This window comes from Arthrobacter sp. SDTb3-6 (genome assembly GCF_013376095.1).
In the GTDB taxonomy this organism is placed as follows: Bacteria; Actinomycetota; Actinomycetes; order Actinomycetales; family Micrococcaceae; genus Specibacter.
In genome coordinates, this window is sequence record NZ_JAAMFN010000031.1 from 1 (window position 1) to 56,042 (window position 56,042).

Here is a 56,042-nt window from a genome sequence, read left to right on the forward strand (position 1 = left end):
ACCGGGGATCTCATAAGTTTTTGCTTATGAAAACAGTGAAAACGGATCTTGGACGCGCGCCCGTCACGGAGTTCACGATGTTCCTATGACAAAGCCCGGGATGGCCCCGGTCACATAGGAACGGAAATAATGCACGAACTCCAGCAAGAACGCACCGACCAGGAACTTTTCGACGAGTACGGAAAATTAAGCACCGCCGCCGTGTCGGACGCCCTCGATGCCCTGCGTCTTCCCGGCAGCGCGGCGGGCCTCGGTGCTGTCGTCGACTGCCGCCGCCTGATCGGCCGGGCATTTACGGTCCGCTACGTACCCGCAGCACTCGAGCCGGGAAGTGTCGGTGACTACATTGACGAGGTGCCGGCAGGGGCCGTTGTCGTCATCGACAACGCCGCACGCACCGATTGCACGGTATGGGGAGGCATCCTGACCGAAGTCGCATCCCGCCGGGCCCTGGCCGGAACTGTCATCAACGGCGTGTGCCGTGACGTCGCTACCAGCCGAGAGCTTGACTACCCGCTCTTTACGCGAGGACGGTTTATGCGCACCGGCAAGGACCGGGTGGAAGTGCCGGAAACGGGTGGTCCCGTCTCGCTGGGGGACGTGCGCGTCCTGCCGGGAGACCTGCTGATCGGCGACGACGACGGCGTGGTGGTGGTCCCGCGTTCCCGAGAAGCCGAGGTTCTCGAGGTCGCCCAGCGTTTGCAGGCCGCCGAGGACCGGATCGTCGACGCCGTGCGTGGCGGCGCATCGCTGGAAGAAGCGCGCCGCGCCAACGGCTACCACCAGCTGCAGCGCGCGGGCTACCTGACCAACTGAGCCATTCGACTTCTGTCCCACCGATTCCTGGCAGAGCCGCTCGGGAACGGACGCTGAACTACCGATTCAAGGAGGAATCCGTGCAGCACACAATTCTTGAGAGAACTACGATCAAGCACCTGACCTTGCGCCTGGTCCCCTTTCTCTTTTTGCTCCTATTAGTCAATTACCTCGACCGGGTCAACATCGGTTTCGCCGCGTTGCACATGAACGCCGATCTCGGACTGAGCGCAACAGCCTTCGGCTTCGGCGCAAGCGTCTTCTTCATCGGCTACGCCCTGTTTGAAGTCCCCAGCAACATCATCTTGCAACGTGTCGGCGCACGCATCTGGCTGGCCCGGATCATGATCAGTTGGGGCATTATCTCCGGCGCGATGGCATTTGTGCAGAGTGAGCAGTGGTTCATCATCCTACGATTCCTGCTCGGCGTGGCCGAGGGCGGATTCATGCCCGGCATCATCTTCTACCTCTCCGCCTGGTTTCCCCTCGCGCACCGTTCACGGGCCAACTCCGGCGTCGTGGCCGCCACGGCCGTGGCCTCAGTCGTCGGTGCCCCGTTGTCAGGGTTCCTCCTCACCTCGCCGCCGCAGCTCTTCGGGCTCGTCGGTTGGCAATGGATGTTCCTGCTTGAGGCGGCACCCGCGGTCGTCCTCGGGATTGTGCTCCTTTTCGTTCTCCCGGAATCGCCTGCACGGGCCCGATGGCTTGCCTCTGACCAGCGCGAATGGCTGGTCTCGACGCTAAAGGCCGAAGATGACGCCAATCCTGCAGACGACCACCTTTCGCTCTGGAAGGTCGCCCGCCTGCCGCGGGTGTGGGTGCTCGCGGCACTTTTTACCTGCCTCCTCACGGCCCTCTACGGTGTTTTGCTCTGGCTGCCCCAGATCGTTCACTCGCTGGGCAAGCTCACTGACCTTCAAATCGGTTTCCTTTCCGCGATCCCGTTCCTGTGCGGCGCTGCGGCCATGTTGTTGATTGCCCGGCACTCCGACCGGACGGGGGAACGCCTCAGGCATCTTGCCGTTCCCCTGGCTGTGGGCGGAGCCAGCCTGCTGGCCAGCGCCTACAGCCCCAACCCGGTCGTGGCCTTCATTTTCCTGACCATTGCAGCCGGCGGCATTTGGGGCGGGCTCGGCGTCTTCTGGACCCTGGCGGGAGAATTCCTGGCCGGTGCTGCGCGGGCAAAGGCCATCGCCCTCATCAACACCTTGGCCCAAATGGGCGGGCTCATTGGCCCTTGGATGACCGGGGCTCTCAAGGATGCCACGGGGGGATTCGCCGTCCCCCTGACATTACTTGCCGTTGCCTCGTTCCTCGCCGCCGCGATCGCACTGCTGATGAACCGACTTCCGAAGACTTCATTGCGCCCCCCCATGGTGCCCGCGAAGGCATACTCCCCGACCACTAATTCCGCCTCTTCCCAGAAGGAGCCCACGGCATGAGCATCATCACCACCACCACCACCGGCATCAACATCTTTGACCGACTCGCCGAGTTTGGCGCCGCCACGGTCTACGAGGCAAACGGCCAGCGCGACGCCGTTGACCCGGCCATCAAGCCGTTGGACCCCCGCTCGCGCATTGCCGGTCGCGCCGTGACCGTGGAACTGGAGCCTGGCGACAACTGGTTCATTCATCTCGCACTCCTCGAAGCCGGCGAAGGCGACATTCTCGTCGTCGACGCAAAGGGCTACACGGAGGCCGGGCCTTGGGGCGACGTGCTGACCCTGGCCGCCCAGGAACGCGGACTCGCAGGGCTGGTCATAGACGGCGCCGTCCGTGACAGCCAGGACATCATCACTGCCGGATTTCCTGTTTTCACCCGGGGCGTCTGCATACGCAAGACCACCAAGGTCCAACAGGGGCGGATCAACATCCCGGTTACTGTCGGCGGCGTCCTGATCAACCCCGGCGACGTATTGGTCGGCGACGCCGATGGACTGGTCCGAATCCATGTAGAAGACCTGGCCACTGCCCTTGCCTCTTCGGAGGCACGGCTGGCCAAGGAGGACGCAATGCGCGATGCCATCCGTGCCGGTGGGACGACCCTGGATCTGTTGGGACTGCCCCGCCCCTGAGCCGATAAGGTTCATTGTCGGGACACGGGTAATCCCAGGATTCCGGCGGTGACATCATCTCGGGAGCCATATGGACAGCACTATGCCGATGCCGGCATGGTGCTGTCCAGTGGACTGACGTGGATCCCGGCAACATAATGATTGCGTGGTTGAGATGGCGGCTGGCCATTCTATCCGTCGTGATGCGGAGGTGTTGGTGCAAACGGGACGACTACTGAACAAGGTCCGGACGACGTCTGAGTGCTGGTGAGTCAACACCCGATCGAAGGAGCGCGGCGCCATGCGGTTGAAATCGCCGCACGAGAGGCCGGATGTGGTTTCCGGCTCTGGCGAATCAGGACCGCCCGCTCCAGCAACGGCGAGGACCAACACGGGCACCATGTCGGGTGATCGATGGCGACACATCGGCCGATTTCTCATCGAGTGGCAAGACCTGTCGAGTGGCCAAGATGTGTGCTGCGGCCGATACCTCGGTGGACATTGGCGAATCACGAGGAAGCGGCGGGCCAGCGTGTGGTTCCTTGGGCCCCAGCACGGTATTCCTGTGGCTTGTCCTGCGATGAGCAGAGGGCATCACCGGTGGTTTCGCGGTCCAAGCTCGTGCGGCTCAGTGGGGTCCCAAGCTATTTCCATTGTTCCGCGATTCGCTTCGGCACTATCGATTCCGGGTCGGCGAGCGATAACGGGAAACGCGCCCGTATGGCCCTCTCGTTTTAAGGCCGCGGCGTGGATGTTGTCTCGGGCTGCATACCATCCGCCGATCAGCAGGGGAATGAGGATCGTCAGGGAGCCGAGGACCCACCGTCCGGTTTCGGAGAACCCCATGGAGATGAGGACGAAGACCAGGAAGGCCAAGGTCAGATAGGCGGTAAAGGGGGCCCCGAAAAGCCTGAAAGCGGGACGGGCGAGCTGGCCTGCTCGCGCCATTCGGTGCAGTTTCATCTGGCACAAGACGATGGTCGCCCAGCACCCGATGATGCCAAGGGCAGAAACTTCAAGGACAATCTCAAATGCCTGTGAAGGTACGAGCGCGTTCAGCCCAACGCCGAGCAAGGCGATGATGGCGGTGAAAAGAATGCCGCCATAGGGCACGCCGCTGTGGCTCATTTTGGCGGCGAACGCGGGCGCCGAGCGGTTTATGGCTAGTGAGCGCAGAATTCTTCCGGTTGAATACAATCCGGCGTTGAGGCTGGAGAGGGCTGCTGTCAGGACGACGAAGTTCATTATTGAAGCTGCCATGATCCCGGCGTGGGGATTCTCCAGGTGCGAGAAGAACGTCACAAAAGGTGATTCGCCTTCTTTATAGGCAGTGAATGGCAGCAGCAGCGAGAGCAGTAAGACGGACCCAACGTAGAAAACGGCAATGCGCAATACGACTGTGTTGATGGCTTTAGGCATTATCTTTTCTGGGTTCTCGGTTTCACCCGCAGCCGTTCCGACCAGCTCAATGCCCGCGTACGCGAAGATGACGCCGCTAATGGCCAACAACGGGGCTATGCCGCCTGAGGGTAGGAAGCCGCCGTGGTCGGCGAGCACGTTGAACCCAGTCTGGCCCAAATCCGTGCTTGCACGCGTGAGCAGAAATGCGATGCCGATGATGAGGAACGCGACTAGGGCAAGGATTTTGATCAGCGCAAACCAAAATTCCATCTCACCAAAAAGCTTGACGGAAACTAGATTCAGGGAAAGCACCACGATGAGCGCTGCAAGGGCAACGGCCCATTGGGGCACTGCTTGAAGGGACGGCCAGTACGGGGCCCAAAACTTGACATAGAGCGCTGCCGCGGTGACGTCCACTATCGAGGTCATGGCCCAGTTGAGGAAATATAGCCAACCAGTCGCGTAGGCCATCTTCTCGCCATAAAATTCCCGTGCATAGGAGACGAAGGAGCCGGAGGATGGGCGGTGGAGTACGAGCTCGCCCAGGGCGCGAAGGATGAGGAATCCGAAGAACCCGCACACTGCGTAGACCAGAACCAGCGCTGGTCCGCTGCTATTCAGGCGGGCTCCGGCACCCATGAACAATCCGGTGCCTATGGCCCCGCCGATGGCGATCATCTGTATTTGGCGCGGCTTGAGCGTCTTGTGGTATCCCTTGTCCTCGCTGGCGAAGTCGCGTACTGCCGATGCTGCGTCACCGGTGAGTTCGCGTTCGTTTTCCAATTCGTCGGCGCGGTCACGCTGGGGTCTTTGCATAGAGGTTCTCCGAAAGGTTGGGCCTGCACTTCTTTGTGGGCTGGTGTGTGGCTTATGGTGTGGCTGGCAGCGGTGGCCAAGGTGCGGCTGCCGTGGTTGCTTGGCGGTGGAACGCTGCGATTCGGGTCCACATCTCCGGGGCGTTGGAATACATCGGGAAATGGCCGCTGCGTGGAATTTCCGCCAGCTGCACTCCGCGGGCAGCAAGGTGGGGAAGGTAGGTCAGCGAGCTGTTTTGCTCGCCATACATGAACATGCGGGGGAGTGGCAGCGCCAGAAACTTCGCCATCAGCGCGGCATTGTCAGAGAGTTCGACCATTGACTCGAAGATGCCCCTGACTGCTGCGGCGCGGACCTTGTACCGGACACTGGTGGCGTACAACGGACTTGAAAAGTGAGGGGAGGCCCAATTGCGCGTGATGAAGTCCTCGAGGAATACATCTGGATCTTCGTGGGGGTGGCGGAAGATTTGCCGGCTGAGGAAGCAGTCCTCAGGGGCAAGGTTTCCTTCGATGTCGGTGAAGCTGGCGACGCGGCCGGGTTCCTGATCGGCGAGAATGAGGGCGGTCAGACCGCCCATGGAGTGGCCTACCAGGTGAAGCCGTTCGATGCCTTGGTGTGACAGGACAGCCGTGGCGGTTTTGACTAGGAACGGGATAGAAATCTTTGTCAGCTCGCTACACCAGGACTCGCCGCAGCCGGGTGCGTCGTAGGCGAAGAAGGGCCGGCCAGTGAACTCCGGGTTCTGGGTGATGTCGGCATAGTCTTCCTTGGTCGAGCCGAATCCGTGGAGGAAGACGATGGGAACTCCCTCCCCATTGCGGCTGATGCAGGACAGGCGTACGTCGGTTCCGTTGACGCTGAGGGGGATCTCGTGCCTGGTCATGGTGTCTTCAGGTTGCAATGTGTGCCTTTCGCCGTACCGTCAGGCCGTGACGGTTGGTGTGGAGGATGACGCCCATCTTGTGGGCGTTCGTTCGGAGGGCCTGTTCTGTTTGGTGCCGGTGTCTGGCCGTTTAGGGAAAGCATCGGACTGTGGCGACGAAGCGGCGGAGTCCTTCTTCGAGGCCCGAGACATCAGTGGCGAAGGATATCCGGATGTGTCCCTCGCCGGAGGGCCCAAATTCGCTGCCGGACCTCACGAGGACCCCGGCCCGGACAAAACGGGCTGCCATTTCGTCCGAGGAGAGTTGAGAGGTGATGCGCGGGAAGGCGTAGAACGCGCCTTGCGGGGTAAACATGGAAATTTCGGGCAGGCCACCCAGGCGTTCCACAACGAGGTCGCGCCTTTTCCGGTATGACCGGGCTGCAGCCTGGAGCTGGGTTTGGGTTGTTTGCAGGGCGGTGAATCCCGCGTCCTGGACGAAGGTATTCAGTGGGCCGTTGATGGTTCGGTGGATGAGATTGATCTTCTCAGCCAAAGGCCCATCGGCGACCACGTAGCCTAGCCGCCACCCCGTCATCGCGTAGCTTTTGGATAACGTATTACAGTAGATGACCTGCGACGAAACACCGGCCAAATCCAATGCGGAGACGAACTCGAGCCCGTCGAAGATGATGTCCCCATAGGCTTCGTCGGAAAGCAGCAGCAGATCGGGGTTGGCTGCCAGGATGGTACCGACTCGGTGGATGTCGGCTGCCGGGTAGACGCGGCCGGTGGGGTTGCCGGGGTTGCAGAGCATGATCATGCGTGCTGATGGCGCTTCTTTGCGGACGGCGTCAAGGTCCAGAGAGCCGTCCGGATTGTTGGCCATCCACACCACTTCCGCTCCAACCAGGGCGGCCTGGTCCGCGTAGAGCGAATAGGTGGGTTCGGGGATCAGGACGCGGTCACCCGGCCTAATGAGGGCCAGCATCGAGGCTGCGAGTCCTGCGCTGCCGCCATGGGTCAGGACGACTTCGCATGGCGCGGTGGGCCGGGCGTGTTCGGTGGAAATCTTACGGGCGATGGCCTCCCGCAGTTCAGGCACGCCGGTCATGGGGGAGTATCGGGTTCGTCCAGCCGTTAGGGACTGGATGGCGGCGTCGACTATTGCGCTGGGGGTGCCGGCGTCGGGCTCTCCCATGGCGAGGGAGATGGCGCCCGGAGCCGTGGTGCCCAGGCTCGCGGGGCGGCGGCTGGACGCCGCGATGCGCTCGGCGGCCCCCGGTAGCCGGGTGGTTGTGTTTTTCAAGGTCTTCTTCCGGTCAGAGTGAGTAGATTTCCAAGGTGGATTTGCCGTTACTGATTTCGCCCAGGATGCGCTGCTCGTCGGCCACTCGTTGGTCCGCCCTGTCCAGGACTGCTTTGGCGGCGGCATGGGGCAGGACGACGACGCCGTCGGAGTCTCCGACCACGAGATCGCCTGTACGGACGGTTACCCCGCCTACGCGTACTGGGGAGGTGAAGTCGCCGGGGTAGTCCTTGGCGGTTCCGACGACGGAGACGCTGCGGGAGAAGACGGGAAAGTCCATCCGGCTCATTTCGTCGACGTCCCGGACGCCGCCGTCGATGACGAGGCCGGCGATGCCGTGGTGTTGTGCGGCGGCGGCAAGGATTTCACCCCAGTGGCCGTGTTCGGCACCCTGCATGTCGGCCACGAGCACGCTTCCCACCGGTGCCTGCAGGACCGCGTGGTGGAGGGCCAGGTTGTCGCCACCGACGCCGCGGACGGTGAAGGCCGGGCCGGCGACCTTGGCCCCGGGCCATGCGGGCCGCAGCCCGGGATCGCAGGCGCAGGGCAATTTGGATGCTTCATAGAGCGTGGCTGAGGAGTGTCCCCGGGCTGCGTTGTTCACTTGTTCCTCCACTGAAGGTCGTGGTAGCCGAGGTCCCGGCGGGCCTGGACGAGGCTGGTGCCAGCCTTGACGGAGGCTACGATCCTGGCTTCGGTGTCTTCGATCCCTTCGGCAATGTCGGCGATCTTCCCTGCGTAGGCCTGGGGCACGGCCAGGGCGCCGTCGGCGTCAGCGCAGATGATGTCCGAGGGGGCGATGCGCACACCGTTGATGGCCAATTCGGTCTGGACTGCGATGAGCTGGACGCGGTCCTTGCCGGTGCGCATGAACTGCCCGCGGCTGAAGAGCGGGTAGTTCTGCTCAAGCGAGGTGGAAATGTCGCGGCAGACGCCGTTGATGACGGTTCCGCCGATGCCGCGCCCGGCAGCAATCTCGGTCATGATGCCGCCCCAGACCGTCACGTCGGTTCGCCCTTCGTTGTCGATGACAATCACGGCACCGGCCGGGACGTCGTCGAGGAAATCGCCGACGCTGCCACGTGTTTCGCCGGCCGGTGCGTACTGCACGGTGAAGGCGGGTCCGGTAGTTCGGAAGCCGTAGGTCAAGGGTGAAAGCCCGTGCAGGGTGCCGTGGAGGCCGAGGGAGTCCATCGCGTCGGAGATGGAAGCCGTGGGCAGGGCTGAAAGGCGTTTGGCGGGGCTTGTATCGGTGGTGGTGTTCATCAGTGTTCCTCCGTGGTTCCAGCCAGGCGCGCGTCGCGCATGGCTTCGTGAAGTGCGACGCCGGCCTTCAGCTCGGCGGCGATGGCCCGTTCCCGACGGGCCACGCCTTGGGCCCGTTCCAAGACGGTGTCTACGTGGTTCCTTGGCACAACCACGACGCCGGTCTCGTCCGCCAGGACCAGGTCGCCCGGGGTGACGGTCACCGCGCCGAGCTGAACTGGTTCGCCGGTTGAACGCTGCTGCAGCCGGCCGCGGGCCGTGGCGGGGATCTGCCCCTTGGCGAAGACGGGAAAGTTGATTTCGCGTGCTTCGTGCACGTCCCGGCAGGCGCCGTCGGCCACAACGCCGCGAACGCCGTTCAGCGAGGCACCAAGACTGAGCAACCCGCCCCAACAGGAGACATCGGTGCGGCCGTCGTTGGCTACGACGATGACGTTTGTGCCATTGGCCGCGTCGACGGCGCTCGCTGCGATGTGTGCCCCGGACGGACCGGGGGAGTAAGGCTCGAGTTGGACGGTTACGGCGAATCCGACGATTTTGGGGGTTCCCCAGACCGGGACGAAGCCTGCCTGTCCCGGGGGGAGCCCGAGCGCGTCGAGGGCGTCTGACACTGCCGCCGAGTCCAGGGTTGCGTAATGCTCCAGGAGTGTTGTTTGCGAAGTCATACTTCCAGTACACAGCCCCTAACCGATATAGTGAAGGTCTAGTTCCCTATAGTTGGAAGAGGAAAGGCGACTCAATCGAATGGTCGAAGTGCGGCAAGCACGGTATTTCATTTCCGTAGCCGAGGAATTGCATTTTGGGCGGGCGGCGGAACGGCTTAACATGTCCCAGCCTCCGCTGAGCCAGGCAATCCTCCAGCTCGAGAGGCAACTGGGAACCAGCCTGCTGACGCGTTCGAGCCGGTCCGTGTTGTTGACGGACGCGGGGAAATTGTTCCTTAATGAATGCCGGCTGCTGGTGCAGGCTTCGGAACGTGCCTCGGAAGTTGCAGCACGCGCCACGTCTGGCATGGCGGGAACGCTGCGGATAGGCTCTGTCACCTCCGCGTTCGACAGGATGCTCCCGGAGGTTCTGGAACGCTTCCGGGGCGAGTGGCCGGACGTTGAACTCGAGGTCTCGGAAATCGACACACACCACGGCCGAGACCGGCTACTGCGGAGAGAGCTGGATGTCGCAATTATTCGCCAGTCCGGATCCGCTAGAGGATTGAAGTCGTTACCTTGGCGCCGGGACCGATTCGTCCTGGCGCTCCCCGCCTCACATGCGTTGGCGCGCGGGGGAGGGCCTGTTGACCTGGTCAGGTTTAAGGATGAAAGTTGGGTGTGGCTGCCTCGAGCGATTTCTCCCGATTACCACGACGAGATGGTCGCGGCTTGTCGGCAGGCGGGCTTCAGCCCCCTGGCCCAGCACTTTGCAAACTCAATCCATTCACAATTGGCCATGGTGAGCTGCGGGTTGGGAGTTACCCTGGCGCCCAACTCGTCCATCGAATCCGCCCATGGCGGCTTCGTTGGACGGGAACTCTCTGCCCGTGTGGACCTCGTGGAGCTGTCCCTCGTCAGCCGGGAGGGCGGGCCGGAACCCATCGCGGAGCATTTTATCGACTGCGCACAGCAAGCCGCCGGTGCCCGTAAGTGATCCTGGGTCGTCTGCGGCTAAATCGTACGGGCGCTACCGGTTAGAGAGTTCGAGGCCAAGGCGCCGAAGAATTCCAGCATGAAAGGCCATCGCCACTCCCAACTGCCGGGCCGAGTCCTGTTTGAAAGTCCTGGCGCCGGTCCGGCATGCCGGGGTGGCAGGCGGACCGGCACCCAATCAAGCTAGACGGGCACGACGATGCCAAGCTTTCGCGTGGCCAGGACTGGGACGATCTGTCGGGCCTGTTCGACGGTCTCGGTATCGACCGTTACAACGAAGGCGCCGACTTTGTCGTCAAGCTCTTCGATGATTTGCCCTAGGGGATTGATGGCCATGCTGTGCCCGATGCCGAAACGCGGACCCGCGGGTTCGTCGATTCCGACCGTTGACGCGTCGGCTTGGTCGCAGCTGACAATCCAGGTGGTTGAGTCCAGCGCGCGGGCGCGGGAAAGCAGAGTCCACGCGTCGAGCTTTCCTTCTCCGGCACCCCAATGGGTCGGTACAAGGACTGCCGTCGCCCCGAGGTCCGCGTAGGCGCGGAAGAGTTCCGGAAAACGGATGTCGTAACAGGTTGCGACTCCGAATTTCATGCCGTCCACCTCGAAGGTAAAAGGAACATTGCCGGCCTGGACAGCGGCGGATTCGGAGAAGCCGTAGGCCTCGTAGAGGTGGATCTTGTTGTAACCACTGTGCAGTCCGGGGCCGGTGACCAGAATGGTGTTCATGACACGGCCATTATCGGCAGGCTGGAACATGCCGACCAGGACATAAACATCGAGTTCGTTGGCAAGTTTCCTTATGGCCGTCGCCCAGGGGCCGTCGAGCGATTCTGCGTGGGGTGTCGAGTCGACGCCAAATCGCACGTGGGTGGCTTCGGGAAGCACGACAATCCTTGCCCCGGTCGCTGCACCGGACCTGATGGCTTCCAATGCAATGGTCAGGTTGACCTGTGGATCGCCCGTGCTGGCAATTTGCTGGACGGAGATGCTGACTTTCGTATTGATCGACATGTGATAGCCAAACTTTCTGTATGCGTTTCGTATACTTATGGAATGAGGAAGAACCCTAAATCTAATCGGGCGCGTGCCTATGAGTTCATCTGCGAAAATATCCTTCCGGTCCCTTCCTTCCACGGCCAGTTCCTGGCCGAGGAGGACGTCGCCGAGATGATCGAGGGAATCTCGCGGACTCCGGTTCGGGAAGCCTTCCTGTTGCTAGGTGCTGAGGGATTGATCCAACTGGTACCTCGCCATGGTGCTTTTGTCCCTCCCATTACGCGGCAGGAAGTCCATGAAGTCTTGGAGTTTCGCCGGCTAATGGAAATTCAGGCCATGCATTTCGTCATGTCCGAGGACAGGGCCCCGACAGTGGAGATGCGAAGCATCCTGGATCGCCAGATTGCAAGTGCGTCGGAAGGTCTTGAACGGGACTTCATCGAGTTGGACACCGAATTCCATCTGGCCTTGGTCAGCTCCCAAAACAACTCCTTGATTACAAAGGCATATTCCGATCTCAAAGCCCGCAATGTTCGTATCGGTATGAGTGCCCTCGGGGCAACCCATGTGCGACAGGATGGTGTCCTGTCCGAGCACGAGGCCATCGTTCATGCAATGCAATCGGGTGACGTTGCCCTCGCAACTCAGGCTCTTATGGATCACTTAACTTCCACGGAGGCGGTGCTTATGAAATAGCGGCGGTCGGTCCTGACGCCATTGCGTGTGATCCGAAGTCATCGGTGATTTGTTCATCGGGGTCAGGGTTGCGGGCCATCCAGACGCCAATGACAGTGATGACCGAGACAATGATGATGTAGATCGCCATGGGGACCCAGCTGCCGTATGTGCCCAGCAAGAACGTGAACAGCAATGGGGCGATGGCTCCACCGAAGACACCGCCCAGCGTGTAGGCCAGGGAACTGCCCGCATACCGCAAGCGCGGGCTGAACTGTTCCGTAACAAGGGCCGCCTGCGGCCCATACATCAGCGAGTTGCAAAGCAAGCCTGCGATCACTGCGGCGACCACGCCCGTGAATCCGATTCCCATCAAGGGGAAGAAAATGAAGGGCCATGCGATGGAAAGCGCGGCACCGATGCCGACCACGACGCGACGATTCATGCGGTCCGAAAGGTATCCGGCGAGCGGGACCATGAACGTCTGCAAGGCGGAACCAATAACGACGGCCAAAAGAGCCTGGCCGGAATTAAGCCCGTGTTCCCGAGTCGCATAGACAAGCACAAAGACGGTCGAGAGCGCGTACATGACGTCTGGGGCGATGCGAGACATCGTGGCAGCGCATAGGCCTCTGAGTTCTTTCGTAAAAACGTCCTTCAGTGGGGAGCGGGCGACAAGTCCCTGTGCCTTGATCTCTTCAAAGACCGGCGTTTCCTCAATCTTGACGCGGATGACAAGCCCAACTCCGACCAGAATGGCCGAGAGCAGAAACGCCAAGCGCCAGCCCCAGGCCAGGAAGCTGTCGTGGCTCATGCTCACGGTGAGAAGTGCTAACACGCCGTTGGCCATCAGGTTACCCAGTGGTGGACCGATCTGGGCCGCGGATCCGAAGAATCCTTTCCGCTTTGGGTCACCGTGTTCGGCTGAAATAAGAACCGCGCCCGCCCACTCGCCGCCAACACCGACGCCCTGGCACAGCCGGAGAAAGACTAAAAGCAGGGGTGCCATTAAGCCGATGGAGGCATAGGGCGGAATGAGCCCGACGCCGAAGGTGGCTACACCAATCAGGATCAGCGTCCAAACTAGGACCTTCTTGCGACCTACAAGGTCGCCGAGCCGGCCAAAAAAGAAGCCGCCGAGTGGCCGGGCAACGTACCCGACAGCGTATGTGCCGAACGCCGCCAACGTTCCCGCTAGCGGATCTGCAGAATGAAAAAAGACATGTCCAAACACCAGGGCGGAGGCGGCCGAATAGACCGCGAAGTCGTACCATTCAAGACTTGTTCCGGTCAAAGCGACGATGAATGCGCGTGCCCCCTGCTTCTTTCGCGGAGGCGCTGCGGTGCGGTCTGTATCCATGAAGTAACTCCTTTGTCGGCTTCCAATGATTTTACGAACAGCCCATGGATGCTTATGTATGGTCTGTGTATACTCAGGCTATGCCGTGATCGTAATCACGGCAAGACCAACCCAAAAAAATGTCGAAGGAGACAATCATGACGCTGCGTTTTTCACTTCCCGAGGCTGAAGTCGTCGAGGTTGAAGTCAAGAACCTCTTGAACGGCGGCTATGCCGGCCGCCATCAGGACCATGTCAGGGCCCACATTGAAGAGCTCGCCGCGCTTGGTGTCCCTGGGCCGACTGTCGTGCCCACCATGTATCCGGTGGCCAGCTATCTTGCCCAGCAGGCCACAACAGTCCCAGTGCAGCATGGACGAACCAGCGGCGAGGTTGAATGGGCCATCATTGTCGATGACCGGAACGACCTCCTTTTGACGTTGGCCTGCGACCACACTGACCGGGAGTTGGAGGTTCACGGAATTGCCTGGTCCAAGAACGCGTCGCCCGATGTCCTCGCATCCGAGGCGTGGCGACTCTCGGAAGTCGAAGACCACATCGACCAGCTCACCCTGACCGCGTGGGTGACAAACGACGGCCGCGAAGAAGAAATCCAGACGGCTAGCCTCGCCGACCTGCTCCCGCCATCGCATTGGGTCGTAGTCCTCAAGGAACGGAACCTGCTGCAGCCCGGCACGGTCTTGCTTTCGGGCACTGTCAACATGCGGGAGGGCGTCAATCAATTTGCTAACGCCTGGCGTGCCGAACTGCGTGATCCGGTGTTGGAGCGCTCAATTGCGCTGGCCTATGACGTTGTGCCCATGGCGGAACCAATCGGCTAACACGTGAGCGCGCAGCCACGTGGCGGAAGGAAGACGCTTATTGATCCGGTTGCAGTCCTTCTGCCATGCGGCGCGTATCTGGATTGTTGGCTTCAACCTTTACCTGTTCACCAGCCAGTTTGGAGGAGATAGTGAGCGCATTTCCGTTCACCGGCTTTGCTGGTTACAGTAATCGGCGGCAGTTACTCGCCGGGCAGTTGGAATACTGAGACGAAAGCGCCGGTCCTGTTTGCTTGGTGCTGGGGCTCATGCGCCACCCCACGTTTACCCCACGGAAACGATCGAAAATGACCACATATGAGCATCTGCGGCTGGTGTGAAAGTGCCCCAAAATCCGCGGAATCTCAAGGATTTAACAACCAACCGCGACTGCTCAAAACTGTCCTCCTCTGAGAGGAGGTCAGGAGTTCGAATCTCCTTAGCTCCACCCCGAAAGCCCTCTGACCTGCGGAAACGTTGGGTCGGAGGGCTTTGTGTTTGCCCCGAAACTGCGCATTTGAAATCGGTCCCGTTTGCCTGTTCGGCATCTGATCGCGGAGAGCTTCGCGGGGCCGCCGGCCGTGGATTCGCGGCGAGGCGCCGAGCAATTAGTGGTGTGTCTCCTGAATAGCTTATGAGTGGTGGTTTGAACTGGTCTTAAGTCGAGACCGGCTGCTGCGTTGTCCGAGACTGAGCGTGCTGTGTTGGAGGCCTTGTCCAAGTCCCGGCTTGCCGCCCGTCGGGAGGTGCAGCGGGCGCAGGTGTTGCTGATGGCAGCCGATGGTTTTGCCAACGAGTGGATCTCCAGGGTGGTCGGGTGAACCCGGGCACGGTGCGTGTTTGGCGGAATCGGTTTGCCAGTTACCGGTTGAAGAAGCTCGGCGCTGTGGCGGCGGGGCGGGGCAGGAAGCCGGTGATTTCGGAGTTGAAGATCAACGGGACCGTTGAGTTGACAAGGTTTTCCAAACCGGAGGGTGCCACGCAATGGTCGGTGGGGTCGAGGGCGGCACGGTCCGGGGTGTCTCCGGCTCAGGTGCAACGGATCTGGGCGGCACGGGGGTTGAAGCCCCACCTGGTGGAGACGTTCAAGCTCTCCGAGGACCCGCATTTCGATGAGAAACTCATCAATGTGTGCGGGCTGTATCTGGACCCGCCGGAGAATGCGATCGTGTTGTGCCTGGAAGGGAATACCTCGATCCAGGCCATGGATCACAACCAGCCGTCGCTGCTGATGCAGAAGGGCCGCGGGGAAACCATGACCCACGACTACAAACGCAACGGCACCACCACTTTGTTCGCTGCCTTGGAAGTCGCGACGGGGAAAGTGATCGGCTCTTGCATTGCCAAGCACCGCCACGAGGAATTTCCTGGGTTCTTGAAGACCATCGAGAAAGAAGTCCCCAACCGCCTGGAAATCCACCTGATTCTGGACAATTACGCCACCCACAAACATCCCGAGGTGAAGCCCTGGCTCGACAAACATCCCCGGTTCCACCTGCATTTCACCCCAACGTCCTCGTCCTGGCTGAACCTGGTCGAGCGCACGTTCAGGGACCTGACCGACTGGCCCTTGCGCCGGGCGTTTTCCACTCAGTCCCGGACTTTATCGAGACAATCGAGGACTACATCCGGCCCAACAACGAACACCCCAAGTGTCAGCGGCCATGAGAATGTGCCCATTGATGGCCAACAGGAGGACCACTATTCGGTGGCCGCCAGTGGACACGGGTCTCGTCGTTCCGGCGCTAAGAGTTTCTCTTTTCATTGCCCGCGAGGCAGTACGAAAGACCATCTTCCCCATGCAGCCGCGGCATCTCCCCGCAACAGCGTACAGATTCCCGCCGGCAGTCTTCCGTTCCCTGCATTCCCACGCCAATAGCCCTGGCCCGGCGTTCAGCAAGTGCAGGCAGCCATCACAGTGACGGCTGCCAAGCGACGATGCCACGCTGGCGGCACGGGCGAAATGAACACCCTTCCACCTGTCATTTGACCGTGGATACAAGAGCAATGCGTCTGGCCGCCAGCGGGCACAGCTCGTGGCCATACAGTCCGTGTTTGCCGAAATCCTATTGGCCGCCGGTGGGCATCTTCTCGTGGCCGCTAACACCCAAGCCCCTGGTCTGGACCGCGACCGCGGAATTTGTCCTAGAAAAGTCGCCCGCGGCCGCGTCGCACTCCAAAACATCAAACAATCATCAGCTAAATCCGAGAAACTGCACTCGTTGGGCCTGTTCTTGGAATTATTCGCCACGCGTTTACCTCGCCGAAACGATCAACGACAACCGCTAGTAGATTGCTGTGGATGACTTGCAATATGCTCAAAATCCGCGGAATCCCAATGATTTACCAACCACCCACGACTGCCTGAAAGTACCCTCCCATGAGAGGAAGGGCGGAAACCGGCTACTGTCGCTGCCTGACGGCTGGCGGTGGATGCTCGTGTCGTCGGCAGTGCCAGCCGTAATGATTCTCATGGTCCGTGCCACCATCCCTGAAGCCACGCATTGTCTCGTCGGCAAGGGTCGCCATGATGAGGCCTTGACCGTCCTGAGGAAAACCCTTGGAGAGGGCATAAACGTGGAAGGCATCACCGCCCACGATCCCAGCGTCGCTAAACTCTGCACGGTCAAGGCCTTCAAGAATGTACTTACCGGCGGCTACCTGAACCGTGCCATTTTTATCTCCATCGTCTGGACCTGCACAATAACGGCGCTTTTTCGATCTAAGCCTTTGGGTCGCAGATGCTGGGCCTGTTCCGTCTCGATTCCGGGGACGTAGCAAATATCGGTTGACAGGCTGATCAACCTCTTCTTTCTGGTTGGCAACGTCGTGTCCCTCTTCGTCGTCGACAGGACAGCGCGCCGCCCCGTCCTGGTCTGGGGTTTCGACCTCCCTGGAGTCGGGCTGCTGTTCCAGGCCTTCCGGTCCGGGCCACCGCAGTCGGGCTGTGCACAGGTACCAGCCGCATCGGTGCAGCCATCGGCACCTTCGCCACAGGTCTCGCACTGGCGCACCTCGGGCTTTCCGGCACCATGTGGATCGCCGCCGGTATCGCCTTGCTCAGCGGGTGTGTCAGCTTCTTCATGGCTCCGGAGACAAACTGCAAAAACCTCGAAGATGCCGCTTCGCTCCTTGCCTGGGGCAGCCAGGCGTCCCAACCCATTGGGGAAAGGATCCGTCGTGGTGGTGCCGGACTCCCTGTACGACTGCCCGACTGGATGGGGACAGGTTCACCGTGGACCAGGTGACTCCACGGCGTCAGTTAGCTCGTTCGCGGCTGCTCGCAGTGCAAGCGTGGCCCGGTGCTTCCATGCATTGGAGCTGCAGCGGGTTTCCGGTCCGGCGACGGTCAGGGAGCAAATAACCTCGCCACCGGCAAACACCGGCTGCGCCATGGCGATGGCACCAGGATTCAGTTCCCCGTGCGAAGTGGCCTGCCCGTCCTGACGTATCCGGGCAAGTTGCTGGGCCAGGTCGTGGCGTGAGAGTGTCTTCTCGGTGTAGCGGGCCATCCGGTCGCCCATCACTTTGGCAATGACCTGTTCTGGTGCGTACGCCAGCAGGACGCGCTGCCCTGCACCCGCGTGGAGCGGGAGCAACTGGTTGATCTGGAATGAATATCGCAGCTGGTGTGGCGAAACAACTTGGCGCAGGCAGATGGCGTTCAGACCGGAGCGCACGGTCATGACAGCGGTCTCCGACGTGCCTTCCACGATTGATTCCAGGACGGTGACGCCCAGCTCGGCGAGCTTGGTATGGGTCAGGTGCTGGCCGGAGAGTTCCAGCAGCCTCCAGCCAGCCGTGTAAGAACCGTGATGTTCCTCGATCAGCGATAATTTGCGCAGCGATTTTGCATAGCGATAAACGGTGCTGGCGGGGACACCGACCTCGTCTGCGATTTCGGCAATGCTTACTTCACCACGGGAGGCGATGCACATCATGATGGCCAGGCCCCGTTCAAAGGACGTCTGTGCCCCGGGCTGGTTACTCGTCATTCCCACAGGTTAGCCGATGTACGCGATGTCGTGGCGAGGAAAGCATTCTCACCCAGTGTCATAGGGATGATTCTCACGGAATGAAAAAACGTCATTGCCGTGGGGCATGGCTGTTCATAGGCTCTTGAGGCATTGGAGGTCTGTGATGCGGGGCACATTGTGGTGCTGTCAGCGTCCCAGGGAAGGAACCAAGGCAACGCCCGCCCGCGTCACACGTGAATTATGAAATGGAGATCTCATGTCACAGATTGCAGCCAAGAAGAAGTTTTTTCGACCCACATTCCTCATGCTGGTGCCCTTGGCCGTAATGCTTGCCGGTTGTGGGGGAACGTCCAGCGCGGAGAATGCACCTACGTCAAATGGCGCCGCGCCCCTTCACAGCATGCTCCCGAAGAACATCCAGGACAGCGGCACCATCAACATCGCCAGCAACGTCGAGTACCCGCCGTTCGAAACTTTCGACACAGACGGCAAGACCGTTATCGGTATCGACCGTGAGATTGCAGATGCGTTGGAGAAAAAGCTCGGCGTCACCATTAAGTTCAATAACATCTCCTTTGATGCCATCATTCCCGGCCTCAGCTCAGGCCGGTATGACATGGCCATGTCCGCCATGTCGGACACCCTTGAACGGGAAAAGCAGGTGGATTTCGTGGACTATTTCATGGCTGGCGCAGGGATCCTGCGAACCATGGACAACCCTCACAAGGTCTCCACGCTGGATGACCTGTGTGGCATGAAGGTCGGCATCGTGAAGGGGACGACGGAGACGGAGGACGCCGACGCCCAGTCCAAGAAATGCCAGGCCACCGGCAAGCCGGCGCTGGATGTGACAATCTTCCCCGGCCAGAACCAGACCATCCTGGCCATCCAAACCGGTCGGGTCGACGTCGTCCTCCTCGACTCCACCTCAGGGTCCTCCGTGGCCAAGGATTCCGGTGGCAAGCTCGAAATGCTCAAGCCCTACCAGGCGGGGCCGTTTGGCATCGTGTTCCCCAAGGGGGACACTCAGTTGGAGAAGGCAATCCAGCAGGGCATGACCGACATTCACAAAGACGGCACCTATAAGGACATTCTTAAGAAATACGGGCAGGAGCAGGGTGCCGTCGAAGAGTTCACCATCAACAAGGCCACTTCATGAGCGCCGGCGTTACGGACGCCCCCGCCCGCCCGGCAACCGTGGTCCCCACCCGGCACACCGGACGGACGGTTGCCGCGGTGGCGGTGCTCCTCGTTGTGGCCTGGCTGCTTTACTCAATGGCCACGAACCAACGTTTTGAATGGGGTGTGGTGGCCGAATACCTATTCGCCGCCCCGATCCTCATGGGCGTGTTAAACACCATGATCCTGACGGTGCTGGCCATGGCCATCGGCATTCTTTTGGGCATCGTCATTGCCGTGGGAAGGCTCTCGGACAATGTCATTGTCTCCAAGGCGGCCTGGTTCTACGCCTGGTTTTTCCGGGGCACGCCGCTGCTGGTGCAACTGCTTTTCTGGTTCTTCCTGTCGGCCCTGGTGCCTCGGATCGCAATGGGAGTGCCGTTTGGCCCGGAGCTGTTCTCACTCAACACCAACGACCTCATCACCCCTTTCATGGCGGCAATGCTGGGCCTGGGGCTTAACGAGGCGGCCTACATGAGTGAGATTGTCCGGTCCGGCATCTCCTCGGTGACGCCCGGGCAAACCGAGGCGGCGAAGTCGATCGGCATGACACGGCTGCAGACCATGCGCCGGGTTGTGCTGCCGCAGGCCATGCGCATCATCATCCCGCCGACCGGAAATGAGGTCATCGGCATGCTCAAGCAGACGTCCCTGGTGCTGGTGATCGGCTACTCGGAACTGCTGACCTCGGCATCCCTGATTTACGCGCGCACCTACCAGACCATTCCTCTCCTGATCGTGGCAGCCATCTGGTACTTGTTCATCACGGCCATTCTCTCGGTGGCCCAGTACTACCTGGAAAAGCGGTACGGCCGCGGCTTCAGCCCTCTGAGCACCATCCGTACGGACAACGTGGAGCCCCTTCCGGCTCCGGAAGGCAAGGAGGTGCGGCAATGACCGAACCCATGCTCAGGGCAACTTCGGTGGGCAAGTCCTTTGGGGCTGTCCAGGTGTTGCGGGACGTGAACCTGACCGTGGAAAGCGGCGAGGTGGCCTGCCTGATCGGCCCCTCCGGCTCGGGCAAGAGCACATTCCTGCGTTGTATCAACCACTTGGAAAAAATTGACGGCGGCGAAATGTGGGTCGGCGGTGAACGAGTCGGCTACCGGCGCGTGGGCAACAAGCTCCACGAGCTCCGGGAACGGGAAGTAGCGCGGCGGCGTGCCTCGATAGGCATGGTGTTCCAGCAATTCAATCTGTTCCCGCACCGGACGGCCCTGGAAAACGTGACGGAAGGGCCCATCATTGTTCAGGGCGTCAACCGGGCAGAGGCCGCCGACCGGGGCCGACGTCTGCTGGAGCGGGTAGGGCTGGGGACGAAGGTCCACAACTACCCCAGCCAGCTCAGCGGCGGGCAGCAACAGCGTGTTGCAATTGCACGGGCACTGGCCATGAACCCATCGCTCATGCTCTTTGACGAGCCAACCTCCGCGCTCGATCCGGAACTGGTCGGAGAGGTCCTTGATGTCATGAGGGACCTCGCCAAAAGTGGCATGACCATGGTGGTGGTGACGCACGAGATGGGGTTTGCCCGGGAGGTCGCGGACACCGTGCATTTCATGTCCGACGGCGTCCTGGTCGAGAGCGGACCGCCCGCCCGAGTGCTGTCCAGGCCCGAGCACGCCAGGACCCAGAGCTTCTTGGCGAAGGTCCTGTGAACGGGGTCGTGGCAGTTGATGCTGCCAAAGCCGTTCGGGAACTTCAGGAGACCCTCGGGGATTCGGTCCTACTTGATGCTGCCACGCGTTCCTCACGCGGGCACGACCGCTCCCACCACCCTTGGGAGATGCCGGATGCCGTGGTCGCCTGCAACTCCACCCATGACGTCTCCAGGGCGATGGCCATTTGTCACCGCAACCGCATTCCGGTGGTGCCTGTTGGTGCAGGGACCGGGCTGGAAGGCGGCGCCAACAGCCGGGCCGGTTCCGTGTGCCTGGACCTTTCGCCCATGACGGAGATTCTGCACTTGGGCGTTCAAGACCTTAATGCCACGGTCCAGGCCGGAGTCTTGAAAAGTGCCCTGAACAACGCGGCCCTCCCGCACGGACTGTGCTTCCCGGCAGGACCGGGTGTGGATGCCAGCATGGGCGGCATGGCCTCGACCCGCGCCAGTGGCACCAACGCCGTCGCCTACGGAACAATGCGGGAGAATGTGCTGGGCTTGCGCGTTGTGTTGGCCGACGGCACGGTGGCCAACACCGGCGGGCTGGCCCGCAAGTCCGCCGCCGGCTACGACCTCACGGGCCTGTTCGTTGGTGCCGAGGGCACGCTGGGGATTATCACCGAGGTCTGCGTCCGTCTGTATGGCATCCCCGAAAGTACGGAAATGGCCCTGGTACCCTATCCCACGCTGGGCTCCGCCGTACAGTCCGTCTCGGCGGCCATTGCGGCCGGGATCGCGTTCGCCCGAGTCGAGCTGCTGGACGACGTCATGGTTGGCGCCATGAACAGCTACTCCGGTGTGGCCTTGACGGTGGCGCCAACGCTGATGGTCGAGTTTGAGGGCGGTCCGGCAGCAGTACAGGAAAGCGTTCGCCGGTTTGGCAGGATCGCGGCCGTCCACGGTGCCCTTGGCTACGAATTCTCCCCAGACCCAGAGCGCCGGGATACCTTGTGGCGGGCCCGGACCGACGTCCTGCCTGCCTGTGCTGCCCTGCGCCAAGGTGCCGTGACGTGGTCAACGGATGTGTGCGTGCCCATCTCCCGCCTGGCCGAGTGCATCGAGCAGACCCAGGCGGACATTGCGGCCAGCAACATTCTGGCACCGATTGCCGGGCACGTGGGCGACGGCAACTTCCACCTCGCATTTGTGCTGGACCCGGACTCCGCTGCCGAACATGCCGAGGCCGCGGCCGTCAACGAGCGGTTGGTGAATCGTGCCCTACGCATGGGCGGCACTTGCACGGGCGAGCACGGCATCGGTGCGGGTAAGCGCGAGGCCCTTCGGATCGAGCACGCCGACAGCCTGCCCATCATGAAAAGCATCAAGGCCGCCCTGGATCCCCGGATGCTACTCAACCCCGGGAAGGTGCTGTGAAATTACCTGCCGGGCCCGCCCCGCGACCCGAAATCGCATCCCTTCCGGCTTACTCCCGCGCTGCCGGTGCCGCCACCGTGAAGTGGCGGGCGTCGTCGAACGAGTCTGTGCTCCCGCCCCCGCCGCCGGTGCTGGCTGCGATTGCCGCCGCAGGCGCCGACGCGCAGCTGTACCCTACAGTCTTCGGCGACGGCCTCGCGGACGACATTGCCGCACGTCTTGGCGTTGACGTCACGCAGGTGGTGGTGGGCGGAGGGTCGCTTGCCTTGCTGCAACAGGCATTGCTGGCTTATACAGGACCGGGCAGGGAGGTGGTTTTTGCCTGGCGCAGCTACGAAGCCTACCCGATCCTCGTGGGCATGGCGGGCGCCGACGCCGTGCCCGTGCCACTGGGAGCCGGCAGCATACACGACCTCGAGGCCATGCTGGGCGCCATCACGGAGAATACGGCTGCCGTGATAGTGTGCAACCCCAATAATCCGACCGGCACGGAAGTGGACGCCCGGAAGCTGGAACGGTTCCTCTCGCGGGTGCCGCCCACCGTGCTGGTGCTCCTGGACGAGGCCTACAAGGAATTCGCGGTGGGCCACCTCGACTCGCTGCGGCTGTTGGGCGTTTACCCCAACCTGGCCCTTCTCGGAACCTTTTCCAAGGCATACGGACTGGCGGGGCTGCGGGCGGGATACCTCGTGGCGTCCACGAACATAGCCGACACGCTGAGAAAGTCCGCCCTGCCGTTTGGTCTCAATGCCGTGGCAGAGGCCGCTGCGCGCGCTGCGTGGGCGGATGCAGGGCATGTGCACCGGCTGGTGGAACTCGTCACCGAAGGCCGCAAGCGCCTGAGCGCGGGCCTGCACGAACGAGGCTTGGGGACCCTGCCCAGTGGCGCCAATTTCGTCTGGATTCCACTCCCGACCGGTGCCCGGGAACTGGCGGAATGCTGTCTTGCCCGCGGTGTCTCCGTCCGGGCCTTCGACGGCGAGGGCGTCCGCGTCACCGTCGGGGAGCGCGCCGCCGAGGATGCCGTGCTGGCTGCCGTGGATGACTTTCTCAGGCAAGACAACGCGACCAGGCCCGTTGGGCAATGACCCCTCAGTTGTAGGTTCGGTCAGGCGCCGGTCAGGTGTGCCAGCACATCGGCCAGTGCCGCCGCGCCGGCGTCGGCGTCCGCGCCCTCCAGGACTTCCTCCGGCGCGTGCGAGACACCAGTCGGGTTCCTGACGAACAGCATGGCGGTGGGGATCCGGGCGGCCAGAACGCCGGCGTCGTGCCCGGCGCCGGTTTCCATGACCGGAATGTCCCCCAGCACTGATTTCAGCTCGGCGGCCAGGCCGGCGTCGAACTGTACCGTGGGGCTCAAGGACTCCTCCGCCAGTGTGGCGGTGCACCCCTCGGCGGCCGCAATCGCGGTTGCGGCGTCGTGCAGTTCCTCTACTATGGCGGCCGTGACGGAGTCCTGCCGGTGGCGCACGTCAAGCCAGACGTCGACCTGGGAGGCGATGACATTGGTGCCGCCGGGGACGGGCACCAGCCGGCCCACCGTCCCGCGGGCGCCGGGGTGGGCGGCAGCGATTTTGCGCAGGGTGACGACAGCGGAGGCGGCGGCCACCATGGGGTCGGCACGGTCGGCCATGAGCGTGGTGCCGGCGTGATTGCCTTGGCCGTGGAAGGAGAGCCGCCAGCGGCCGTGGCCCAGGACGGAGCCGCCAACGGCCACGGGTGCGTCCAGGTCCACCTGGCCACGCCCCTGCTCGATGTGGAGCTCCACAAACTGGCGGATCGCTGCCAGCCGGCCAGGGTCCTCGCCGAGGTGTTCGGGGTCCGTGCCGTTGGCCCGGTAGACGTCGGCCAGCGTGTTGCCGTCCGCGTCAGTGAGGGTTCGGGCCTTGTCGGGGCTGATGGCGCCGGCCAGCAGCCTCGACCCCAGGCACGCCACGCCAAAGCGGGATCCTTCCTCCTCGGGGAAAACCGCGACGGCGAGGGGCCGGGCGGGCGCTTGGCCGCGATCACCCATGATGTCGATGGCGGCCAGCGCGCTGGCCACGCCGAGCGGGCCGTCAAAGGCGCCGCCGCCGGGCACGGAGTCCAGATGGCTGCCGGTGACGACGGCGTCGGGACCGGGCTGGCCCCACCACGCCCACAAGATGCCGTTGCGGTCCTTTTCCACCAGTAGTCCGCGTTGCTCAGCCGCGGCGACGAACCATTCACGCAGCTCGTTCTCGGCCGCTGAATGCACGGGCCGGCTGTAGCCGCCGCGCTTGGCATCCCGGCCGACATCGGCAATTGTTCCCAGCAGAGTCATCGGCGCTTCCACGGTTCCTCGATTCCTTTTCGGCGGCCCCCGGCGTGCGGCGGGCCAGGTGTTTTCTACAATGCATGTTTTCTACAGTGCTGCCATGATCGTGTTTATGGCTGATTCCAGCGCTCGGCCGGTGTCGGGCACGTGCAGGTTGCGGCCGTCCTCGACCACCACGTCGCCGCCGCGGATCACGGTGCGCACATCGGCGGACGTTGCAGCGAACATGGTGTGTGGCAGCAGTTCGCCACTCGTGGCACCGGCCGTACGGGGTGAGAGCAGGTCGAGGACAGTGAAATCCGCCAGTTTGCCGGGGGCGATCACGCCGGCGTCCCAACCTAGCGACCGTGCGCCGCCCCAGGTGAGCGCCCCCGCAATGGCGGCGGCACCGAGGTGGCCGCGCCGTCCAGTGACGAGCCGCAGGTCGGTCTCAATGGCCCGTGCGTCCTCCAGAAGGTCTATCACCATGTGGGCATCACTGCCCACGCACAAGCTGGCACCGGCGTCAAGCAGTCGCCCGGCCGGGCCCACGCCGTCTGCCAGGTCGCGCTCGGTGGTGGTGCACATGCAGATGTTGGCGGTGCTTGCTCCATAGGCGGCGATGTCGTCGTCGGTCAGGTGGGTGGCGTGGACGGATGTCATGTCGGGGCCCAGCACCCCGGCCCGGGCGAGCAGCTCGGTGGGGGTGATGCCATACACGTCCAGGCTTTCCTTGTTTTCCGCCGGCTGTTCCGAAACGTGGGCGTGCAACGGCATGCCATGGGAGCGGGCAAATTCCGCCACCGGCCCGAGGGCATCCCTTGGCACGGCCCGGACGCTGTGGATCGCTGCGCCGGGCCGGAAGATGTCAGTTCCGCTGAGGAGGGAAACTCGCCCGGCCCACTGCTCCCAACTTATGTCGCTGAAGCGTTTTTGCACCCCGGTCAGTTCGCGGCCGTCCACGCCGCCCTGAAGGTAGACGGTGTCCAGCAAGGTGATGCGCAGGCCGGCGTCTGCGGCGGCGCGGACCACGGCATGGCCCATCTCGTTGGGGTTGGCGTAGGGGCGCCCATCCTTGCCGTGGTGGACGTAAAAGAACTCGCCCACGTTGGTCACCCCGGCCAGGGTCATCTCCGAATAGGTGGCCAGGGCCAGCTCGTACAGGGACTCGGGTGTCAGTGCACCGGCCACCGAATACATGAGATCCCGCCACGACCAGAAGCTGTCCACGCCTTCCTGGCCCCGGCCCCGGATGGCGCGGTGGAACACGTGGGAGTGGGCATTGCTGAAACCGGGCATGACCAACCCGGTCAGGCGCCGTGCCCCGGCGGGGGATTCGGCGCCGGGCATGACAGCGGTGATCCTGCCGCCAGCGACCGTGATGAGGACGTTGGAGGTGACGGCGTCCCCGCCCAGCCATGCATGCTCGCAGAAGAATGAATTACTCAACACCGGCTCCTATGGCTGATTTCATGGCGGGGGCTTTGATGACGGCGCCGCCGATCACAACTGTTTGCGTTGAATTGCGTCCGAGCCGGTAGGCAAGGTGTTTGTGTGACGGAACGTCGAGAACCTGCAGGTCCGCGGCCAGGCCGGGGACCAGCGAACCGGTCTCGGCTTGCAGGTCCAGGGCGCAGGCCCCTCCATATGTGGCGGCGCGCACGGCCTGGGCGATGCTCATGCCTCCGGTGCGGCAGCCCATGGCGATGGCCAGCTGCATGCTCGTGGTCCAGGCGCCGGGGCAGACGTCGGTGGCCAGTGCGACGTCCATGCCTGCCTTGTAGAGTCTGTGCGGGTCCAGCGGTGCGGGGTGGTTGACGGCGAATTCCAGGCACGGCATGTACACGCCCGTGACTCCTGCTGCTGCCAGTTCCCGCAGCTCCGCATCGGTGGTGAAGTTCAGGTGGTCGGCGCTGACGGCGCCCAAGTCGGCGGCGAGCGAGGCTGCGCCGGTGTGGCTGTAGGCGTCGAGGTGGATCTTGGCCCGCACCCCCTGCCTTGCACCCTCCTCAAGAATGCTCCGTGATTGAGCCAGGCTGAAGTATCCGTCGTCGCAATAGACGTCGTTGAACACGGCACCTTGGCGTGCGACGCCGGGAAGCTGGTTGAGGATGTCCGCTGTCCAGTCCTTCGGGTCCCGGCCCGGGGCAGTTGCGTGCGCGCCCAGGTAGGTGGAGATGATGCGGGCCGGCAGCAGCTCTGCCAGCCGGGCGTTGACCTCCAGCAGCCTGGCCTCCGCTGCGGAGTCAAGGCCGTAGCCGGTCTTGCTTTCCAAAGTGGTGGTTCCCGCATCGATCATTTCGTGAATGCGTGCGGCGGCGTCGTCCACCAGCTGGTCCACGGTCTTTGAGCGGGTGTCAGCCATGGTGCCGACGATGCCCACCGAGGCGTCCGCCGGGGGCTGCTGCCCGGCGGCATTGGCTACGTATTCGCTGGCGCGGTCCCCGCCGAAGACAACATGCGTATGGCAGTCGACGAAGCCGGGCATGACCACCATGCCGGTGGCGTCCAGGGTTTGGCGGCCGATGTAACCGGTGACGTCCCCGACGGCGACGATCCGTCCGGCGTCGACTGCCACCCCACCGCCGGGGATGCGGCCGATCAGATCGGCCGCATCCCCGGCGCAGGTGAGCAGCTCAGCGGCGCCGGTGACGAGAAGGTCAACGGTTGGCGTTCCACTAAGGGGCGTCATCTCAGGCCGACTCCGGACCGAATGTTGCAGTGGGCGTCCACCACAGCGGGACGGTGACGCCCTCGCCCGGTCCTACCGTATTGGCCACCTGCTTGGCCCGGGCGTAGCCGGACTGTGCATGGCGGACGACGCCGATGCCGCTGTCCACCGTGAGGCACGCCTTGAGCCGGTACGCGGCCGTATCCGTGCCGTCGGCGATCATGGTGACGCCCGTGTGCACTGAATCGCCCATGGCGTAATTGGCCTGGATGGCGATCAGGTCGCACATTCCGGAGGCGTTGAGCAGCCCGTTCAGGTACGGCCAGTCGGAGATCAGGTCTGAGCCGTCGGGCATGTTCTCCGACTCAAAGGTGGGGTTGATGATGGAGCCGGAATCCAGGTTGTCGCGGGAGAACGCCACTGTGCCCTTGACTTCGCCACGCTTGATCAGCTCGTTCACGGCCAGGCCGAACTTTTTGCGCTGGCCGAAACCGAGGTAGCAGATGCGGGCTGGCAGGCCCTCGACGGGGATGTGTTGGCGGGCCAGGGTGATCCAGCGGGTGACGATCTCGTCGTCGGCAAAAAGTTCCAGGGCCAGGTCGTCGAGGCGGGCCAGGTCCTTTGGGTCGCCGGACGTGCAGGTCCAGCGGAATGGGCCGCGGCCCTCCAGGAACAGCGGTCGGAGGTATGCGGAAACGAAGCCAGGGATCTTCATGGCGTCCTCGAAACCGGCCTTTTGGCATTCGCGGCGAATCTGGTTGCCATATTCAAAAGTGGGGACGCCGTTGTCGAAGAACCGATTCATGGCAGATAACTGGCGGACCATGGCCTGTTGGGATTCGGCGAAGTACGCGTCCCGGTCCTTCCTGCGGAATTCCTCGGCTTCGTAGACTGTGTGGCCCACGGGCACATAGGCGAGAGGGTCGTGGGCCGGAGTCATCTCGGTGACCACATCCGGCCGGAAGTTGTTCTCCAGGGCGTACTCGAACAATTCGGTGGCATTGGCCACGACTGCAATGCCCAACGGCTTCTTGGCCGCGGCCGCCTCCTGCGCCAGCGCAATGGCGTGCGGGATCGAATCCGCCAGCACGTCCGCGTAACCCACACGCAGCCGGTTTTTGATGATGCGTTCGTCCACGTCGGCGCAGATGGCCACGCCGCCCAGCATGGTCATGGCACGGGGCTGGTTTCCGCCCATGCCGCCCATTCCGGCGCAGAGCAGGATCTTGCCCTCCCAACTGCCGTCGAGGTGGATGTCGGCGACAGAGCGCAGGGTCTCGAAGGTGCCCTGGATGACGCCCTGTGTGCCGATGTACTCCCACGGTGATGCGGTGTACTGGGCGAAGATGGTCAGGTTCTTGTCCTGAAGATCGTAGAAGGTCTTCCAGTCCGGGCGGACAAAGTTGGTGGTGGCCATGACCACCCGGGGGGCCAGCTCGTGGGTGTCAAACACGGCAACGGGCATGCCGGATTGCACCACCAGTGTCTGGTCGTCCTCCAGGTTCTTCAAGGACTCCACGATGGCGTAGTAGGACTCCCAATTGCGGGCGGCCTTGCCGATCCCGCCGTAAACCACCAGGTTTTCCACGTGCTCGGAGAGTTCCATGTTGTTCTCGAGTTGGCGCAGGATGGTTTCCTGCTTCCAGCCTTTGCACCGCAGGGTGTCCCCGCGCTGGGCCTTGACCTGGTACAGGATTTCTGGTTTTTCCGCGGGCAGTTCGCCGAACTCAACCCCTGTGGCGTTGCCGCCCGAGTGCACAGTGGTGATGGTTGCCGCAGCTTCTGTGGTTTCGGTGCTTTGGGACATGGATGGCTCCTTGAAGGTATCGAGGGAGGGCTAGTTCGAAATGACGTTGACAGCCGCGACGACCGCGCCACTGTGGACAAGGTCGACGGCGGCGCGCACACGGGGGTAGAGGACGGTGTCCTGGGTAATGTGGTTGATGGTGCGGCCGTCAGCCGACTTGTGGCTGCGCACCAGCTCGAGGACCGCCCGGCTGGCGGGGGAGAGGGCAGACTGGTCCTTGCCCGAAGCCTGGAGCCGCAGCTCCAGGGCCTGGGCGGCCATGAGGAGCTCGATGCCGATGACGTTCTCAATGTTCGCCACTATGGTCCTGGCGTGCCGGCCGGCATTGTTGGCCATTGAGACGTGGTCTTCCTGGTTTGCACAGGTCGGGATCGAATCCACACTGTCCGGGTGGGCCAGCGTCTTGCAGTCGGAAACCAGTGCGGCGGCAAGATATTGCGGGAGCATGTAGCCGCAGTCCAGGCCGACCTTCTCGCTCGCGATAAGCATGTCCGGCAGGCCGCGGTTGAGCGTGCCGTCGTCGAGCCTGAAAAGCCGGCGCTCGGCGATGCTGCCGATCTCGGTGACGGCAATTGAGAGGAAGTCGGAGGCGAAGCCCACGTACTCGGCATGGAAGTTGCCGCCTGAGACGGCCTTCAGGGCACGCGAGTCCGGCAGGTCCGGGAAGATGAGCGGGTTGTCTGTGGCCGCATTGATTTCGGTCTCGACGATTCCGCGGACAAACTTCAGCGTGTCCTTGACGGGGCCGAGCACCTGCGGGGTGCACCGCAGCGAATAGGCGTCCTGCGGGGGTTGGCGGACGGGGTCGGTGTCCTCGCTGCCGTCAATGAATTCGCTGCCGGCCAGCAGCCCGCGGATGCGCGCCGCCACCTCGATCTGGCCGGCATGGCCGCGGGCCTCATGGATTTGCGGGATGAACGCGTCGCCAAAACCCATTAGCGCCTCAATGGACATGGCCGCCGTAATCTGGGCCGTTTCAAGCAGGTTTTCCGCATCGGCCAATGCCAGCGCGGCCTGGGCTGCGGAGAAGGAAGTGCCGTTGGCCAGGGCCAGGCCTTCCTTTGGGCCAAGGACGATGCGCTCGATTCCGGCAGCCTCCATGGCGGTGATGCCGTCCACGAGCTTGCCGTCAACATAGGCCTCGCCGCTGTCAAGGGGCTCGTCGTGGCCGGCCGGGCGGGTCATGACGATCGCCAAGTGGGCCAGCGGGATCAAGTCTCCGCTGGCGCCGAGGGAGCCGAACTCGGGGACCGCAGGGAAGACACGCTTGTCAAGCATTTGCAGCAGGGTTTCCGGGACCACGCTGCGCACGGCCGAGTGGCCGCGCGTCAGACTGGCGGCACGCACCAGCATGGAGCCGCGGACCACTTCCTCGTCCAAGTGCTTGCCCACGCCGCTGGCGTTGGAGATGATGAGCCGGCGGGAGAGTTCAGAGGCATCCTCCACCGAATCGAACGCCTGGCGCCCGGCCAGTGAGCCGAACCCGGTGTTGATACTGTAAATCGCGGCGACGTCCTTGCCGTCCCGCATGTCGTCCATGATGGCAGCGACCCATTGTTCGCTGGCTTCCATTGCCTCGATTGCCTCCGCGGCGATGCCCACGGATTCCCCGTGGCGCACCACCGCGAGAAAGTCCTCAATCGTCAAGCGTGCTTTTCCAATTTCAATCACCGTTGCGGCCTCCTAGTTGGTGCATGTAACGCTAGTCACGTTATTGGGCACTGCAACATCCAGTTATTACTGACTGATAATTAATGGGAGGCCATGTTCAACCGACGCAAAAGAGTGTGACAAAAATCCACGTCTGATGGCTCAATACAGCTGGCTGCATTCGCATTGGCTGATAATGCCAATTGCGGCGCTGCCGTCGGACCCCAGGAACGCCAGACTGCCGATCTGGACACCCTGCAGGACACCTTGGGAGCGCAGGCCAAGTCCCTGTCGCCCGGGGTATTGCGGCCGAACACCATCATGGGAGGGGACTCTTCCCAGATCACATACCTGGACGCGGTGTCCTTCAGAGCACAGGAATCCCTATATTCATTCATGTATACCCCTGCCTACGCCGCGCAAGGTTGCGGTCTCCCGGGGTGGAACGGGGCCAAGATTGCTTCCCCGGACCGGCGAGCGCTTTGTATCCTGGGCGACGGCGCGTTCATGTTCGCCGTAGAGGTGTCGAAGTTTGGGAAACCGACGACGGACGCTTCGCGTTCTGAGGCCTGACGCTGACTCGGTACCGGATTCCACGTGGCGGTTGCGTGGGCGAAGTGCCCACCGTCGTGCACTGCCCACCCGGCGGTGCCTCCGTCCTGCATTTCATGGTCAAAGTCCAGCAACACCGCATGCCGGCCATCAACAACTACGTCGCAGGGGACTCGCAGCTAGAGATCGATGAAACGGACTTTGGCATGACGGATTCCCTGGTAAAGAGTTCCCAACTTCAGGACGTCTGGGGCACCCATCTGCAAGACGGGACCCATGACTGCCGGACGCACGCAAGGACGGGCTCGATTTCGTCTTGGCCCTGCGCGAAGGCTGACTACTGACGACGGAAGGCTGCATCCGCCAGTAACCACCCCGTGAGTTGTTTGACGTGGATTCCGCGCCTAAGGTCTGTCTTGTGACTTCAGTTTCCATTCCAGCCCTGCGCAAGGGCGGATCCGTGGCCGATTTGCGTGAAAGCAATTTGTCCCTGGTCCTCCAGGCCCTGTCGTCCGGTGGCGCATTGTCGCGGGCGGAAATAGCCAAGCAATGTGGACTTGGCGTAACGGCATTGACATCACTCGTCAATGAGTTGCTGTTGCGAAGGCTGGTCGTTGAATCAACCGAGCTGGTACGGCCGACGATCGGCCGCCCAACAAGCTTGCTGGAAATGGACACGGGCCACTGGGCTGTGCTGGGCATCCTATGTGACCGCCGGACGCTGGCCGTGGCGACCGGCGGGCTCGACGGTGCCGTCACCGACATTGCCCGATTCCCTGTGGCGCGAGACGGTGAGGGGGGCTTTGAAACCTACCGCCCATTTCTGGCCCAAGCCCTCACCGCAGCACTGCTCCGATGCCGCGCAAACGGCAGGGTTCTTGCCGCCGTGGAAGTGGCCGTTCCCGGCGCCGTCAACCGTGAGTCCGGTGACGTTGTCCGCTCCGTCCTAAACGGCTGGTCCCGCGTCGCGTTGCGCGATGAAATCCAGGGAATTCTTGCGACCGTCCCTCGTGACGTGGCAGCGCATGGCCCGGGCACCGGCCACGTATTGGTCGGGGTGGATCGGGAAACGAACTATTCGATGCTGACGCACGTTTATCGTGGCGCAACTGCGCGCAATTTGGCTTATATCGGTGGCCGCAACGCGTTGAGCGGGGGACTTTACAGCCGTTCCTCCATCGAGCATGGCGCATCCGGACTTGCCGGGGAATTCGGCCACCTAGTCGTTGATCCGGAAGGTGCGCGATGCTGGTGTGGCCGGCAGGGCTGCGTCGAAACCCGTCTCGGCTTGGCCCACCTCTACAGCGTGTGCACGGGACTGCCGGAAGCGGAATCTTTCCATCTGCTGGCAGACAGCCACAAAACTATGCTCAACGACATCCTGGCGGGGGTGGCGGGAGGCAACCCGCGGCATCTTCAAACGTTGGCCGACGCGGGCCGATGGCTTGGCATCGCCATTGACACGATCGCCGCTGTTGTCAATCCCGATGAAATAGTTGTTGACGGCTACTTGGCCCGGTTGCGGCCCTATTTGGAACCCGGCACGCGCAGCCAACTTGAGACGTTGGGGCCGCTCCCGTCGTTGTCGAAACTGCGAATTACCTACGGGGTTGGAGCGGAGGACGGCTCCCTGCAGGGCGCCGTGCTCGCAGCGCGGGACACGGTGATCCGGCGCCCCGCAGTCGCTTCGGCAATTGAGCGGCGGCCCGGCCAGGATCGGTGAATCGTGAATTCAAACATTTGTCGGCAAAATCGCGTGACATAATCCACGGCGTGGAATAAAGTATGTGAGGTGGCCCACGCGGCTTATCCAGGGTCAGCTCTCATCTTTGTCAGCCGTTTCAAGACGAGACGGACAGCCGGAAGGATCAATGTATGGAAACCAAATCAAAGGGGACGCGGACGGGCGTGCCGGGACGCGGCGCCCTTCGCCTTATCGACACGCCGGTGGCGCAGCAGTGGAGCAGCCGCCAGCTCCGGTCGCGACGGGCGGTGCTTTTGGCCATGATTTGTATCGCGCTCGTGGGGGGCATGCAGGGCGTGGACCCGGCACTGCAGGCTGTCGCCATGCCCGCCGTGGCCAAAACGATGCACCTCAGTACGTCGGCGACAGGGTTCCTCAAGAGCCTGGGCACGATCGTCCTGGCGGCCAGCCTGCTCGGTGCCGGCATCATTGGTGACAGGCATGGCCGGAAGAGGCTGTTGGTGCTCGGCATCTTTTTGATGGCCGTGGCAGCGTTGATGAGCGCCTTGGCAACCAATCCGATCATTTTTGGTTGCGGACGTGTGCTGATGGGAGCGGGGACGGCCATGACGTTTTCCATGTGCCTGGCAATCACCCCCACGCTTTACGAGAAATCTAAGCTACCCAAGGCCTTTGGCCTCTTTTTTGGCGTGGGTGCGGCACTGATTGTCGCGACCACTGCGGTGTCCGGTTCCGTTCAGGGCCATTTCGGCTGGCGCGCCACCTACATGATCACTGCGGGACTATGCGTTTTGCTCTGCTTTGCCGCAGCCCTCGTGCTGCCGGAAAACCGTTCTGCAACAGTGCGTAAGTTTGATGCGTTCGGCGTGTTGCTCGCCGGCGCCGGGCTGGTCTCCCTGGTCTACTCCATTGGCCAGGCCGCAGTTCGGGGCTGGGGTGACCCGGTGGTTCTGGGCGGCATGGTGCTGGCCGCCGTCGTCCTCGCCGCGTTCGTCAGGTGGGAACGGCACTGTTCCGATCCCGGCTTTCCGGTGCAGTTATTCAAGATTCCGGCCTTCACCGCGGCATGCCTTGCCGGTGTGTTGTTCAATTGGGCCGACGCCTCCATGCTCGGCCAGTATCCGGCAATGGCCCTTCCGGCTGGCGTCCCTGCTTCCGTTGTCTCCGTCATCGTGGCCCTCATGTACGTCGGGATGGTTTGCGGTGCCGCCCTCGTCGGAGTTGCCCAGATACGGCTGAGACTCAGCAATCGATGCATGTTCGTCTCGGGGCTGCTGCTGTGCTCTGCTGGACTGGTCACCCAGCTGTTCCTCCGCGACGCCCACGACATCATGTTGCCGGCCGCGGGACTGTTCGTCATCGGCTTTGCCGTCATGTGGATGCAAAATCCCGAAACGGCCGTCATCATGGGGTCCGCGCCCGGCGGCAACTACGGCGCTGTCGGGGCAGTCAAGCCCGCTGTGGGCCAGCTCGGCTTCGGACTGGGATTTGCCCTCGCGGCCCCAATCTCAAGCATCTTCACCGGTGGCGGACCACTTACACCGCAAGCCTATGGCCAAGGCCTGGGTGTTCAAGCGCTGTTCTTCGTCGCAGCCGCCATCGCCATTGCCGCCATGCTCAAGTCCCGCCGAACTGTATAGGGAACCACCATGTATCCAGACATAATCTTCATCGATGCCACGGTTCTCGCAGTGGACACAGACTTCACCATCGCCGAGGCCTTGTCTGTCACGGGCGGGTGCGTGTCCGCCGTCGGCAGCGAAGCCGCAGTTCTGGCCACAGCGGGCCCCGAGACACAAATTTGCGGATTGGGGGGCAAAACCATTTTGCCGGGCTTCATTGAGGCCCACGGACACCCGACGGCAGAGATGAATTTCATCGGCCCCGACATGGTGGATATCCGTGCAAGCGTATGCGGTAGCGCTGCGGCCGTGCTCAAGCGCCTTCACGATGCCATCGATGCAGCCGAACGCGCCGGTGGCGATGCGTGGGTGGCTGCCTTTGGCTGGGATCCGCTCCTGCTGCCGGAACTGCCCCAGATTAGCGGAGACTTCCTCACGCAGATTTCCCCGGTGGTTCCCGTCTCTGTCATGCACTATTCCGCGCATTCTTCCTGGGCCAATGCTGAAGCCATGGATCGTTTGGGTATCGACAGGTCCACTCCGGATCCCGGAGCCTCGCAGTACCTGCGCGATGCCCAGGGCCGGCCCACCGGAGAGGGGAAGGAGATACCCGCATGCATGACGCTCATGGGGCCCAATGCTTCTGCCGGTCCTGCAGACTTTGACGCGTTTCTGGCCCATGAGTTGCAGCGGACCTCAGCCGCGGGCATAACCACCACCGGTGATCTGGCTTTTCACCCGGATGACTACGCCCGTGTAGCCGCCTTCATGGCCAGCTGCGCCGCACCCGTGCGGATTCGCAGCTACGAAATGTCCGGGGTCCGGGAGGAGGTTCCCCCGCCTGGGCAGGATCCCGTCGTGGGCGCCGGAACGGACATGCTACGACCCGTCGGGGTGAAGGTCTGGACCGACGGCTCACCATGGATTGGGAACATTGAAACCAGCTTCGGGTACAAGGACAGCAATGCCACGCGCCGAATCGGACTCGAAGGCGGCCACCGCGGATGCTCGAATTACAGCCGCGAACAATTGCTGGCAATTTGTCGACGTGACTATGCCAAGGGGTGGCAGATGGCCTGCCACGTCCACGGTGACGTCGCCGTCGACATGGTCCTGGATGTTTTTGCCCAAGTCCAGGCGGAATTCCCCCGGCCCGACGGACGGCTGCGGATGGAACATTGCGGAACCATCACTCCGGAGCAGGTCCAGCGGGCTGCCAACCTGGGCGTGTGCATTTCATTCTTCGTCGCCCACATCCACTACTACGGCAACGTCCTGGTGGAGTTGTTCGGGGAGCGCGCCGAAGACTGGACGCCCGCAGGGGCCGCCGTGGCTGCCGGCATGAAGTTTTCCCTGCACAATGATCCGCCCGTCACCCCCGAGTCGCCCTTGCTAAACATGCAAACGGCCATGACCCGGGCCACCGCCAGCGGACAAATCCTTGGCGCCCGCCACGCGATCGGCATCGAGGACGCCATTCGGGCCCAGACAATTCATGCAGCCTGGCAGCTCTTCTCCGAGCATGAAGTCGGCTCGCTGGAGCCGGGCAAGTTCGCGGACCTGGTGATCTTGGACGAGAACCCGCTTGAAGTTGAACCAAGTCGCGTTGGCGATATCCGCATTGCTCAAACCTGGCTGTCCGGCGTCAAGATGTTCGACGGTGACGCCGGTCCAGCATTGCCACATTTACCTTTGAGCAGTGCCAGACAAAGCCAAATGGCCTTCAGCAACGGTTGATACTGGCGGCCGGTGCCATCCGTACACCTCGATGATCCAAATGGGGCGTTCGGGGTGCACACGGCTGGAGCCGGTTCTTCACTCATGCCTGAATTGAAATCCAGGCAAGCTGCGAACTTGGGCCTTTTCTTGTAATACCGGCGGCCAGTTGCTGCCGCAACCGAGTGCATCAGCGACCGGATCCAGCCGCAGGAACGGCGAGGAAACTCCTAACAACCTGTCGCACAACACCATACGGTTCAAAGTGCAACCCTGGCTGGTGGCATGCGCACCGCATTTTGCGACGCCTCTTTGCCCGGTCACTAATTTGCCGTGAATTCGGGCTCGTGCGTAGCGTTGACGCGGAGCGCCTGGCCTTTCAGCCCGATAGCAGCGAACTGCCACAATATGGCGCCTGTAGGGGCATGGACCACCATGTCGTGGCGCAGCGGCATTTGCAGCAACGGGCCGGACGCGGATTGTTTCCATCGGGGTGCGCCGGGGGCCATCAGCCTTGCCACGGGGATCGGGTGAAGGGATGCCACTTCGGCAGGGGTTCGACGCGGACTTTGCGGTCCGCCCAGGACGACTACGACAGGGGTGATGACTATGCCGCGGGAGGCGGCGAAATCGTCCAAAAGCCCCAGCACATTGCCGGGTGGGGCTTGCAGTCCTGTCTCCTCCCGAAGTTCGCGAAGCGCCGTTTCCACCAAGGTTTCTCCGGGATCTGCCTTCCCTCCGGGTAATGCCCACTGTCCGGGGTTTGATCCGCGGGAGGCGCGCTTGATCATCAGGAAGTGCGCCTGCCCTGCCTTTTCGTAGAGGGTGATCGCCACGGCAGCGCGTCGGATGCCTTGAAAATTCGGTGCGGGCTTCCTGGGCCAGGCTGCCAGCCGTGCGGCGATGCTGCCGCGTAGTTGTTCCAACGATGCCGGGCGAGAGGGCGGAGATTCGGTCATGCTGCTCCTGAGGCTGCCAGACTCTTGGCGCCAGGCTGCAGGCCGAGGTGGGCGTCAATAATGTTGATGAGCATCTGTCGCATTGAGTCGACGGTCATGTTCGGGGCTCCGGTCAGGATTTTAATGGCAGCGCCGTCCGTGGCGGATGTGAGGAGCCGCGCAAACAATGTGGGATCAGTGTCCCGGAAGATGCCCTGCCGTTGGCCGCGCCGCACCGTGCGCTCCACCGCGTCCAGCCATCGGTCGTAGAAGTCATTGTGTATCGATCTGAGCTCAGGGTTCAGGCATGTCTCGGTCCAAAACTGCAGCCAGATCGACCACTCGTTGCGAACCTGGACACCTGCCGGCAACTGCATCTCAATCAAGGCCAGCAGCCGCTTGCGTGCGTTGTCAATCTGCCGGATCGCTTCGCCCTGGCGGATGAATGCCTGATCGACGCAGAACCTTAGGGCTTCGCGCAGGACGTCGTCCTTGCCCGGGAAGTAGTAGTGGATGGTCCCGGTGCTGGTGCCGCAGATCGCGGCAATGTCCTGCACCCTGACGTGGTGATAGCCGCGTTCGGCAATCAGGGGCCAGGCCGCTTCGAGGATCGCATTGCGGCGGTCCGGTTTTCCCCGTGCCTCAGTCGCTTCATTCATGGCTGATCCTTCCCCGCATCGGATGCTCGTTGTGATGACTTTAGCTTAATCTCAAGACTGACGCATCAGTTAATAATTTTTTCGACTTGGGTCCTTCATTTTTAAGAGAAGTTGACTCGTAGTTCGCCATATTTCAGCGAACCCTTGACATCTGTGATGGCAGCCACAATGCTATCTAAATGATCGACGCGTCAGTCAGGCGTGACGATATCCAGTTTTCCTTCACTGTTGCAGGAGTCAAATGCTATGAACGCTCCCCGGCGCCCCAAGACTTTACGCACCCTTACAGCCACGCTATTGGCGGCCGCGATGATAGGCCTTGCCGGCTGTTCGTCCGCCCCCGGAACTTCCACCGCCGCCGTCAATTCCACGCCGAAGGACGGCGGGACCCTGCGGGTGGGCATCGTGGGGGGATCAGCCAAGGACAGTCTCGACGCCCACTCGCCCGTGACCCACCCGGACGAGGCCCGCGTCATTCAACTTTACGAAACGCTTGCCACCTATGACGTCAACCACAAAGTGGAGATGGCGCTGGCGGACAAGATCACGCCCTCTGCCGACGCCAAGATCTGGACGGTCCACCTGCGCGACGGATTGAAATTTAGCAACGGCAAGCCGATCACGGCCAACGACGTCATCTTTACGTTCAAGCGCATCACAGACCCGAAGGCTCCCATGGCCGGGGCCAATGCCTTTTCCGCACTGAACCGGGACGGCTTGAAGGCGGTGGATGCCCAGACGATCATTTTCCCTTTTAAAACTCCCTTCGCCACGTTCCCGGACACGGTGGCCCAGTACAGCACCGGCATCGTGCCGGTGGGCTATGACCCCAAGAACCCCGTCGGTTCCGGCCCCTTTATGATGAAGGACTTCACCGCGGGCCAGCAGAGCACGTTTGTGAAGAATCCGTACTACTGGCGCAAGGGCGAACCCCATTTGGCTGCCGTGACCATCATCGATTTCCCCGACGACACTGCGCGCGTCAATGCCCTGCTGGGCGGCCAGGTGGACGCCATCGACCAGCTGCCGCTGGGCCAGATCAATATCGTCAAGGCCAACCCGGCGCTTAAGGTGCTTGAATCAGCCACCGGCTCATGGGTGCCGTTCACCATGCGTGTTGACCAGCCACCGTTCAACGACCCCAAGGTCCGCCAGGCGTTCCGGCTGATAGTGGACCGCAAGCAGATGGTGGAACAGGTCCTCGGAGGCCATGGCACCATCGGCAACGACCTGTATGCACCCTTTGATGCGTGCTATGCCAAGGGCATCCCACAGCGCAGCCAAAACATCGCCAAGGCAAGGCAATTGCTCGCGGAGGCAGGCAAGACCAACCTGAGCGTGGACTTGGTGACCTCCTCCGCAGCCGCCGGAATGGTGGAAGCGGCCCAGGTCTTTGCCCAGCAGGCCAAGGCCGCCGGCGTCACCGTCAACGTCAAGAAGGTGGACCCTGGCGAATTTTACGGCGACAAGTACCTGCAGTGGAACTTCTCCCAAGACTTCTGGTTCACTCGGGACTTCCTGCCCCAGACGGCCGCCTCAGGCTTCAGCAACTCCCCGTACAACGAGACACACTGGGACAACAAGGCCTGGTCCGATCTGGTCAACAAGGCCAATGCCACCGTGGACATGACGGCGCGCTGCGCGCTCATCCAGCAGGCCCAACAGATCGAGTTCAACGACGGCGGCTACATCATCTGGGGTTTCCCCAACAGCGTTGACGCATATTCCGCCGCAGTGCAGGGTTTCAGCCCGGATAAGAGCGGCATTCCGCTCACGTCATTCGGTTTCCGGAGCGTTTGGATGAACAAATGACCCGCAGAGGCGGTGGCATGAGCCGGATGCTTTTCAGGCGCTCACTGTTTGGCCTCTTTACCCTGTGGATTGTCTCGATCGTGGTCTTCCTGGCCACGCAGGCCCTTCCCGGCGATGCGGCCCAGGCCATCCTGGGCCGCGAGGCCACCCCGGAGCGGCTGGCCGCACTCCGTGCGCAACTCCACCTGGGCGGTTCACTGCCGGAACAATACTTCAGCTGGCTTGGCCATGTGGTCACCTTCAACATGGGATCCTCGCTCGCCAGCGGTAACCCGGTTGTGGACACCATTGGACCGATGGTCCTCAACTCCACGGTCCTGATGTTCGCCTCCGCCGTGATCGCCATCCCGCTGGCCGTCGTCATCGGCACCTGGAGCGCGTTGAAGAAGGACACCGGGGTGGACCATGTGACGGGCGTCGTCACCTTGGTGCTGGCCTCCCTGCCCGAGTTTGTCGTCGGCGTGCTGCTGGTCCTGCTGCTCTCCACCGGCCTGCTGCACCTGTTTCCGGCCGTCTTTGTGCAGATTCCAGGCGAGCATGTCTGGACCCACCCGGACCAGCTGGTCCTGCCCGTCCTGACCCTGGTCCTGGCAGTGTCCCCCTACATCATCCGCATAATGCGCGCCACCATGCTGGAGGTGCTGGACAGCCAATATGTCCAGCAGGCCCGGCTGAAGGGCCTGCCCGAGCGGGAGGTGATCTGGCGGCATGCCATTCCCAACGCCATCGGTCCGGTGGCCCAAGTCATAGCCTTGCAGCTGGCGTGGCTGATTGGTGGCGTTGTGATTGTGGAGTACCTGTTCCGCTTCCCCGGAATCGGCTTTGAACTTATCGACTCCGTGACGAACCGCGACCTGCCAGTCATCCAGGCTCTGGTCATCATCATCGCCCTGTTCTACGTCATCGTGAACCTGTTGGCGGACGTTGTCACCCTGGCGGTAAACCCGAAAGTAAGGACCGCACAATGACAGTCATTGCACGCAAGCCCGCCGGACCCGGCGCGGGCATCACCGTCAAGGCACCGCGCAAGAAGGGCCTGCTGCGCCGGGCCCTCAGGTCCAAGCGGACCATCGTTGGGCTGGTCCTGAGCCTGCTCATCTTCGCGATAGCCTTCCTGGGTCCGTACATCGCTCCACATTCACCAACCGAGTTCGTCGGGGCGCCCTTTTCACCGGCAGGCGTCGGCGGCGCCTTTGGCACCGACAACCTGGGCCGCGATGTCCTTTCCCGGTTCCTGGCCGGCGGCCAAACCCTCATGATCCTTTCGGTGCTGGCCACCGGGATCGGGGTGGGGTTGGGCGCCCTGGTGGGTGTGTTTGCCGCGTACAGCCGCGGCTGGGTGGACGAGGCCCTCATGCGCACCGGCGACGTCGCACTCGCGTTCCCCCAGATTGTGCTTGCCCTGCTGTTCCTGTCCATCATCGGTCCCAAGCTGTGGCTGCTGGTGCTCATGGTGGCATTGGGGCACCTGCCCCGCGTGGCCCGCGTAGTCCGCGGCGCGGCAATGTCCGTCGTCGAACGCGACTTCGTCAAGGCCGCCGAGTCCGTCGGTATCCCGCGCTGGAAAATCATGGTCGGGGAAATCGTCCCCAACTTGAGCAGTACCCTGGCCGTCGAATTTGGCCTGCGCCTGACGTACTCGATTGGCTTGGTAGCCGGACTGAGCTTCCTGGGCCTGGGCATGCAGCCGCCGAGCCCTGACTGGGGCCTGATGATCAACGAAAACCGTGTTGCCCTGACCGTCTCGCCATGGTCGGTGGTACTGCCAGTAGCCGCCATAGCGCTGCTGACGGTCGGCACCAACCTGGTCACCGACGGACTGTCCAAGGCAGCCATTGGCAGCAACGAAGGAGTCGAAGCATGAGCAACTCCGCACCCACCCTGGTGGTGGATGACCTGCGCATCGTCGGGGTCCCGTCAATGGCGAGCATCATTGACGAGCTGACCCTGGAGGTGAACCCCGGAGAGATCCTCGGCGTTGTGGGCGAATCCGGCTCCGGCAAAACCACACTTGGGCTGTCCCTGCTGAACTACTGCAAGGAAGGCACCAAGGTCGAAGGGGGCACCGTCAGCATCCGGGATAATAACCTTGCCGCCCTGAACTGGCGCCAGGTCAGATCGCTTCGCGGCCGCACGGTCGCCTACATCCCCCAGTCGCCGGCTTCGGCACTGAATCCGGCGCTGCGTATAAGCACCCAGCTACGCGAGTGCATCTCCGGCGATTCCTCCACGGTCCTCTCCCGTGTGCGGGAGGTCCTGCGCGAAGTGGCATTGCCGGACGACGACGACTTCCTGGCCCGCTACCCTCACCAGCTTTCCGGGGGGCAGCAGCAGCGCGTGGCCATCGCCATGGCGTTTATGGCCCGGCCCGCGCTGATTGTCATGGACGAGCCCACCACAGGCCTGGATGTCAGCACGCAGGAGCATGTCCTGCTCACAGTGCGCGAGATGTGCAAGACCTATGACTGTGCCGCCGTGTACATCAGCCATGACATGGCCGTCGTCGCTGAACTGGCCGACCGGATCGCCGTCATGTACTCCGGCCGGATCGTGGAGATCGGCAGGACAGCCGATGTCCTGGACCACCCCGCCCACCCCTACACCAGCAGGCTGCTGCTGGCCGTCCCCGACCTTGAAGCCATCCGCCCGATGGTCGGCATCCCCGGGAACGCGCCGTCGCCCATGGGCCGCCCGCAGGGCTGTGCCTTCGCACCCAGATGCCCCTTGGCGGACAGTGGCTGCAGCGTGGAAGCGCCGAAAGCCGTGACCATGGGGGAGCGGCACAGCGTGCGCTGCTTCAAGGCCGGCCGGGCGCTGCCCCCGACACCGGCGCGGCCGCAGCGGGAGCGCTCCGTGCGCGCCCCGGAGGACCGGCCCGTGATCGACATCAGCGGGCTCAAGGCCGGCTATGGCAAGTTCACCGTCCTGGAGGACATCAGCCTCTCCGTCTACCCCGGCGACTGCGTGGCGCTGCTCGGGGAGTCCGGCTCCGGCAAAACGACGCTGAGCAGGTGCATCGCGGGCCTGCACCACAACTTCACCGGCGGGCTCACCCTTGACGGCGAGCCGCTGGCCACCAGCAGTTTCAAGCGGAGCCCCGAACAGCGCCGCCGCGTCCAATACATTTTCCAGAACCCGTACGAGTCGTTGAATCCGCGCCGCACAGTGGAGGAACTCATCCTCCAGCCCGTCCAAGCCGTGCGCGGGCGCGTGCGGAACGCACGGGACCTCGTGGCGACCGCCCTGGAACGCGCCTCGCTGCGCCCCGACCACGCCCGTAGATACCCGGACCAGCTCAGCGGTGGCGAGCGTCAGCGCGTGGCCATCGCCCGGGCGCTTGCCACTGAACCTGAAGTACTGATCTGCGACGAGATCACCTCGGCGCTGGACGTGTCGGTCCAATCATCCCTCGTGGACCTGCTGCGCGGACTGCAGGCCGAAATGGGCCTGACACTGCTGTTCATCACCCACAACATCGCCCTGGTGCGCAACATGGCCCAGCAGGTGGCGGTGCTGGAACGCGGCAGGATCGTAGAGTTCGGTGACGTTGCGGATATCTTCAAGGACCCGCAGCACGCTTACACGCGCTCGCTGATGTCGGCAACGCCGAACTTCCAGCTGCCACGGCAGGCCTACAGCGACCCCGCCGCCGGCGCTTCGCTGCTCGGTGCACCAGACCCGGTGCAACTGTGAGCGCGGACCTGCAACAGTCCATGCCGAGCCTGCACCCGGAGGCCCTTGCCGGAAAGACCGCACTCATCACCGGCGGCGGCACCGGGATCGGGCGGGCAACGGCCGTGGCAATGGCGCGGTCCGGGACCAAGGTGGTGCTCGCCGGCCGGCGGGTGGAACTCCTGGAAGGGACGGCCGAGCTGGTCAGGGCGGCAGGTTCCGAGGCAGCCGTCGTGCCAGGCGACATTCGCGAACCTGGGCAGGTGACGGAACTGGTGGACAAGGCCCTGGAGGCCTACGGGGGCATTGACGTGCTGGTCAACAATGCAGGCGGCCAGTTCCAGGCGCGCGCGGAGGACATCAGCCTCAACGGCTGGCGCGCCGTGCACCGGCTCTCCGTCGAAGCCGTCTGGAACCTCACACACGAGGTGGCCGTGCGCAGCATGATCCCCAACCGCTCCGGCCTTCTGGTCTTCATGGTCTTTTCCCCACACCGTGGCATCCCCGGCATGGTCCACGCCACGGCGGCGCGCGCCGCCATCGAAAACCTGGCCTCGGGGCTGGCCCTGGAATGGAGCCGCTACGGCATCCGATCCGTCGCCGTGGCCCCAGGGAGCATCGTCAGCGAAGGTCTGGAGCAGTACACGGACCAGGCCCGGCGCGAATGGGAACAAGGCGTCCCGCTGGGCCGCCTGGGCCGCCCGGAGGACGTCTCCGAGGTCATCGCGTTCCTGGCCACCGACGCGGCCCGCTACATCACCGGAACCACCATTGACATTGACGGCGGAGCCAACGCTTGGGGTTCCGGCCGTCCCGTCCCCACGAAGGAGCCATGATGACAAGCATCATCGAGCACGACCACCCGGCCCACCGCGGCGCAGCCGGCCCGGACTTCGGCAGCCGCGGTCCAGACAGCCTTGAGGCACTGTTCGCACCCAATGCGGTGGCGATCGTGGGCGCCAGCGACGACACGCGCAAATACGGCAACTGGATCGCCGTGCAGGCGCTCAAGGGCGACCGCCCGGTCCACCTGGTCAACCGGACCCGGGACACCGTGTTGGGACTGCCCACCGTGCCCAGCGTGGTAGCCGTCGGCAGCCCTGTGGATCTGGCCGTCATCGCCGTCCCGGCCGCCGGGTTTGAGGAAGCCGTCGACGACGCCTTGGCCGCCGGTGCCAAGGCCATTGTGGGCATCAGTGCCGGTCTCGGCGAAGCCGGCGAAGAAGGACTTGCGCTGGAGCGGCGCATCACGGCAAAAGTCCACGCCGCCGGCGGGCGCATGCTGGGCCCGAACTGCCTGGGCGTGCTTGACCACACCAGCGGACTGACGCTGGCCTCCAACGAGTTCCCGGTGGGCAACATCGGCGTCATCTCCCAGAGCGGGAACCTGGCGCTGGAACTGTGCACCCTCCTCGTGGACCACGGACTCGGCGTCTCGCGCTTCGCCAGCCTCGGCAACCAGGCGGACCTGGACGCGGCCGACCTGATCGAGGCCTATGCCAGGCACGAGGGCACCGCCGCCATAGCCGTCTATTGCGAGGACTTCAGGGACGGGCGCCGGTTCGCCCGCGCTGCAGCCAAGGCTGCCGCCGCCGGCAAGCCCGTGGTGCTGCTCACGGTGGGCGCCACCGAGGCCTCCGTGCGCAACGCCAAGTCCCATACGGGCGCCATGGTGTCCTCCGGGATCGTGGTCCAGGCCGCCTGCCGTGCCGCCGGAATCGAACAGGTCACCTCCCCGGCCCAAATGGCGCACCTGCTCCAAGCCCTCGTTCGCAGCAAGGTCCCCGCCGGCTCCCGGACCGCAGTGTTTGCCGACGGCGGCGGCCAAGCCTCCGTCGCCAGCGACAGTGCCGCCGCGCAGGGCCTCGACGTCATCGAATTTCCCACGCAGCTGCAGGCGGCCGTGGCCGCGGAGCTGCCGCCCACCGCCGCTGTCAGCAACCCGGTGGACGTGGCCGGCGGCGGCGAGCAGGACATCATGTGCTTCGCCCGGGTTCTTGACCACCTCACCGCCTCCACCGCCGTCGACGCCACACTGATGAGCGGCTACTTCGGTGGTTACGGTGCCTACGGACCCGAACTGGCGGCGAAGGAAATCGCCGCTGCACGCGAGATGGCTGCGTCCACGGCAGCACGGGGTGGCACCGTGGTGGTGCAGACCATGAACTGGGAATCCGCTGCGGCGACGGTGCTGCGCGAAGGAGGGGTGCCGGTCTATCGCGGCATCGAGGAGGCCGCATGGGCGCTGGGCCGCCTGGCCAGGCGCCACTCCGAGCCGGCCACCGGGGTCCCTGATCTCCCCGATCCGGCCGTCGCGGTCGTCGACACCGGCTATTATCCTTCCCGCAGGCTGCTCGCGGAAGCCGGCATCCCGTTCGTCCCGGCAGCCGAAGTCACCACCAAGGACGAGCTGCTGTCCGCGGCGCGCGGCCTGGCCTACCCCCTTGTGCTGAAGGCGCTCGGGGATGAGCATAAAAGTGACCGCGGCGGCGTCGTACTCGGCATTCCCGACGCGGCTGCCCTGGCCGATGCATGGGACGACGTGCAGGCACGCCTGTCGCCGCCGTCGTGCTCGCTGGAGGAGATGGCGGAGCTTTCCGGCGCCGTCGAACTGCTGGTCGGTGTCCGTCGCGACCCCCGGTTCGGCCCCATCATCCTGGTCGGCCTGGGCGGCGTGTTCGCCGAGGTCCTGAACGACGTGCGCTGTGCGCTGGGCCCGGTGACCTGCGAGCAGGCACGCGGGCTGTTGCTCTCGCTACGAGGCGCAGCGTTGCTGACAGGGGCCCGCGGCCGGGCGCCGGTGGACCTGGACGCGGCGGCCGACGTCGTCGCGAAGTTGTCAGAGCTGGCGGCGGCGCACCCGGAGATCAGCGAAATTGAATGTAACCCCGTTGCCGCACTGCCAGACCGGGCGATCGCCCTGGACGCGCGGATCGTCCTCAACCAGCACATTTGAATTATTTTTACCCACCCTTAACGAAGAAAGCAGACCATCATGGACTTCCAGATGACCCCGCGGCAGATCGACCTCAAGCAGCGCGCCATAGCTTGGACCGAGGAAATGAAGCAGTACGAGCTCGACTGCGAAATGAATAACGGGCTCACCTCCGAACAACACGACAAGGTCCGCCAGCTCGTCAAGAACTACGGCCTGGCTGCCATCAACATGCCCGCCGAATGGGGCGGCGCCGGACTAAACGTGCTGGAGCACGCGATCGTCTCGGAAGAGGTCGGCAAGCTCACCGGTGCCTTGTGGGACACCCTATGGCGCCCGGCCAATGCCCTGAAGGCCTGCACGCCGGCCCAGCGCGAGGAGTACCTGATCCCGGAAATCAACGGTGAACGCCGCGACGCCGTTGCCATTACTGAGCCCGAGGCCGGTTCCGACCCCCAAAACATCCAAACGACGGCGGTCAAGGACGGCGACTCCTACTTGATCAACGGCAAGAAGCTTTTCGTCACGGTCGGCGACGCTGCCGACTTCATCCTGGTGCTCGCCAGTGTGGACGGCGCACCCACCATGTTCATCGTCGACAAGGACCTGCCCGGCATTTCCGTCGAGCGCACCCCGCGCTACACGCACACCTTTGTTTATGAACACCCCGAATTCCTGTTTGAGGACGTCCGTGTCGGGGCCGACAAGATCCTCGGAGCAATCGGCCAGGGGTACGAGCTCACCCGCGACTGGTTCGTGGAGGAGCGTCTCATGATTGCCGCCAGGACCATCGGGGCCGCGGAGCGGGCAACCCTGCTTGCCGCGGACTACGCCAAGGAGCGCGTGCAGTTCGGCAAGCCGATCCTGGACTTTCAGCTCATCCAGCGTATGTTGGCGCAAAACACCGTGGACATCATGACCAACCGCGTCCTGACCTACCAGGTGGCGTGGGAGGCGGACCAGGGCATGGACCGCAAGCTGCTCAATGCCAAGGCCGCCGTCATTAAACTCGGCGCCTCCGAAGCGTCCAACCGCTGCGTCGACAACGCCCTCCAGATCTTTGGCGGCAAGGGCTACATGCGCGAAAACCCCGTGGAGCGCCTCTGGCGCGAGCTTCGTGTTGACCGGATCTGGGAAGGCACCTCGGAGATCCAGACCATCATCATCGGCAACGAAATCAACAAGCGCGGTGCAGACGGCCTGCTCGGGTACGCCGGGGCCGTGCCGCAGTGACATCCTCCGACACGGAGCCGCTGGTTGAGCTGCAGGAGCACGGCCGCATCGTGGTCCTGCAGCTCAACCGCCCGGCCAAGATGAACGCGCTCTCCACGGGGCTTGAACAGGCCCTGCTGGACACACTCCACACGCCTCCGGTCCGGGCAGCGCGCGCCATCGTGTTCGCCGGCTCCGAACGGGCGTTCTCCGCCGGCGCAGACACCTCCGAACTGCCCGCGATGACCCCCGACCGGATCGCGGCCTATTATCGCGGCAGCGGTTCCGTGTACGACGTCGTCTCCCGCCTGCCGCAGCCGACCCTCGCCGCCATCTCGGGCTACTGCCTCGGGGCCGGGTTTGAGCTCGCACTCGCCTGTGATGTGCGGGTCGCAGCAGACACGGCCCGGTTCGGGCTGCCCGAGGTGGGGTTGGGCATCCTGCCCAGCTCCGGGGGACTGACCAGACTGGTCCGCGCCGTTGGTCCGGCCTTGGCCAGGGAGATCATCCTGTTCGGCGAGCGGTTTCCGGCCACCGAGGCTTACCGGCTCGGTCTGGTGCGCGAGGTTGTGCCGGCAGCCGACGTGCTGGCCGTCGCCTTGGAAAGGGCCGCTTTCCTGTCCTCCCAGCCTCCATTGGCGGTGGCCTGGACGAAGGCGGCCATTGACGCTGCGGCAGAATCGTCGACTGCCTCGTCGCTGCTCATGGAACAACTGGCCTACGCGGCATTGAACAAGTCGACGGTGGAGGCATAAATGGGCGCTATCCAAAGGGTTGGGGTCCTCGGCTGCGGCCTGATGGGTGCCGGCATCGCGGAGGTCTGCGCACGTGCCGGCAGCGACGTCGTCGTGGTCGAAACCGACGAACGAAGTGCTGCCGCCGGGCAGGCACGTCTCATGAAATCCCTGGACCGTGCCGTGGTTGCCGGAAAGCTCGGTCCGGCAGAGCGCGACGCCGCCGCGGCCAGATTGCGGTTCGGGACGGGCTTCGACGCGTTTGCCGACCGCCAGCTGGTGATCGAGGCGATTCCGGAACTTCCCGAACTCAAGCTGGACGCCTTTCGCCGCCTCGATGCGGCGGTGGCCGATCTTGAGGCCATCCTGGCCTCAAACACTTCGTCGATACCCATCAGCAGGATCGCGGCCGTGACGACGCGGCCCGGGCAAGTGGTCGGCATGCATTTCTTCAACCCCGTCCCCATGCTGAACCTGGTTGAGCTGGTGCCGTCCCTTCGCACAACATCGGAAACCATGGCCCGCACCCGCGACTATGCTTCCTTCGTGCTGGGGAAAAAGGTCATCGCGGCACCGGACCGGGCGGGCTTCGTGGTCAACGCCCTCTTGATTCCGTACATGCTCAGCGCCATCCGGATGCTTGAAGCGGGCTTCGCCACGGCCGAGGACATCGACACCGGAATGGAACATGGCTGTGCGCACCCCATTGGGCCGCTTCGGCTGACCGACCTGGTGGGCTTGGACACCACCTTGCACGTTGCGACATCGCTCTACGAAGAATTCAAGGAGGCGCAGCTGGCGCCGCCGGCCCTGCTGATGCGCATGGTCGAAAGCGGGCGGCTGGGGCGAAAGAGCGGTTGCGGCTTCTACGACTACAGCTGACTTCAAACAGGGAGACCAACAATGGAATCGACTGACTGCACGACCTTGTCACAAACAAGCTTTGATGCCCTGGGCCCGGAGGTGCGAACGCTGCAAACAGCTTCCGGCCGCACCGTCAACTACATCGACGAGGGAGAGCCGGAATGGCAACCACTGGTATTCCTGGGCGGTGCCGGAACCACGGTGCGGGCCTTCAGACTGCTTGAATTCGCCCGCACACTGCGTGAGGAACTCGGGGTGCGGATCATCTCGGTGGAACGTAACGGACTGGGTGGGACGGCCTTTGACCCTGCCGTCGGCCATGAGGAATACGCAGACGACGTGTGGAGTGTCCTGGACTCCTTGGCTGTGGAAAACGTCTCCGTCGTGGCGATCTCCGGCGGTGGCCCCTACGCTGCCTGGCTGGCCGCGGCGCGCCCTGACCGGGTCCGCTCCCTGCACTTGGCCTGCGCCTATTCAGACAAGCTGGCCGGGGCCCAGGTGACGTTCAATGTGGGGCAGATCGCGGCGAACCCTGTCACGTGGTGGACGTTTCCGCCCGAGAGCTCCGTCCACCGGATTCCCGGGTTTGCAGACTCCGTGATCGAGGAGGCGGTGCGGGGCATGTTTGCGCGCGGTCGGGACACACCGCCCGACGGGCTGCAGCACGCCTTCGACCTGTACCAGGAAGTGGTCCTGCCCGACCTCTCGACCATGCCGACGCCGTCGTTCCTCTACTGGGGCGCGGACGACGCGCTCGTTCCGCAAGCACACATGGACCGGTGGCGCTCGTGGTTGCCAAACGTGGCGTGCGAACGTGTTTATGAAGGCGAGGGGCACGATGTTCAGTACCGGCACTGGGACCAAATACTCGTGGACGTGTCGTTTTTGGGCGAACGCGAAATTGTCTCCGCACATGGGGAAACCCTGTTGGCCACACCGCAGCGTGCTGCGGAATTGCGGGCAGCCGGTGCCATGGCAGGCATGGCCGCCTGGTCCACCGACTGACGGCATGAACAGTACGCTGCCAAGGAGCGATGGCGCCGGGAAGGCAGGGGGCCATGGCTATTCTCCGCGGTAAAGTAAAGTGCAGGATACGGGGCAGGATGTAATTGCTGCCGTGGGGAGAGGGTCTTCAATCACGTGCGGGGCTACGCCATTGGCTCGCTGCAGTGGCCTCCGCGGTGGTGGAAACTCATCCCGCGTTTACCTTGCGGAGACGCCGGGTCTGAGGGCTTTGTGTTTGTCGCCAAGGCTGGCGCTCACCACACGGAAACCACGCGCTTTGGCGTAAAACTTGAGCCGGCGCCGTCGATCCCTTTTTACATGCTTTAACCTACTTTCCGTGGGCAAAGCGGGTAATGAGGCGTCTGTGGGGATGGAGATGACCAGCCATATGTACTTCTCGATTTGCTGCACTTTAGGCTGGGGCAGGCTACTCCCCAAATTGCTCGAGGGCATCGGTGACGTCGGGCGGCTCTGCTGCTTTGGCGATGTAGTGCTTTTCGGTAATGGCCAAGTTGGGCGGCGGCTTGCTTGGAGCTGTACTCGTGGTCAATCAGTGTTGCGACGGATTTTCTGAAGACGTGCGGCGTTACCCATTCAAAGCCTGAACCTGCGCGGGCGTCCCGCCACTGCCTGCGAAAGTTGTGGGGCTGCGTACGGTTCCACTCGAGGAAGGGAACAACATGTCCTCCGGTTTAGGATGCTCGGTGGCTTGCCTCCTGGCAAGTCTTTTGAACGCGAATGATGGCAGCTTGACCGTCCTGAAGCCGGCCTTGGTTTTGGGGTGCCCCTGACGGTAGGTGCCGCGCCCCTTCTCCAAAACTACGGCCCGGCTGACATGGGCCGGGTCGGTGAAAATCTGGTGCCGCGCCCACCGGGGTTCGTGCAGTGCCCAGCACCGTGGCCCCGAGTGACCGTATCCAGGTCCGAGGTGACCTGCACCAGCCGCCCGATCGCGGACGGATCCACGCGGGTAGTCGTTCGAATACACCCGCACGTAGTAATCCCTCGACAGGCGCACCTCCTTGCGGAACTCGGCGTCCGGGGCGATCGGGCCTAGCGGGCGCATCGTTGCCCGGTCCCCAACGACCAAATTTTCCGGGGTGCCGTGGCGGGAACGGGTGTATGTTAGCGGGCGGTGGCCGTGGCAGCCAGGCGTAGAGCTGGCCGTTGAGGCCATGCGGGTCTCTGAAGTTCCCCCCGGGCATGAACCCGCGCCGGAAGAACCCGTTCATCCGCTCCACCATTCCCTTGGATTCAGGATCCCTCGGTGGCAGGAGCTTGATCTCGGTGCCCAGCACCCCAGCGAATGCGCTGGCGGGTTCGGTGAGCTTCCCTCGCCCGATCCCGGTCTCGTTGTCCCAGAGCAGGCGGGCCGGGACGGCATCGGCTTCCTGGACCAGTTCCCACATGCCCCCGGGCAGGTTGGTAGTCATGTATGTTGTCGCCTTGCATGCGGGTGAGCCGGTCGGGCACGCGGGGTTTGAGCTTGTGCCAGAGCTTTGAGCTTTGTGGCTACTGGGCGCTGTCCTGTGGTCGATATGTGTCGAGCGCATACCCGTCGTTAGCGCGTAGCGACGTTTACCAACCAAAAAAGGGCCGCCAGATAGCGGCAAACTTCACATTGGCGGATAAATAATTGTTCTTGGTCAGCCAGACCTGCATGGCCAACAATCTCAACAAGGGTCTCACCTTAGGTCTGTTCCCGCAGCTTTTGCCGCTGGCGAGCTCACGATCGAAAAAATCAGGAAACTTCCCGCAGTGTCCTCAATCGTCTGGGGAGCCGTGCAGCTCGTCACCGGCGCTACGTCCGACAAATGGGTCCGTAAACGGAAGGTCGTCAACTGCTCGCTGTCCGGACGGTAGTCTAGGGAAGCGTCGCATCAGCGTACGGGTTCGGGTCGTGGGTCGACACCGCCAAAGGCGACGTGGCCCGCGATGCCGGCGGGCGCGATCCTTGGGGTTTATCGGGTGTCGCCCGACGGCGGATTCGCCGTCGGCGCGCTCCTCACCGGGGTCCCCGCAGCTGTCGCAGCGCTCACCGCAGGATCCGGCATCGTTGTAGCCATCAGCATGCGCGGCAACTATTACGCATAGGACATCAAGCGATCACAGAACAACGCAATTAGCGATCAAATCCTAACTTTCGTAGCGGCGCAGGATCTCCTTCTCACGTGTATGGATGTCGAGACTCGGCGTTTAACGGCCGATGGCCTTCGTGCATGGTTCGGGTTTAGACTTCCGGCAGGACGCCTGCTAATCGCTATTCACTTCGAACGGTTGCAACCAGAGAAATTTCAACTGGTGCACCGCCGGGCAGGCTGGAGACACCGATGGCGGCGCGTACGGGATGGCCCCGCTCGCCAAAATAGGAAGCCAGGACCTCCGACGCACCGTCCATAACCAGCGGGTGGTCCGCGAAGTCGCTTCCGGCGCAAACATAACCTGTCATTGACACAATCTCACGGATCCGGTCCAATCCTCCGACGTGAGCACTAAGGGACGCAAGGCAGTTCAGGACTGCGGTGGCCGCCGCCGAGCGCCCCTCCTCCACAGTCAGGTCTTCGCCCACCCGGCCGCGATGTACGAGGACTCCCTGCACGGCCGACGTGTGCCCGGAGGTGAGGAGCAGTCCATGTGTCTCCTGGACTGGTACATAATTGCCGGCCGGGACCGGGATGGGCGGAAGGGGCCATTGCTCATTCTTGTTGTCCATGGAACCCTATTGTAGACATTTGAACAAATGTGAGAAAGTAGCGTATGACATCTGAATCAAACCTCGCTGCCAACACGCTCGCCGACCCGCCAGGGCCACAGGTATGGCAAGACATCGGCGTCGTCTGCCCCTTTGACATGGCTCTTGATCACGAACTCTGGCGATGGATGCCGGAGGGAGTGAACCTCATCTTCACGCGAACACCTTACTATGACCAGGCTGTGGGTCTGGGCATGGCTGAGGAGATCAGTGATCATGGAGAAATCCAGGATGCGGTCCGGAGCATGGCGTCGATTCGTCCGGCTGTGGTGACATATGCCTGCACCTCGGGCAGCTTTGTCCATGGGGTGGCGGGCGCGCGGAATCTTTCGACGGCCATGCTCGCGGCTGGGGCACCAATCGCCGTGACGACTTCGGAGGGTCTGCTGCTGGCACTCGACGCCCTCGGCGTGACCAGGGTGGCCGTGGCCACTCCGTACCTCGCCGAGTTGACTGACCGGCTGACCTTGTTTCTGGGGCAGGGCGGGAAGTCCGTGGTTTCGCATGAGGGCCTGGGACTGGACCGGGATATCTGGAAGGTCCCCTACTCTGTGACCTGTGACCTGATCCGACAGGCGGACCGGACCGACGCCGAGGCCGTCTTTGTCAGCTGTACTAACCTGCCCACCTACGACCTGATCGTCCACATGGAACGGGAGCTGGGAAAGCCTGTGATCACGGCGAACCAGGTCACTGCCTGGAGCGCCTTACGCCTTATTGGCCGCGGTGCTGTGGGGTCGGAACAGGCTCTGCTCCAAACCGTTAGGAGTTAGCAATCGTAACCTCCTGGCCGATGAGCGCATGCGGCCTCGGCCAGGAGGTTATCTGACGGGCGCCAAGGCTAGGCTTTGGGTGGGGACCGGAAAAGTGAGCCCAGCTGATCCGAATATACAGTTCGGCCGGCGAGCTGGAGACCATACCATGCGGTGACCTGATTCGCGGTCAGGACAGTCTTCCCGAGTACTGATTCGAGCTCATTGATCCAGCGGACCGTGTGTAGCGCTGTGTCAGGAATCAGGACAGCCTGGGCATTCGGGGCGTCCGCGCTGCGTGCCAGGTTGATCACGCTGTCGTGGTCCAGCTCGCCGGCATCTTCACCGGAGGCGATGTCATGGGATGCGAGGTCGAGGACCTCAACGCCTTGGTGGCCTAGCAGTTCCACAAAGTGGCGGGACACTTCGTCGGGGTAGGTCGCTGAGACGGATACCTTCGAGATCCCGAGGTGCTTCAAGGCGGCTGCGAAGGCCAGTGACGTGGATGACGCCGGGACGTGGATGGCTTCCTGGATTTCACGAGCCTGCTGTTGAGCGCCGTCCCAGCCGAACACGAAGCTGCCTGAGGTGCAGGCCCACATGACGGCGTCGGGATTGTGCTTAACGGCAATTTCAGTGGCTCCGCTGAGGAGACGCTCTGTTTTGCCGAGGTCCAGCAGCGCCTGGACCTCGTGCGTGGTGATTTCATCGGGCCCGCCGACTGAGGTGTGGACGACTGGAAGGTAGACGTCCTCACTGAGGATCGACTCCAGGTAAGGGTATTCATCTTCGGCGCTGTGTCCGGGGTAAAGCATTCCAATGGTTGTCATAGTGCTCCTGAGACATGAGCCGCAATGTGGGCGGCACGGGTTTTCACTTCTGCAAAAATAGCTTACAGTTTGATTGTCTACAATCGAAGACTGTTGGAGAAACTTTTGTGAGAGGAAAAAATGCCCCGTTACATCAACATCACCCTTGAGAGCCGCGGAGTCACCTGCCGGGCACGTCTACTCGACGACGAGGCGCCCCGAACGGCTGCGGCAGTCTGGGACTCCCTCCCGCTGAGTGGCCAGGTTTTCCACGGCAAATACGCCCGCAATGAGATTTACAACCTGGTCCCGGCCTTTGCTCCGCAGGAGCCAGGCGCCGAGAACACTACGGTCACTCCCATTCCGGGTGATGTCTGTTACTTCACCTTCAGCGCCAATGATCTGCAGACGCCCTCCCATGGTTACGGACGAGGCGAAGAGGGGCCGAACGATCTCAAAATTATCGTTGACCTTGCTGTGTTTTACGGGCGCAACAATATCCTGCTCAACGGTGACGCCGGCTGGGTGCCTGGCAATGTGTTCGCGACCATCGAAGAGGGCCTCGAAGAACTTGCAGCTGCGTGTCACGATATCTGGATGGGGGGCGCCCGAGGTGAGACTCTAACCTACTCCAGAGTAGAATGAGTAGTCTATTATTGAATTGTCAACCATGAGACGATACTCCATCTGGGGTGAGGACGGAAGGCATGAAAAAGGGAATTCTGGACCCTGTTGTGCAGGAGTCCACTCCGGCCATCATTGCGCGGAAGATCCGTGACGCGATCGCCCAGGGGGACTTTGTCCCCGGTGCGCAGCTTGCTGAGGCCGAGCTGGCCCAGGAGTTAGGTGTCAGTCGCGGCCCTTTGCGGGAAGCGATGCAGCGCCTTACGCAGGAGGGCCTATTGGTGAGCCACCGCAATCGTGGCCTCTTCGTGGTGTCGATGGATCAGGATGATTTCAGGGATATATATCTGGCCAGATCCGCTGTGGAATCGGCCGCCATCACGCTGATCACTCGAGCGGATCCGGAGGGGAATGCCGCCAAGCTGATGGAGGCCGTCCGAGAGATGGAGCATGCCGCAGCCACTCCTGGTGGCGCGGCCATCACGGAGGCGGACATGCGTTTTCATGCCCTCCTGGTCCAGTTGTCCGGCAGCCCGCGTCTCAAAAAGATGCACGACACGCTTCTGACTGAAACGCAGATGTGCCTCAACGCGCTCAAAAGCACCTACGTAACTGCTGACAATCGCATTGCCGAGCACCGAGGCATAGCCGAAGCGATCTCCCAGGGGGACGCGGATCTCGCCGAGAAACTCATGTCTGAGCATATGGACGACGCTCTGATGCGTCTGATTCCCTAGTCCCGGCTCCGCGTGGGACCGTCGGCCTTGGTGGCTGGCGGTCCTTTGTGTTTCTGTCGGCATGGGCTCCTTGTTCGAATGACTCGAGTGTTCGAATGCAACTTGCCTACGTGGTGCCTCATGTCAAGATGCTCGCGAAATGCTTCCCGCGTGCCTCAGCTAAAGTGCTCGTCAAATCATCATGCTGCGTGGGGGGGTGGGAGTAGGTCTTGGCCGCGGCCATCCGGATGAGTTGCTGTTGGATCTCGTTGATCCGGCGGGTCAGCCCGGCCAGGTCCAGGTTGGTGTAGAGGCGGTCCATGTACCGGCGTTGGGGTGCGAGCATGATCCCGGCGTCCTTGATCCC

Annotated in this window: 49 protein-coding genes and 1 pseudogene; 31 read left to right on the forward strand and 19 right to left on the reverse strand. The window is 62.9% G+C overall.

The window, feature by feature from the left end; genetic code table 11:
- Positions 1–129 precede the first annotated feature (129 nt).
- The 3 genes from G6035_RS14435 (at position 130) to G6035_RS14445 (ending at position 2,893) form a co-directional block, all read left to right on the forward strand.
- Entirely contained in the window at positions 130–816 is a 687-nt protein-coding gene (locus G6035_RS14435) for an RraA family protein (RefSeq protein ID WP_176617802.1), read from the forward strand.
- An 80-nt stretch (positions 817–896) separates the two neighbouring features.
- On the forward strand, positions 897–2,258 hold the full coding sequence (locus G6035_RS14440; RefSeq protein WP_218063243.1) for an MFS transporter: 1,362 nt from the start codon (positions 897–899) through the stop codon (positions 2,256–2,258).
- Positions 2,255–2,893, forward strand: a complete 639-nt coding sequence (locus tag G6035_RS14445; RefSeq protein WP_176617803.1) for a 4-carboxy-4-hydroxy-2-oxoadipate aldolase/oxaloacetate decarboxylase — start codon at positions 2,255–2,257, stop codon at positions 2,891–2,893. The genes G6035_RS14440 and G6035_RS14445 overlap by 4 nt, the downstream gene beginning before the upstream one ends.
- Positions 2,894–3,466: 573 nt before the next feature.
- Here G6035_RS14445 and G6035_RS14450 read toward each other — a convergent pair.
- The 6 genes from G6035_RS14450 to G6035_RS14475 all read right to left on the reverse strand — a co-directional run bounded on the left by G6035_RS14450 (position 3,467) and on the right by G6035_RS14475 (position 9,194).
- Positions 3,467–5,089: an amino acid permease gene (locus G6035_RS14450; RefSeq protein WP_176617804.1), complete on the reverse strand. Its 1,623-nt coding sequence runs from the start codon at positions 5,087–5,089 to the stop codon at positions 3,467–3,469.
- 52 nt (positions 5,090–5,141) lie between these two features.
- Positions 5,142–5,975, reverse strand: a complete 834-nt coding sequence (locus tag G6035_RS14455) for an alpha/beta fold hydrolase (protein ID WP_218063244.1) — start codon at positions 5,973–5,975, stop codon at positions 5,142–5,144.
- 130 nt (positions 5,976–6,105) lie between these two features.
- Positions 6,106–7,263 (reverse strand): pyridoxal phosphate-dependent aminotransferase, encoded by a 1,158-nt coding sequence (locus G6035_RS14460; protein ID WP_176617806.1) that lies wholly within the window; start codon positions 7,261–7,263, stop codon positions 6,106–6,108.
- A 13-nt stretch (positions 7,264–7,276) separates the two neighbouring features.
- On the reverse strand, positions 7,277–7,867 hold the full coding sequence (locus G6035_RS14465; protein ID WP_176617807.1) for an RraA family protein: 591 nt from the start codon (positions 7,865–7,867) through the stop codon (positions 7,277–7,279).
- Positions 7,864–8,529, reverse strand: a complete 666-nt coding sequence (locus G6035_RS14470; protein ID WP_176617808.1) for an RraA family protein — start codon at positions 8,527–8,529, stop codon at positions 7,864–7,866. Before G6035_RS14470 ends, G6035_RS14465 begins: the two co-directional genes overlap by 4 nt.
- Positions 8,529–9,194, reverse strand: coding sequence for an RraA family protein (locus G6035_RS14475; protein ID WP_176617809.1), 666 nt, complete (start codon positions 9,192–9,194; stop codon positions 8,529–8,531). The genes G6035_RS14470 and G6035_RS14475 overlap by 1 nt, the downstream gene beginning before the upstream one ends.
- A gap of 79 nt (positions 9,195–9,273) precedes the next feature.
- Here G6035_RS14475 and G6035_RS14480 point away from each other — a divergent pair, with 79 nt between their 5' ends.
- Complete coding sequence (locus G6035_RS14480; protein ID WP_176617810.1) at positions 9,274–10,170, forward strand: LysR family transcriptional regulator; 897 nt, start codon at positions 9,274–9,276, stop codon at positions 10,168–10,170.
- A 182-nt stretch (positions 10,171–10,352) separates the two neighbouring features.
- Here the strand turns inward: G6035_RS14480 and G6035_RS14485 are convergent, their stop codons facing one another.
- Entirely contained in the window at positions 10,353–11,180 is an 828-nt protein-coding gene (locus tag G6035_RS14485) for a carbon-nitrogen hydrolase family protein (protein WP_176617811.1), read from the reverse strand.
- Between the two features lie 42 nt (positions 11,181–11,222).
- Between G6035_RS14485 and G6035_RS14490 the strand changes: the two genes are divergently transcribed.
- Positions 11,223–11,861 carry a GntR family transcriptional regulator gene (locus tag G6035_RS14490; protein WP_176617812.1) on the forward strand — a complete coding sequence of 213 codons (639 nt, stop codon included), beginning with the start codon at positions 11,223–11,225 and terminating at the stop codon, positions 11,859–11,861.
- On the opposite strand, the gene G6035_RS14495 is transcribed toward G6035_RS14490, so the two are convergent.
- Entirely contained in the window at positions 11,851–13,200 is a 1,350-nt protein-coding gene (locus tag G6035_RS14495) for an MFS transporter (RefSeq protein WP_176617813.1), read from the reverse strand. The genes G6035_RS14490 and G6035_RS14495 overlap by 11 nt on opposite strands.
- Positions 13,201–13,337: 137 nt before the next feature.
- Between G6035_RS14495 and G6035_RS14500 the strand changes: the two genes are divergently transcribed.
- The 3 genes and pseudogenes from G6035_RS14500 (at position 13,338) to G6035_RS19790 (ending at position 16,778) form a co-directional block, all read left to right on the forward strand.
- Positions 13,338–14,021, forward strand: coding sequence for a DUF2848 domain-containing protein (locus G6035_RS14500; RefSeq protein ID WP_256128007.1), 684 nt, complete (start codon positions 13,338–13,340; stop codon positions 14,019–14,021).
- A 659-nt stretch (positions 14,022–14,680) separates the two neighbouring features.
- Positions 14,681–15,653: pseudogene (locus tag G6035_RS14505) on the forward strand (IS630 family transposase); the annotation flags it as partial.
- Positions 15,654–16,298: 645 nt separating this feature from the next.
- Positions 16,299–16,778 (forward strand): MFS transporter, encoded by a 480-nt coding sequence (locus G6035_RS19790; protein ID WP_218063246.1) that lies wholly within the window; start codon positions 16,299–16,301, stop codon positions 16,776–16,778.
- 452 nt (positions 16,779–17,230) lie between these two features.
- On the opposite strand, the gene G6035_RS14515 is transcribed toward G6035_RS19790, so the two are convergent.
- The gene (locus G6035_RS14515; protein WP_176617815.1) at positions 17,231–17,995 is read right to left on the reverse strand and encodes an IclR family transcriptional regulator; all 765 of its coding nucleotides are present in this window, start codon (positions 17,993–17,995) and stop codon (positions 17,231–17,233) included.
- 238 nt (positions 17,996–18,233) lie between these two features.
- Here G6035_RS14515 and G6035_RS14520 point away from each other — a divergent pair, with 238 nt between their 5' ends.
- The 5 genes from G6035_RS14520 to G6035_RS14540 all read left to right on the forward strand — a co-directional run bounded on the left by G6035_RS14520 (position 18,234) and on the right by G6035_RS14540 (position 23,281).
- Positions 18,234–19,136 carry an ABC transporter substrate-binding protein gene (locus G6035_RS14520; RefSeq protein WP_176617816.1) on the forward strand — a complete coding sequence of 301 codons (903 nt, stop codon included), beginning with the start codon at positions 18,234–18,236 and terminating at the stop codon, positions 19,134–19,136.
- Positions 19,133–20,053: an amino acid ABC transporter permease gene (locus G6035_RS14525; protein ID WP_176617817.1), complete on the forward strand. Its 921-nt coding sequence runs from the start codon at positions 19,133–19,135 to the stop codon at positions 20,051–20,053. The genes G6035_RS14520 and G6035_RS14525 overlap by 4 nt, the downstream gene beginning before the upstream one ends.
- Complete coding sequence (locus G6035_RS14530; protein WP_305144533.1) at positions 20,050–20,814, forward strand: amino acid ABC transporter ATP-binding protein; 765 nt, start codon at positions 20,050–20,052, stop codon at positions 20,812–20,814. The genes G6035_RS14525 and G6035_RS14530 overlap by 4 nt, the downstream gene beginning before the upstream one ends.
- 128 nt (positions 20,815–20,942) lie before the next feature.
- Positions 20,943–22,193, forward strand: a complete 1,251-nt coding sequence (locus G6035_RS14535; protein ID WP_218063247.1) for an FAD-binding oxidoreductase — start codon at positions 20,943–20,945, stop codon at positions 22,191–22,193.
- Entirely contained in the window at positions 22,190–23,281 is a 1,092-nt protein-coding gene (locus tag G6035_RS14540) for an aminotransferase class I/II-fold pyridoxal phosphate-dependent enzyme (protein ID WP_176617819.1), read from the forward strand. Before G6035_RS14535 ends, G6035_RS14540 begins: the two co-directional genes overlap by 4 nt.
- Before the next feature lie 20 nt (positions 23,282–23,301).
- Here G6035_RS14540 and G6035_RS14545 read toward each other — a convergent pair whose 3' ends face one another.
- From G6035_RS14545 to hutH, 5 genes are all read right to left on the reverse strand, one after another.
- Complete coding sequence (locus G6035_RS14545; protein WP_176617820.1) at positions 23,302–24,495, reverse strand: allantoate amidohydrolase; 1,194 nt, start codon at positions 24,493–24,495, stop codon at positions 23,302–23,304.
- 81 nt (positions 24,496–24,576) lie between these two features.
- Positions 24,577–25,920: a formimidoylglutamate deiminase gene (locus G6035_RS14550; protein WP_176617821.1), complete on the reverse strand. Its 1,344-nt coding sequence runs from the start codon at positions 25,918–25,920 to the stop codon at positions 24,577–24,579.
- Positions 25,910–27,160, reverse strand: a complete 1,251-nt coding sequence (gene hutI, locus G6035_RS14555; protein WP_176617822.1) for an imidazolonepropionase — start codon at positions 27,158–27,160, stop codon at positions 25,910–25,912. Before hutI ends, G6035_RS14550 begins: the two co-directional genes overlap by 11 nt.
- Position 27,161: 1 nt before the next feature.
- A complete protein-coding gene (locus G6035_RS14560) occupies positions 27,162–28,946 on the reverse strand; it encodes a urocanate hydratase (protein WP_176617823.1) in 1,785 nt (594 codons plus the stop codon).
- A 30-nt stretch (positions 28,947–28,976) separates the two neighbouring features.
- Complete coding sequence (hutH, locus tag G6035_RS14565) at positions 28,977–30,617, reverse strand: histidine ammonia-lyase (protein ID WP_176617824.1); 1,641 nt, start codon at positions 30,615–30,617, stop codon at positions 28,977–28,979.
- Positions 30,618–30,917: 300 nt separating this feature from the next.
- Between hutH and G6035_RS20655 the strand changes: the two genes are divergently transcribed.
- From G6035_RS20655 to G6035_RS14585, 4 genes are all read left to right on the forward strand, one after another.
- Positions 30,918–31,169, forward strand: a complete 252-nt coding sequence (locus tag G6035_RS20655; RefSeq protein WP_176617846.1) for a thiamine pyrophosphate-dependent enzyme — start codon at positions 30,918–30,920, stop codon at positions 31,167–31,169.
- Positions 31,170–31,566: 397 nt separating this feature from the next.
- Positions 31,567–32,871, forward strand: a complete 1,305-nt coding sequence (locus G6035_RS20660; protein WP_176617825.1) for an ROK family protein — start codon at positions 31,567–31,569, stop codon at positions 32,869–32,871.
- Positions 32,872–33,023: 152 nt separating this feature from the next.
- A complete protein-coding gene (locus G6035_RS14580) occupies positions 33,024–34,493 on the forward strand; it encodes an MFS transporter (protein WP_176617826.1) in 1,470 nt (489 codons plus the stop codon).
- 102 nt (positions 34,494–34,595) lie between these two features.
- Positions 34,596–36,212 carry an amidohydrolase gene (locus G6035_RS14585; RefSeq protein ID WP_176617827.1) on the forward strand — a complete coding sequence of 539 codons (1,617 nt, stop codon included), beginning with the start codon at positions 34,596–34,598 and terminating at the stop codon, positions 36,210–36,212.
- A gap of 302 nt (positions 36,213–36,514) precedes the next feature.
- Here the strand turns inward: G6035_RS14585 and G6035_RS14590 are convergent, their stop codons facing one another.
- Together G6035_RS14590 and G6035_RS14595 are read right to left on the reverse strand one after the other, a co-directional pair.
- Positions 36,515–37,150, reverse strand: coding sequence for a CoA pyrophosphatase (locus G6035_RS14590; protein WP_176617828.1), 636 nt, complete (start codon positions 37,148–37,150; stop codon positions 36,515–36,517).
- On the reverse strand, positions 37,147–37,788 hold the full coding sequence (locus tag G6035_RS14595; protein WP_176617829.1) for a TetR/AcrR family transcriptional regulator: 642 nt from the start codon (positions 37,786–37,788) through the stop codon (positions 37,147–37,149). Before G6035_RS14595 ends, G6035_RS14590 begins: the two co-directional genes overlap by 4 nt.
- 246 nt (positions 37,789–38,034) lie before the next feature.
- Between G6035_RS14595 and G6035_RS14600 the strand changes: the two genes are divergently transcribed.
- The 11 genes from G6035_RS14600 to G6035_RS20205 all read left to right on the forward strand — a co-directional run bounded on the left by G6035_RS14600 (position 38,035) and on the right by G6035_RS20205 (position 52,116).
- On the forward strand, positions 38,035–39,600 hold the full coding sequence (locus G6035_RS14600) for an ABC transporter substrate-binding protein (protein WP_176617830.1): 1,566 nt from the start codon (positions 38,035–38,037) through the stop codon (positions 39,598–39,600).
- A gap of 17 nt (positions 39,601–39,617) precedes the next feature.
- Positions 39,618–40,568 carry an ABC transporter permease gene (locus G6035_RS14605; protein WP_176617831.1) on the forward strand — a complete coding sequence of 317 codons (951 nt, stop codon included), beginning with the start codon at positions 39,618–39,620 and terminating at the stop codon, positions 40,566–40,568.
- Positions 40,565–41,464, forward strand: coding sequence for an ABC transporter permease (locus tag G6035_RS14610; protein ID WP_176617832.1), 900 nt, complete (start codon positions 40,565–40,567; stop codon positions 41,462–41,464). Before G6035_RS14605 ends, G6035_RS14610 begins: the two co-directional genes overlap by 4 nt.
- A complete protein-coding gene (locus G6035_RS14615; RefSeq protein WP_176617833.1) occupies positions 41,461–43,293 on the forward strand; it encodes an ABC transporter ATP-binding protein in 1,833 nt (610 codons plus the stop codon). The genes G6035_RS14610 and G6035_RS14615 overlap by 4 nt, the downstream gene beginning before the upstream one ends.
- On the forward strand, positions 43,290–44,108 hold the full coding sequence (locus tag G6035_RS14620) for an SDR family oxidoreductase (RefSeq protein WP_218063251.1): 819 nt from the start codon (positions 43,290–43,292) through the stop codon (positions 44,106–44,108). The genes G6035_RS14615 and G6035_RS14620 overlap by 4 nt, the downstream gene beginning before the upstream one ends.
- A complete protein-coding gene (locus G6035_RS14625; protein WP_218063252.1) occupies positions 44,105–46,228 on the forward strand; it encodes an acetate--CoA ligase family protein in 2,124 nt (707 codons plus the stop codon). The genes G6035_RS14620 and G6035_RS14625 overlap by 4 nt, the downstream gene beginning before the upstream one ends.
- 39 nt (positions 46,229–46,267) lie before the next feature.
- Positions 46,268–47,440 (forward strand): acyl-CoA dehydrogenase family protein, encoded by a 1,173-nt coding sequence (locus G6035_RS14630; RefSeq protein ID WP_176617834.1) that lies wholly within the window; start codon positions 46,268–46,270, stop codon positions 47,438–47,440.
- A complete protein-coding gene (locus tag G6035_RS14635) occupies positions 47,437–48,174 on the forward strand; it encodes an enoyl-CoA hydratase/isomerase family protein (protein ID WP_218063253.1) in 738 nt (245 codons plus the stop codon). Before G6035_RS14630 ends, G6035_RS14635 begins: the two co-directional genes overlap by 4 nt.
- Positions 48,175–49,035, forward strand: coding sequence for a 3-hydroxybutyryl-CoA dehydrogenase (locus tag G6035_RS14640; RefSeq protein WP_176617835.1), 861 nt, complete (start codon positions 48,175–48,177; stop codon positions 49,033–49,035).
- A gap of 21 nt (positions 49,036–49,056) precedes the next feature.
- The gene (locus G6035_RS14645; protein ID WP_176617836.1) at positions 49,057–50,022 is read left to right on the forward strand and encodes an alpha/beta fold hydrolase; all 966 of its coding nucleotides are present in this window, start codon (positions 49,057–49,059) and stop codon (positions 50,020–50,022) included.
- 1,968 nt (positions 50,023–51,990) lie between these two features.
- Positions 51,991–52,116, forward strand: coding sequence for a hypothetical protein (locus G6035_RS20205; RefSeq protein WP_256128009.1), 126 nt, complete (start codon positions 51,991–51,993; stop codon positions 52,114–52,116).
- 166 nt (positions 52,117–52,282) lie between these two features.
- On the opposite strand, the gene G6035_RS20665 is transcribed toward G6035_RS20205, so the two are convergent.
- Positions 52,283–52,735, reverse strand: coding sequence for a RidA family protein (locus G6035_RS20665; protein ID WP_176617837.1), 453 nt, complete (start codon positions 52,733–52,735; stop codon positions 52,283–52,285).
- 44 nt (positions 52,736–52,779) lie between these two features.
- Between G6035_RS20665 and G6035_RS14655 the strand changes: the two genes are divergently transcribed.
- Complete coding sequence (locus G6035_RS14655; RefSeq protein ID WP_176617838.1) at positions 52,780–53,547, forward strand: Asp/Glu/hydantoin racemase; 768 nt, start codon at positions 52,780–52,782, stop codon at positions 53,545–53,547.
- A gap of 68 nt (positions 53,548–53,615) precedes the next feature.
- On the opposite strand, the gene G6035_RS14660 is transcribed toward G6035_RS14655, so the two are convergent.
- Positions 53,616–54,356, reverse strand: coding sequence for a maleate cis-trans isomerase (locus G6035_RS14660; protein WP_176617839.1), 741 nt, complete (start codon positions 54,354–54,356; stop codon positions 53,616–53,618).
- A 120-nt stretch (positions 54,357–54,476) separates the two neighbouring features.
- Here G6035_RS14660 and G6035_RS14665 point away from each other — a divergent pair, with 120 nt between their 5' ends.
- Positions 54,477–54,980 carry a DUF3830 family protein gene (locus tag G6035_RS14665; protein ID WP_176617840.1) on the forward strand — a complete coding sequence of 168 codons (504 nt, stop codon included), beginning with the start codon at positions 54,477–54,479 and terminating at the stop codon, positions 54,978–54,980.
- Positions 54,981–55,042: 62 nt separating this feature from the next.
- The gene (locus G6035_RS14670) at positions 55,043–55,696 is read left to right on the forward strand and encodes a GntR family transcriptional regulator (protein WP_176617841.1); all 654 of its coding nucleotides are present in this window, start codon (positions 55,043–55,045) and stop codon (positions 55,694–55,696) included.
- 118 nt (positions 55,697–55,814) lie between these two features.
- On the opposite strand, the gene G6035_RS14675 is transcribed toward G6035_RS14670, so the two are convergent.
- Positions 55,815–56,042 (reverse strand): hypothetical protein (locus G6035_RS14675; RefSeq protein WP_218063254.1); only part of this gene is annotated, 228 nt, incomplete at its 5' end.

Excerpts from the sequence above, each read along its gene's own strand:
- G6035_RS14435 (WP_176617802.1), top strand. The coding sequence starts at position 130 with ATGCACGAACTCCAGCAAGAACGCACCGACCAGGAACTTTTCGACGAG.
- G6035_RS14445 (WP_176617803.1), top strand. The coding sequence starts at position 2,255 with ATGAGCATCATCACCACCACCACCACCGGCATCAACATCTTTGACCGA.
- G6035_RS14450 (WP_176617804.1), bottom strand. The coding sequence starts at position 5,089 with ATGCAAAGACCCCAGCGTGACCGCGCCGACGAATTGGAAAACGAACGC.
- G6035_RS14455 (WP_218063244.1), bottom strand. The coding sequence starts at position 5,975 with ATGACCAGGCACGAGATCCCCCTCAGCGTCAACGGAACCGACGTACGC.
- G6035_RS14470 (WP_176617808.1), bottom strand. The coding sequence starts at position 8,529 with ATGAACACCACCACCGATACAAGCCCCGCCAAACGCCTTTCAGCCCTG.
- G6035_RS14475 (WP_176617809.1), bottom strand. The coding sequence starts at position 9,194 with ATGACTTCGCAAACAACACTCCTGGAGCATTACGCAACCCTGGACTCG.
- G6035_RS14480 (WP_176617810.1), top strand. The coding sequence starts at position 9,274 with ATGGTCGAAGTGCGGCAAGCACGGTATTTCATTTCCGTAGCCGAGGAA.
- G6035_RS14485 (WP_176617811.1), bottom strand. The coding sequence starts at position 11,180 with ATGTCGATCAATACGAAAGTCAGCATCTCCGTCCAGCAAATTGCCAGC.
- G6035_RS14490 (WP_176617812.1), top strand. The coding sequence starts at position 11,223 with ATGAGGAAGAACCCTAAATCTAATCGGGCGCGTGCCTATGAGTTCATC.
- G6035_RS14495 (WP_176617813.1), bottom strand. The coding sequence starts at position 13,200 with ATGGATACAGACCGCACCGCAGCGCCTCCGCGAAAGAAGCAGGGGGCA.
- G6035_RS14500 (WP_256128007.1), top strand. The coding sequence starts at position 13,338 with ATGACGCTGCGTTTTTCACTTCCCGAGGCTGAAGTCGTCGAGGTTGAA.
- G6035_RS14515 (WP_176617815.1), bottom strand. The coding sequence starts at position 17,995 with ATGACGAGTAACCAGCCCGGGGCACAGACGTCCTTTGAACGGGGCCTG.
- G6035_RS14520 (WP_176617816.1), top strand. The coding sequence starts at position 18,234 with ATGTCACAGATTGCAGCCAAGAAGAAGTTTTTTCGACCCACATTCCTC.
- G6035_RS14525 (WP_176617817.1), top strand. The coding sequence starts at position 19,133 with ATGAGCGCCGGCGTTACGGACGCCCCCGCCCGCCCGGCAACCGTGGTC.
- G6035_RS14530 (WP_305144533.1), top strand. The coding sequence starts at position 20,050 with ATGACCGAACCCATGCTCAGGGCAACTTCGGTGGGCAAGTCCTTTGGG.
- G6035_RS14535 (WP_218063247.1), top strand. The coding sequence starts at position 20,943 with ATGCCGGATGCCGTGGTCGCCTGCAACTCCACCCATGACGTCTCCAGG.
- G6035_RS14545 (WP_176617820.1), bottom strand. The coding sequence starts at position 24,495 with ATGACTCTGCTGGGAACAATTGCCGATGTCGGCCGGGATGCCAAGCGC.
- hutI (WP_176617822.1), bottom strand. The coding sequence starts at position 27,160 with ATGACGCCCCTTAGTGGAACGCCAACCGTTGACCTTCTCGTCACCGGC.
- G6035_RS14560 (WP_176617823.1), bottom strand. The coding sequence starts at position 28,946 with ATGTCCCAAAGCACCGAAACCACAGAAGCTGCGGCAACCATCACCACT.
- G6035_RS20655 (WP_176617846.1), top strand. The coding sequence starts at position 30,918 with ATGGGAGGGGACTCTTCCCAGATCACATACCTGGACGCGGTGTCCTTC.
- G6035_RS14580 (WP_176617826.1), top strand. The coding sequence starts at position 33,024 with ATGGAAACCAAATCAAAGGGGACGCGGACGGGCGTGCCGGGACGCGGC.
- G6035_RS14590 (WP_176617828.1), bottom strand. The coding sequence starts at position 37,150 with ATGACCGAATCTCCGCCCTCTCGCCCGGCATCGTTGGAACAACTACGC.
- G6035_RS14595 (WP_176617829.1), bottom strand. The coding sequence starts at position 37,788 with ATGAATGAAGCGACTGAGGCACGGGGAAAACCGGACCGCCGCAATGCG.
- G6035_RS14600 (WP_176617830.1), top strand. The coding sequence starts at position 38,035 with ATGAACGCTCCCCGGCGCCCCAAGACTTTACGCACCCTTACAGCCACG.
- G6035_RS14605 (WP_176617831.1), top strand. The coding sequence starts at position 39,618 with ATGAGCCGGATGCTTTTCAGGCGCTCACTGTTTGGCCTCTTTACCCTG.
- G6035_RS14610 (WP_176617832.1), top strand. The coding sequence starts at position 40,565 with ATGACAGTCATTGCACGCAAGCCCGCCGGACCCGGCGCGGGCATCACC.
- G6035_RS14615 (WP_176617833.1), top strand. The coding sequence starts at position 41,461 with ATGAGCAACTCCGCACCCACCCTGGTGGTGGATGACCTGCGCATCGTC.
- G6035_RS14625 (WP_218063252.1), top strand. The coding sequence starts at position 44,105 with ATGATGACAAGCATCATCGAGCACGACCACCCGGCCCACCGCGGCGCA.
- G6035_RS14630 (WP_176617834.1), top strand. The coding sequence starts at position 46,268 with ATGGACTTCCAGATGACCCCGCGGCAGATCGACCTCAAGCAGCGCGCC.
- G6035_RS14640 (WP_176617835.1), top strand. The coding sequence starts at position 48,175 with ATGGGCGCTATCCAAAGGGTTGGGGTCCTCGGCTGCGGCCTGATGGGT.
- G6035_RS14645 (WP_176617836.1), top strand. The coding sequence starts at position 49,057 with ATGGAATCGACTGACTGCACGACCTTGTCACAAACAAGCTTTGATGCC.
- G6035_RS20665 (WP_176617837.1), bottom strand. The coding sequence starts at position 52,735 with ATGGACAACAAGAATGAGCAATGGCCCCTTCCGCCCATCCCGGTCCCG.
- G6035_RS14655 (WP_176617838.1), top strand. The coding sequence starts at position 52,780 with ATGACATCTGAATCAAACCTCGCTGCCAACACGCTCGCCGACCCGCCA.
- G6035_RS14660 (WP_176617839.1), bottom strand. The coding sequence starts at position 54,356 with ATGACAACCATTGGAATGCTTTACCCCGGACACAGCGCCGAAGATGAA.
- G6035_RS14665 (WP_176617840.1), top strand. The coding sequence starts at position 54,477 with ATGCCCCGTTACATCAACATCACCCTTGAGAGCCGCGGAGTCACCTGC.
- G6035_RS14670 (WP_176617841.1), top strand. The coding sequence starts at position 55,043 with ATGAAAAAGGGAATTCTGGACCCTGTTGTGCAGGAGTCCACTCCGGCC.